Genomic DNA, 57,671 nt, shown 5'->3' with positions numbered 1-57,671 from the left:
TTCGTTTGCCTGCAATATGATCATGTCTTCGATTGTCATTGGTTTTTTTAATTCTTCTATTTTTTCAATAAGTTTAAATCTAGTTTCAGCACTGTATCTTGCTCCAAGCTGCAAGACACCTTTGTAATTCAATAAAAAGGCAGGCTGTTTTCTGTTAAAATTATCCGTATATTCAGTCGGCACAAAAATGAGCCGACCTCTTTCTTCTCCCAATTTATCTATTTCATCCCTGATATCTCTTAAAATACTTTTGTGATCTTTTCCTGTTATTTCCGCTACTTCTAAACTTGTCAATGTATTTTTAGCTTCTATGTTTATTAATTCGTTCATTAATTTTCATCTCCAATCATCATTTCAATGTATTTTTTTGCTTTCTTGAAGTCTTCGATTCCGTTTTTCTTATTCGCTCTTAACACGTATTTAATAATATTTCCGTGGCAGAAACTATTAAAATCTTTTACAGTCGCCTTTATTACATCAATCACTTCCACATCCAGCCCCTCTAATTTGTAGTGTTTTGGGCTATTTACATTATCGTTTTCCATTGTTTTTCTCCTTTTCAACAAATTGTTTCAAGTTAGGTCTAAAATAATTTTTCCCCTTAAGTATTTTTCCATCTTCCCTGAAAATTGCTTTCCCATTTTCAAGTTTACTCATATTACTTCTGTGAACTTCTTCAAATGCTTTCACAAAAATATCATTAAACTCATTTTTAAAGACTTTTTCAAAAATAAATTCGCTTTTATCGTTGCATCCAAAATAAATCACATTTACAGCAGCTTCAACATCGCCTTTACATTTTTCTAACAACGTCCCTATTAAGATATAGTACATGTCGCATACTGCATCCAGCATTTCAACCTTGTTATTATTTTTTTCTGCCACTTCATATTCTTTCAATTCTTCGTCAAATAACTTTTTTCTTAATTCCGTTCTTTCTTCAGTCATTTCTTTTTCCAGAAATTCCTGCTGTCCGAATGCTATGTAAAACTCTTTTACTAATCCAACTAATTTATTCCATTGTTCCATTTATTTCAACTCCTCGCAAAAAATCCTATATCCGTTATTATCTTTCAATTTTCTTCTTTTACACACTCTGAAAACACTGTCAAACATTTCAAACGTGTTCCCTTTTTTATATTTTTGATTTTCTTCCTCAAAATTTCTACAAAAATTGCTTTTAATACTGAATTTAAAAACTATATTTGAATTCATTTTTTAATTCCCTCCTATAAAATTTCTATCCTTACCCCTGCATTTTCCTTGTCGACTTCATAACCTAAGAACACAGGAATGATATTTTCCATATTGTCGTTCTCTATCCATTCGTTTTCCTGCATTAAATCTAACGGAAGCTGTGCAACATTCACATAGTCAAATGCCCTTTTGCTGTTTCTTATGAAATAAAATCCAATTTTGTAAGGCTTTTCTTTGCCTTTTAGCATTTCCCTGAACTTTATGCCTTTTTGCAACCATTCATCAGCCGTATTTTTCTTGTATTTCATTACAGTTTCTGAATTTATCAGCCTTTTGCCTGTCCAACGTTTGCTGTTTTTAGAGCTCGGAACATTTCCAGATATAAAAATTCTCATTCTTGCTTTTTTCTCCCTTCTTCCAACTTAAATTTATACAATTCATCAAACGAATATTCCAAAGCCTTCTGCAATTTATTTTCTGGAATATCCAAGTTAAATTGCTCTATGCTTTTGACTTTTCCGCGATGTCTTTTTATAAATTTAAGCCATTCGTTTTTATCTGTTGTTTTTAATTCGTTGTTGTCTATCCTTATACAAATGAGTTTTATTTTCGTTTAATCTGTTCCATTCCTCGTTTCACAAAGAAGTTGTTGTTTCGTTCCAACTCCTTCAGAAGTTCGTTATCTTCTTGTTGCAACTCTTTTAATTTCTTTTCAATAACCTTTCTTCTTCTTAAAATTTGTTTATTTCTTTTTACTAGGTCGTTTATTCTTACTGTTTTCATCTATCCTCCTAAAATATTTCTTCCTTGAATTCATGTTTCTTTAACCAGTTTCTCGAAAATTCTTTTTCTTCGTTTGTGCAGTTTGGTAAATTACATATTCCTTTGTGTACTCCTGCCCAAAAAGCCAAGTTATTTCTCGGCATATTTTTGTTATGTTTATGCATAAATTCTTTTATTTTGTCCATATCATAAGTCAATAATACCTTCTTTAATTCATCTTGATAACTGTTCATCTATCCTCCTAATAATATTTATCCCAAATTTCCTTACACTCGTCTATCCGCCTATCTTCCCATTCAAATTTATAATATTTACATCTTCCACGTATTCGACTAAATAGTTTTGCACTTCCGTTTATTCTCATAAAATCCTTTAGTTGATCATCGTTTAAATTTGTGTTTATAATAAACGATATTCTGTGCTTGCATAAGTAACTAAAAAACCTATAAAGTTCCTGTTTCATCCAGTCTGAAATCATTTCGTTTCCTAAATCGTCAAAAATAACCAAATCAGCTCTTTCAAATCTATCTAAAACAAAATTTTTATTGACATTCGGATTTTTAAAATTATCTGCTTCTTCATCCAAAAGTGCCTGCAATGATGTTTTATAAACCACGTATTTATCGCAAAGTTCGTGGTAAATGCAGTTAGTATAATATGTTTTTCCTGTCCCTTCATCCCCTGACATATATATCCCTGAACCAGTGCCTTTTATGTGTTCAAAGTTCTTACAGAAGTTATAAAACGATTTTCTAAATTCTTTTTCTGTTTTATTTATTACTTTAGAGTTTTTGAATCGATTATCAATCTCATCATCTTCAACTTTGGATATTTTTTTGAAAATCGGAATATCTGAAACTCTATTTGATTTTTTAAACTCACTTCTAGTTACGGTTTCTGCCATATATGATTTATTACCAGCCGTCATTTGATCTGTCAATTTTGACATTGTGCTTGTCTGCAACTTTTTGGCTGTTATTTCTCCAAGACTTGCTATTGCCATTATTATTTCCTCCTAAACTGTTTTTATAATTTTCTATCCATTCAACTGTTGCTGTTCTCCATTCCCTTGTTTCCATTATTTCTAAAGCTTCTTTTAAGTCACTATATAATGGAAATTCTTTTATGAGAGCTTTTAGCGGGCTTATTGTTTTTAATGATTTCCTTATTTCCTTACGATATTTTATAAATTTAAAAAGCAGCTGCTTATAGTTCTCATCTTTTTCCAATGACATCACATAACACTCAATATTGTTCAATTTTTCTTTTTTATATTTTTCTTTATATTGGGTATTTTTAATTGGGTCTTTTTCTATGGGTCTTTTTAGATTTACATTTTTGTCACTATCGGAAGTGACACCAGTGTCACCTAGGGAAGTGACATCCTTGTCACTATCATTTTTGTCATTATCAATTTTGTCACTATTAGAATCAGCGTTTTTTAAACAATAAATATTTGTCTGATTGAATCTTCTTTTCTTTTCAATTAATCCTTTTTCTTCCAGTTTTTTGATATATCTGATAACAGTTCTTTTATCTTTCCCAATTATTTCAGCTAACTTTTCTATGCTTGGAAAACATTTCCCTTCGCTATCCGCAAATCTGGCTAGGATCATATACATTGATTTTACTTCAAACGATAAATCTGTTCTGTCTATAAGTTCGTTTTCTATCCAAAACCAACCTCTTTTTCTTATATCACGCATTATTTTCCCTCTCCCTACATATTGTATTTTTAACATTTTTATGCTATAATGATTACAATATGTAGTAATTTTCATAAATTTCTTTTCAAGCACTTTTCGGAGTGCTTTTTTTTGTTACTTAAATTTTTCCAATCTCAATCTTTTCTGATCTCGAATTATAAAATATCCTTGGCTGTTAAAATATATTTCGTTTATTGTCGTTCTCTTAGTTCCGAAATCAAATAGCAGTACACTTGCTTCAGTTACTTTTCCGTGCCTTTTGCTAATCCTCTTAATCTTTTCTCTATCTCCTGTTTCTTCTAAGATATACAAATTTTCATATCTTAGGCACTTTTCTAAAAATTCTTCAAACATTTTTCCTCCTTGAAATTTATAATTCATTGTGATATACTCCCTATGTTAGCAACATTTTAGAGGAAGTGCTAATAATCAAAAGAAAGGGGGAATATATATGAAAATAAAATTCAAATCTAGTACTAAAAATTTTGAAGAACAACTTTACGATGCAATAAATTCAGAAATTTCTGAAAAACTCGGAACAGAAGTTGATATAAGAAAAAACACTTCTGTAAATGCTCCTGCTGACCACTTTTTTACACCTGAGTTTATACAAGCTGAAACTAACAATAAATTCCAAAATATAGAAGATTTTTTGGCTTATATTGATATTCGCAATACTCAGGATTTAAAAGAATGCCCTGATGAAAAAATAAATGACCATGTAAAAAAATTTACATCTTCGAGCACTTGGCAAGAACTTTTTGATAAAGCTGTTAAAAAAGTTTTATAATTTTAGACAGAGCCTTTTAAGGTTCTGCTTTTTTAAAAAATATCAATTGAGCCCGATATTCTTTTCAAAAATTCTTCAATCAATTTTTCAATCTCTTCTGTATTCAGCTTCACATCAATTCTTAATTCATTTTTCTTAACAGTTTCCGAAACTTCATTCTTCAAAGTTGCTGCTTCCACAAATTTCATTTTTACGCTATTAGAAATTGTGTCAAAATCTCTCAAAGTAACATTGTTTTCTTTTAATATTTCAATAATTTTCATTTCTATTATTTTGTTTTTTTTCATTTTTTCTTTAATATTCATTTCTCACACCTCCTTCCTTTTCTTTTGGATTTTGTTTTTGTAACTTTAACGTTACAAAATAATCAAAAAAATTAATCCTTTAAATAACTAAGGACTTCATTATATCTGTTTCTTCTATTTTGTTTTATGGCTCTTTTAAAGCCTTCATAACTATTGTATCCAAATTTTTCCATCACTTCTTTCATTGTTAAACCTCTTGAAAAAATAAGGCTTTTAATAGTCCTCATTCTTTTTTCTTCTATTTTCAATTTTATCACCTCAAAATCATTATACCTCATTTGTAACATTTTTGCAACAAAATTTTTAAAACAAAAAAGAAGCCTTTTACAGCTTCCTTTTATTTTTTAAAATCCTGATACTTTAGCATTGTCAATATTGCAAGTTTCTGGTTTCTCATTCCCTGCAAACATAGCTTTAAATTTCCATTTTCCGTTTGCTTCAATGTCGTTTACGTTTGCCAAAGCGTCTCCTAATTTAGCACCATCTTTATCATAGCACGGTATCATAATTTGAACATATCCTTTTTGTCCACCATTGTTTTTAAGAATACCAGTTACATAAGTAGCAAATTGATCCGATTTCGTTTTTACATCCGAAATTTCATACTCTTTTTTTGTTTCTTGCTGCGACTGTTGTTCTGTAGAATTATTTGTAGAGGACTGAGTTTCTTGGCTACTGCTGTTATTTTTCACTTCCACGTTATCTTTATTTCCGCTTGGTACACTTCCCACCGCCAAAACAACAAACAAGATACACCCTAAAACCAATCCCGCTTTCTTTTTCATAATTTCTTTTCCTCCTCAAATTTTTTTATAAAGTACATTGCGACTAAGTACAACGCAAACATATATACAACATCATATATATCAAAAGTTCCAATTACAAAACATAATTGTAATATTTCAGTTATAATGCTTCCAATAAAAATTATTGACAAAAGTATTCTGTTTTTAAAATAAATGCTCAAAAACATTGTGAAAGAATATACCCACAAAGCATCGGGTAATGAAAATAATATACTTTTCGGAATATATATTCTATATCTGTAAAAATTATTTCTCAAAGAATCTATTATAAAATCTAACTTTAAATAACTAAACCAATCAAACATTAATAAAGTTTTTTCTCTAAATAATACGTATATTACCGAGCCAACAAATATTGGTAAAATTATATGTAAAACTAATTTTTTCAATTTCTCCTCTACCTCTTACAAATTTTACTAAATTATATCATATTTCAAAGAAAAATAAAAGTATAAAAAAAGAGTTATTTTGCGGTTGAAATAACTCTACATTTAATTTAAAATATTATAATTTTAGCCTATATCGACTTTTAAAAAAATCATTGATACAGTACGATCCGCATATTATTTATAACACTTACGTCTCTCTTTGTCAACTACATTTTTTTACTAGTTTTAATAAATATCAGTGTTTTCTTTCATTTTTATTTCCCAAATCTACTTTTCAACTCCGCCAGTCTCATCAATGCTTTTTCTTCTTCCTTACCAACAAAATAATCCTCTAGTGGAATGTAATTAAATAAAAATTCTGCCAAAAATAAATTTGCTTCATTTTCTAGCTGGTTAGAAAATCCAAAAAAATTATCTTTCATAAAAGAAATATCTTTAGTCGGATGCTTCAATATAGCGTGTCCCAATTCATGTAACAACACTATAATCATCATTAATTCGGAAAGTTTGCTATTAATTATTATTAAACTAACTCCAGCGTTTCTGACATGAAAGCCTTTTATTTCTCCTAAATCCTGAAATATTATTTCGATTCCCGCTCTTTCGCAAATTTTAAAAGGATTTTTGGTTCTGTATTTTTCTATTAAATTTTTTACTCTTAATACAAAATTCTTTTTCATATTCCTCCAATAATGGCTATTTGTTGTTTTTTTTATCCCTTTTTATTTCTTTTGATCTAAAATATGCGTTATTCAAAGCAAGCATTAACTTGTCTTTGTCTTCTTCTGAAACATTTTCATCATTGAAGAAAAAGACAGCATTATCTTCTAAAAATTTCTCTCTTTGCAATTTTTCTCTTCTGTTCAATTGTAAAACCCTATCATCGTCTATTTTATCTAAGGCAGCACCAGCCAGATTAAACAATTCTATTTTATTTAGATTAAATATTTCTGCTAAAGCCGATAAAACTTTTATTGGAACTTTTTCGTGTTCCTCATTCTCTAATCTTTTTATGCTTGTGTGACTGTAATTAATATTTTTTCCTTTTAATTTATTCTCTACTTGTCGCAAAGTTAAATTTCTTTGCTCTCTCTTTTCTTTTAATAATTCCCCTAGTTTCATAAGTATTCCTCCTGCTTTCTTATTCTAATTTTACCACATTTTTTCAAAAAGTAACAATTTTGTTACAAAAAAGTGTTGCATTTTTGTTACAAATGTGTTATAATAATTTTGTAGTCAAGATAAGACTGCTTTTTTAAAGGAATTTATGTAACAAAAACGTTACAAAAAGTTATAAATAGGAGATGATAAAAAATGACAAAATTAGAAAAAGAGGTAAGAGGTATAATATTTGATTTACTTGATGATGAAGAACTAAAGGTAAATGAGAATTATGAAATCGAATATACTCAAGAATGGCTAGACAATTGGTTAAAAGAATGGTTGTCAGATGGATACACAAACGAGGAAGTGGCACAGATTCAAAAATACTTTGAAAACTTTGAATACGATGAACAAGTTGAAAAAAGCTATCAAGTTGGAGTAATAACATACGATAACGGACATCAGGAAGCGGAGTGGGAAGATGAAATTGTAGATGTAACTATAATAACTAAAAAAATAGCATAGGAGAGATGTAAAATGAAATTTGAAGTATTAGCGATTGTAAACGAAAACAACAAAAAGGTTTTAAAGGAAAAGGAAGAAAAGAAACTGAAAAACAGAATAAAAAAAATGTTTAAGAAATAAATTTAAAGGAGGTGATTGAAATGAAAACAGTAACAGATGAAATTATAGAATTGATGAATGATGAGGATTTATTAAAAAGAATCCTGAACACTCTTGATAAATCGAAACAACATATCGAATTTTACAGCAACGGTTACGGTGTTTCAATCGTCCCCGACATTAACAACGCAACTTTGTATCAGGTAGCGGTGCTAGTTGGTACAGAGGAAGAGTATGATGTTTGTTTTGATACTCCGATAACAGATGATGTTATTGAGGGGTTGTCAATTTTACAAGCTCACGAAATTGCTAAACAAATTTCAGAGCTTGAACCAAACTTTACTGGAACATTAAATTAATGTTTTACCAAACTCATTAGAAATAGTGAGTTTGGATAAGATATTAATTATCTTAAATAAATTTCGGGAGGAAAAATTATGAAAATAATAAAGAAAATTTTAAAAACGATAAAAGAACGAAACACGCTTTTTGATTTTTATTGGAAATTTATAGCTTCGTTCCTTATTACTTATTTGTTGTATCTTCTTTTTTCTTTATTAAATAAATAGAAAAAACCAACTCAATAACAAACCAAGCAACCGATAAAATTATTAAAGTGGTAAAAATGATATTTGCAGATATTTTTGTTTTTATTTTGTTTTCAATCAAAATATTCAGAAAACCAATTAAAGTCAAAAAGAAATTTATAACAGAAATTTTAATCAATCTTTGTTTGTTGATAAAAATAGAAATAGCTATAAATACACTGCTTACAGTTAACATAGTATTTAAATCTTCTTTATCAAAAGTGATTTTATAATAAAAAACAGACCCAAAAATTACTACTGACATGCAAAGAATAAATCCGAAAATCTCTTGTATTTTTTCTTTTGAAAATAAAATTGTTAAAAATATAATCAAAAATATAATTAAAAACATAATATCTCCTTTCTAGTTATTAAATAACGGCATTTAGGACAATTATAATATAAAACTGGCTATCTTTCAATAGCCAGAACCAAAAATTGTTGATTGAGGATATTGAAAGTATCAAAAATTTTTAGGAGGAATTTATGGATGGATTTTATTTGGCAACAGTGAATGAATTAAAAAAAGTTGCGGAAGAAGTTATAAAAGGAAAATATAATTTAAAAAATGATTTAGTAATGACTGGATGGGCAATTAAAATAGACGGTATTATAAATCGTATACAAGATATAAAATTGAAAGAAAAATTAGAAAAAGAATGTGAAAAAATTTGGGATGAATGGTATGAAAAAGTTCAAAAACAACTTACAAAAGACAACTTGGCAATACTGGATTCTTTAATGGGAGGAAGAATATGACAATAAGAGAACAGCTGGAAAAAGAAATGGATCAAGAAGAAATTAAGGAACTGGAGGAAGAAAATGCTAACAACAGCGAATGCAACAAAATGGATGATTTTGATACTGGCATCAATTTGGATTCAGATTGAAGTTATCCAAATCAAAGGGCACTGGATAGCAGGAGGCAATGTGACTTTTCCATTTTTAATGGCTATGCTGCTGTGGTGGTGTCCTAGAGTGATTAAAGATTTTAAAGGGCTATAAATAGGGGGTAATTTTAGAGAACAGGAGGATATGATTTGGGAGTACTCAGAAAAGCGAAAAAGAAAAAAATTAGAAACGAAATTTTAGAAAAAGCTGTTACCATGAGAGAGATTTCGACAGATGAAAACAGGAAATCAAAAATAATGATTATGATGTCTTTATCAAACTTATGCAAAAGCTACAGGAACTATTTCAAGATTCCAAAGATAACTGATAAAAATCTTGAAAACGGCGACACTAAAATAAAAAAGATAACGGAGGAACAGACTCTTTGGTACACTTTTGAACTTGAAGACGTTATACAAAGAAGTTTTAGAGCTTTAACTAGGTTAATCAATGAATTTGGATACGAAGATTTAAATAATCCTGAACAAACTGTTATAAAAGATTTCAAGAATGAATTTATTATTGTCGGTTTCAGGAAGGTATACGAGCAAGAACTCGCAGAAACAAAAAACAAATTTAAAAAATACTCAAGAACCAAATACAACACAACTGAAGTTGCCTTGAATCAAATGTTTATAATCTTTGCTTATTACAAGATTTTTAAAAGAGAAGTTGAGCAAAGGGAGTTCAGCAAGAAGACTGGAATGTACTTAAAAACATTGATTACAAAAACAGATAAGAAATTCAAGGAAATTGAAGAAGTTATCAAAGAAAGTGAAAGAGAAGACTTTGAAAAGGATATGCTGGAACTTCTGAAATCAGAAGAAGTAGGGCTTAAAATAAATTGGATAGGATACAACAGAAAACAAGCGTTAAAGTTAAAGAAATGTGAAGGTCTGTAAAAAGGGGAGAAATATTTTAAAGGAGAAAAAACAATGTTTACAGATGATTATATAAAAAAGCAAAATACAAGTCTTGATTTTTTTAAGAATGCTGCTAAGAATTTACAGGAACTCAACAAAGAATTGAAACAAGACAATGATAAATGGGAGGAAAAGGATAATGAATATTTACGAAAAATTACAAAAGGCTAGAGTCGAATTACAAAGTTTAGGATTAAAAATGGGAGGGCATAATAAATTTGCCGACTTTAAATATTTTGAACTAAAAGACTTTTTGCCAAAAGTGAATGAAATATTTGAAAACTTAAAACTTTTTTCAAAATTTGATTTGCTAGAAAACGAAGGTGTATTAACTGTAATTAATACAGAGAAAACGGACGAAACAATCACTTTTGTAACTCCAAAGGCTGAAATAGTTTTAAAAGGACAGAATGGATTACAAATGATAGGAAGTACACACACTTATTTAAAACGTTACTGTTATCTAAACGCTTTAGAAATAGTGGAAGACGATATGATTAACGCAACAATTGACAAAGATAAGCAACAAAATAAACCTAAAGAATATTTGACAGAAGAGGAGAAAATCCAAAAAGCGGTTAAATATATAAACGAACATTTAAAAGGAAATGAAAAAGAAATAGACAAATATTTACTCGCTAATTCGACAGACAATTTAAGCAAAGTTCCAATTAAAGATTTAGAAAAATTATGTAACTATATAAAAAACAATAAGCAAAAGAAAGGAGCGTAGATTATGAATGTAGCAATATTAATGGGAAGATTAACACGAGATCCTGAACTAAAATATACGTCAAACGGAAAGGCATACGCAACTTTTACATTAGCTGTGCAGAAAACAAAAGATGAAGCCGAATTTATCGACTGTATAGCCTGGGAAAAGACGGCTGAGAATATAGCCGAATATTTTGGGAAAGGCAACAGAATATTAATACAAGGACGTTTAAGCGTAAACAGTTATGAGCAGAACGGAGAAAAGAGGAAATTTACAAGGGTTTTGGCAAATACTTTTGAATTTATTGACAGCAAAAACAGTGGTAACAGTCAAAATAATAACAGAAATCGTTATGATTCTGATGAGGACGAAAGCTTTCCTTTTTGATAGCAATTACAAAAATAAATAAAAAATTATAAATTATAAAAATAGAGATAGGAGAAAATAAAATGAGTAAAGAATTAAATTTATATCCATTGAGCGCAGCAGGAAAAAATATTGAAAGAGCATTTTTAGAAGACGAAATTGATGAACAAACATTAAAAGATACAAGGGAAATGTTGGTAACGGAAATTGAGGACGAAGGAGAGGCAATTGTTCAAATTTATAACAAATTTATAAATTATCTAGGACAAGGAACAGGAGAAAATAAGATTGTTGGAGCAATTGACAAGGAAATTGAAAGACTGAAAAATCTAAAACAGTTCTATACAAAAGGATTTGAAAGATTTTCCAAAAATGTAGTCGAAGTAATGCGAAGCTGTGGGATTGAATCAGGGCAGTCGAATGGAGTACAAACAGAAAGCGGAAGAATAATTTTTTTAAGAAAAAGTAACCGTGAGATAAAACCAAATCCAGAAGAAGTGCCTAGTGAATTTCAAATATATAAATTTAAGCCATTCCAGCTTAGTTTTGAGGAATACTCACAACTTCCTAATAGCTTGAAAGAAAAATTACAAATAAGTGAAGTGAGCATTGATAAAAAGCCTTTTCAGGAAGTATTTGGGGATTTTGAAAAAGAAGAAAATTATAGTTTAAAAATAAAATAAGGGAGAATAAATATGATAGAAAAAAAGGTTTATCCAAGCTGGGCATATACTGAAAATCAGTACGAAAAAAGAGATATGAATAAAAGCATTTACAAGGAATTGACAGAAAAATACAAAATTAATAAATATGCTTCTGAAAATATAGAAGAATACGATATAGCATTTGAATTTAATGGCTTTGGTTATGCTAACAAGTCATTTAAAATTTTGTCAAACAAGGCTGGATTAAGTTCAGATGAACTGGCTCTTATAGCCGATGACGGAAATTTATGTTTCGGGTACAAAAGAACTGGAAATATAATAAAAATTTATATTGATTAAGACAAAACAGGAGAATGAACAATGAGTTGGAAATGTAAAAAATGTGGTGGAGTTTTTTTACTCAAACCACAAAAGGAAAAATAATAATAACGGAAATGAATAAAAAAGGAGAATTGAAAGAATATGAAGAAAATACAATAAATTACGGAAGATTTACTTGCGATAATTGTGGTAAAAAAGGTAAATCAATCAAAGAAATAGCCAGTTGGGAGGACGAATAATGAGAGAAATAAAATTTAGAGTATTTATTGATTACAAAATATTTTATCAAGATAAGTATGACGAATACGGCGATAATTTAACTTCGATTGACATTTGTAAAAAGACAATAACAATTACTGGATTTCACAATTACGAAAATGTATATAGATTCGAGGATGAAAAAGTAAAATTGATGCAGTATACAGGACTTAAAGATAAAAATGGCAAAGAAATTTATGAGGGGGATGTGGTAAAATTAGTGCATTTTAAAGATGGTAGAAAAAAAGAAACTGGGAAAGTGATTTTCTTGCATAGTCAAGCAGGTTTCGGAATAATTGACAGGGATGGTAACGAATACCCTTTGTTTAGAAATACTGCTAAACAGATTGAAATAATAGAGAATATTCAGGAGAACAAGAGATGATAAAACAACAAAGAAAAATAAAATTTATAAATGATTGCGATGCAATTGTTGACACATCTGAATTAGAAAAAGCGATATTATGGTTTCAAAAATCATTTACCGCAAGTAAAAAGCATATTTATAAACATGGAGAATACTCTTGTATAAGTATTCAAAAACAAAAAATACACGTGCATAGATTGTTAATGATGTACTGGTTAAATATAAAAATACCAAAAGAATACCATGTTCATCATGAAAACGGAAACAAATTGGATAACCGGAAAGAAAATTTATCATTAATTCTAAATAGTACACATTTAAAGCAGCATAATAAAGGAAAGAAAGTTTCTGAAAAAACAAAAAGGCTAATAGGAGAGGCGAACAAAAGAAGGAAAGGATCAAAATTTGGTATTACAAAAAAAGGAGTTTCTTATCAAAAAATATGGGAACTATACGAAAAAGGGTTTTCAATCAACAAAATTTCAAAAATTTTAAAATATGAATGGAGTCGGGTAAAAATCAGAATAAATGAAATAATAGAAAATCCTGAATTACTGAAGGAAAATAATTGATAAAACACGCCGAAATTTACAAAATCAAAATCGAAAATGAAATAAGGTATGTTGCAAAAATGTATGTCACTTATAGAGACGAAATGATAGATAGTTTTAGCAGCAGCTGTTTAGAAAAAGTTGTTGAATATTTAATAAGCAAAGAATACGTTATAACAAATTATTTTGACATGACGGAAATGGAGGGATAATGAAGATAAAAAAATATTTTTATAATGCCAAGGATATTATGAAAATATTGGAAGTGAGTTTAAGCCAAGCTTATAAAGTGATTAGGGAGTTGAATGAGGAATTAAAACAAAAAGGAATACGTGTGCAACGTGGAAAAGTGGCAATTGAATATTTCAATGAACGCTACAAAATTGCTTAGGAGGTATTCGTATGTCCGTTTATAAAGAAAAGAATGATAAAAAATGGAAAGTTGAAATAAGAACTGTTGATTCCACAGGAAAAGCAATTAGAAAAAGGAAAAGCGGTTTTAATACAAAAAAAGAAGCAGTATTGTGGGAACAAGAATTTTTAAACAAACTTGCTTCAAATTCAAATATAACATTTAAAACTATGTGGGAAATTTACTTGGAAGATTGCAGACTAAAAGTAAAAGACAGTACAATTATTAGAAAAATACAGTTAATGAATAATTATATACTGCCTACTTTTGGAAATATTTTGATGAACGAGATAAATACAAACCACATCAGGAACTTTCAAAATGAACTTCTAGAAAAAAAACTTTCAAAAAATACTCTTAGAATTATTGAAAGCCAAGCGAAATGTGTATTTAATTTTGCAGTAAAATATTACAATCTTGAATCTAATCCTATGTCTAAAGTAAAAACAATTGGTTCAAGAAAAAATACTAGGGAATTTTCCATTTGGAGTTTGGAAGAGTTTCAAAAGTTTATATCAGTTATAGAGGATATACAAGATGTTGTGTTTTTTTCACTGCTATTCTGGACAGGTATGAGAGTTGGCGAAGCAATAGCTTTGAATATTAAAGATGTGGATTTTGAAAATAAGAAATTAAATATTAATAAAACAGTTTCAAGAAGTTTTAATGGAGATATTATAACAAAGACAAAAACAGAGAGTAGCATTCGTAAAATTGCACTTACAGATAAAACACTTGAATTATTAAAAAAACAAATAAATAGAATTTATAAGCCAGCAAACAGCCAAAGATTGTTTGATTTTGGAAGAGGATATGCTAGAAAAAGGTTTCTTGAATATATAGAGCTATCTAAAGTTAAAAAAATAAGAATGCACGATTTAAGGCACTCTCACGCAAGTTTTTTAATTCAGAAAGGTGTAAATATTTTAGCCATTTCCAAAAGGCTTGGACACGAGGACATCAAAATGACATTGAATACCTATGCTCACTTGTATGAAGAAGAAAATAAAAGAATGATAGATATTTTGAACAAAATTTAAAAATTCTATTCTGCCCCTTTTTTACCCCTTTTAGTAAAATAAAAAAGTTGTATAGTTCTCTAAAATAAAAGGGATATTCATTTTTAATGGAATATCCCAAACATCTGAATTAATTTTTAATTTATTATTTAACTAGCATAACTGTAGGAACACTAGGCACTCTAAATCCTTCTGAATGTCCAGGTGTCGAATTTCCTAACCATTCATAGATAAACTTAATCTGATCATCATAATGTCTTATACATTTATGAGATTCTGGATAAGTTCCTATTTTTTTAGCTGTTGCAGCTTTTCTTTGTTCTCTTGTGTTTTTTGGTTCAAAAACCGATGGTATACTGTGCATGTAACCTCCACCACTAAATCTTACGGCATTTTTTGCATCTCCTACAACTGTCTTATTATCTGAGCCTGTATATTGCATTACAGGTTTAGAGTAAGCAATTAGGAAAGTTCCATAAGGTGTGGCAAACGAATTTCCAGCATCTTTTCCAGTAGTTACAAATGAAGAAGTTACTACATTCCAGTTATCTCCTGCTTTTTCTATAATCATTTCATTCTGGCTACCTCTGTCAACATAGATAAATCTTGTTATTTCTCCGTTAATTCCCGCATCTTTTAAATATTTTCTTGCAGCAGGCTTTAAATAATAAACGCCATTATCATAAGCATCTATTTTTACTTTTATGTATTTATCTGTTTCCTCTTCTATAATCATAATTGTTCTATCTGGAATGTTTATGTAGTCTTTAAAACTCTTATCAGTATATCCATATTCACTTTGATTTGGACGGTTTCCAAATTTATCTCTATTTCCTGACTTGCTTCCGCCAAGAGGTATATAGTTATCTAAAACGTATAATTTTTTATTTGATGAAACTGCATTTTTTATAAATTTATTTGTTTTATCAACTTTTTTCATCATATCGTTCCAGTCAAATTCACGTTTTTCAACAGCTGATTTTGGAATATACCCAAGCTGATTGTCAAAAAATACTTCATACCATTCATCTGATTTATTTCCAGTATTAGTTTTAACAATTCCTGTTGTTCTGTATTTATGAGAATATGCTGCTGACTTTATGGCTTTAGCATTAGAATTTGGTTCTTTTCTTATGCTTGTTGCTGTTTTTACAAATACAAATTCATCCATTTCCTTTGGAGAGTGTTTATCATATTGAAAATTGAATGTCAAATTTTTTGGTCTTTGACTATTAAACTCTTTAACATAAGAGTATTGTCCTCTCAATGAATTTGTATTTTTAGGTGTTTCTACTGGTTCTTTTATTTCTTTTTCTTTAGGTTCATTTTCTTTTTTCTCAATTACAGAATTTTGAGCCTTTTCCATATTAGATTGTTTTGAAACTTCTACAGGTTTATTATTTTCTACGGTTGGGCTGTTTTTCTGATTTCCTTTAGAATCCTCTGTATTTTTTTTTTGCGAAACAGGTTTTTTGTCTGTTTCGTTAGTTTTAGTCTCTTTTGCTGGTAATACTATTTCTTGTTTTTTCTCTGGTTTTGGAGTCTGCGTTTTTTGTTTTTGTGCAGACGGTACTCCGCCTTTTTTAGGATATTCCGCTATAAATCCTTTTATAAATGTATCAAGTTTTGCTTCAAATTCAGATTTAGTTATTGTTTTTTCTACACTCTTTCCTTTTGTAAATTTAGCTTTTTCACTAAATACATATGGAGTAAATTTTAAATACACATTACTTCCTTCTACTGCATAATCCACATCTATTTTATCCTTAATTCCATCTCCATCTAAGTCAGGTTCGAGCGAAATCTGCTTCCATTCTAATTTTTTTGCTTCTTTTGGTGCTGAAAAAGTATTAGTTGATATTACAGAAAGTATTATCAATGCTACTATTGAAAATTTTATTTTTTGTAAATTTATTTTATTTATCATAAATTTATTTCTCCTTATTGTTTATTTTAAGGTTATCTTATAAAACTACTGCTATTACAGGCTCTTCAGGTATCGTGTTATCTCTATCCTTGATTTTACTGTCTGCATTTATCCATCCAACAATAAATTCAATCTGATCATCAAAGTGTCTTACACATTTGTGAGAATCTTTGTATGTTCCTATTTTATGAGCCGTTCCTGTATTCAATGTTGATCCTCTGAAATTAAGTCCTACAGGAATTCCATGCATATAACCTCCACCACTGAATCTTACTGCATATCTAGCACTTCCTCCGATAGTCAAGTCTGATCTTCCAGGAAGAGTTTTATCCCCTTCTCTTGCGTGCCTTGTAAACGTCATATACGGTCTTGTGAAAGCTACTAGGAATGCTCCATGTGGCGTTTCATAAGAACCCCAGCCATCTTTTCCTGTCGTTACATACGAATATGTAACTACTTCATATTTCCCAGTTTCAGGATTTCTTTGGAAAAGTGCTTCAGTTTGACTATGTGGATCAATCGCAATAAATTTATTTACTTCATCTTTTATATTTTCTACTTGTTTATAGGTTCCTTCTTTTTTCTCAATAAAGTAAGGTCCTCCATAAAATGGTGTTTCAATTTTTAACATATTATTTTCTTCACCAATTATTTTAAAAATTGTCTGGTCAGGAATATTAATAATTTCGCCTTCTTTTTTAGAATTTGCATAACCTATGATACTTTGATTATTTTTATTTCCAAATTTATCCTTTTCACTTGGTTTATCACGCGATAAAGGTTTGTATTCTGTAATAATATATAATGCCTCTTTCCCTTTAATTGCTGTATTAATGAATTTATTTACAATCTCAATTTTTTTTATCATTTTATCCCAATAGAATCCTCTTGGTGAAACCATGTCTTCGTTTCCAGCTATGAACCCTTTAACAGTTGTCGGATTTTCTGCAACAGCCTTTCCATCCTTATCTTTATTAGTTTTTCTGCTTACATTTGTACTGGCTCTTTTTGTAAATTCTGTAAAATACCATTTTGTTTGGCTATTTGCAGCGTCTGATACCATATCAAACAATATTTCAGGTTTTTCACTAAAGCTAAGATGTGCCACAGCATTCCCATTTGGTGCTTCTAATAAACTTGATCCTTTTTTTATAAATAAAAAATTATTCGTATTATCTGGCGAATGATTAGTAAACTTCATTTTATCAAAAGTTATGTCACTATTTTTATTATCTCCATAAATTGTAATATATCTTGTTTCATTTGGTTGAATATTTTTAGAATATTCAGGATAATATTCCTTCACTTTATCAAACATTTGTTGCATTGATTGAAGTTCCATAACATTAAATTTTTTATCAAAAGCTATTTGATAAGTTAATATTTCTTTCCCACCTTGATTTGTGTAAATTGAAACAACTGCCCCTATCAAATTATCGACTACATTATAAGTTACAACGACTTTTTCATTTATTCCATCGCTATTAAAATCATAATCAAATACATCTTTTTCCTGCCCTTTTACCGTAATATTTTCTGAATATTCCTTTGGTAAATTTAATGGCTCTGCACTTGTATTAAATGCTACAACTGTATTAATCAATGCTAGTGCTGCTATTTCCACTTTCTTCCATTTTTTAATTTTTTCTTTTCCAGCTTCCATAATACTATCCAATTTTTTTGTCACAATTTCCCCTCCTATATTCATCCTTTTTAAAGCATTTCCACTCGTCAATCCAAAAGTTACTCACTTTTTTCATTTTAATATCTCTCCATCCTTTTTTAAAATTTTTTTAAGTAGAAAATTTTAGTTTTCTCGTATATTATACCATAATATCCCTAAAAAAGTAAAATATAAAATCAAATTCTATTTACAAAATTGTGGAAATTCAGCCTTTAACACTTCATAAAGTCTTTCCAGCATTTTCTCTAGATATTTTGTTGGCACAGCCAGATTTACCCTCTCAAATCCATCTCCAGCTTTCCCAAACGTATATCCCTCGCTGAAAAATATCTTTGCTTTTTTATTCATAAACTCTGCAAGTTCTTTATTTTTAAGTCCCAATGTCCGAAAATCCAGCCATTGCAAATAAGTTCCCTCAATTAACGGGGCTTTTAAATTGATGAACTTTTCTTCAAAAAATTTATTCACCAATTTCTGATTTTTATCAATTAACAGCAAAAATTCATCTAGCCATTTTTCTGCTTCTGTATAAGCCAGTTCACATGCCTTATACGATAATGTTGAAAAAACATGCATTGACATTTTTTCCATTTCAGCCTTGAATTTTTTACGTAGTTTCTCATTTTTGATAATTATATTTGAGATTCCTGCTCCAGCTAGATTAAAACTTTTTGTAGGGGCAGTACACGTTATTGTAATTTCAGCAAGTTCCTCTGATAAAGTCTGAAAAACCGTATGTTTATACCCACTCATCACAATATCAAAATGAATCTCATCAGAAATTACAGTCAAATCATTCTCAACCGCAATTTTCCCAATCTTTTCCAAATCTTCCCTGCTCCATACAATCCCAAGTGGATTATGAGGACTGCACAAAAGCAATATTTTATTATTTTTATCTTTTGCAAACTCTTCAAACTTTTCAAAATCAATAGAATACTTGGCTTCCCCATTCTCATTTTTACTCTCAACTAAGCCACAATCCACCAATTTTCTCTTATTTGAAGTAATCGCGCTATAAAACGGATAATAAACAGGTGTAAACGTAATCACACCTTCATTTTCCTTTGCAAAAGCCTTAATCGCGACATATATAGCCGAAACCACTCCAGGAGTACACAAAATCCAGTCTTTTTCCACCTTAAAACCGTGCCTTCTCTCCATCCAGCCTATAACAGCCTCATAATATTTCGGATAAGTCCCCGAATACCCCAAAACCGCTTCATCAATATACTTTTTCATCCCTTCCGTTATCTCAGGAGCAATCTTTAACTCCATATCCGCCACAGAAAATGGAACAATATCGTCTTCCAGCTCTGGAAGCACTTCATATATCTGCTCCCATTTGTACGAGCCTTGTCCTTTTCTGCTTAAGATTGTTTCAAAATCATATTTTTTTGACATTTTTTCACCTTCTATCTTTAATTATTTCCTTAATTCTGAATTATTCTCCAATCTTTTTAATTTTTCCAAGGCTTCTTGCTCTATTTTACATGTCGGATAACCTTTTAATGAATCTAATACTTTACCATAATATTCTTTCGCAAGTTCTATATTATTATTTTCTTCATAATAATTTCCAAGGTTGAAAAATGCTAAAGGATTACCTTTTTCAGCTGATTTCAGATAAAGTTTCATTGCTTCTTCTTTATTTCCTTCCTCACTATAAACATTCGCAAGATTATTCATAGCTGTTGTATGCCCTTTTTCAATTGCTTTTCTATACCATTTTTTAGAATCATTTATTCTATTTTGTTCATCAGCAAAAAGTCCTAATTCATACATTGCTTCAACATTTCCTGCTTCAGCAGAATTTTTTAAATACTTATCTATTTCATTAGTATATTTTCCAGTTTCAGAATAAATAAATAATGCATAATTAAACATACATTCGCTATCTCCAAATTCAATTCCTTTCAAAATATATTCTTTATATTTTTCTATATTTCCTTTTTTTCTATTTATTACTGCTAAATTGTAACAGCATTCCTTTATCCCATATTTTTCAACCAATATTTTCAAATATTTTTCAGCATTATCATAATTTTCATTTGTTAAATAAATATTTGCTTGACTGTTATAAACATTTATTAATTTTTCAATAGCACTTTCTTTAAGATGTGGAACTTTTTCTATCACTTCCTGAAAATACTTCTCAGCTTTTTCAAAATTCTCAATTTCATAATAAACATGTCCTAAATTATATTTTGCTTCTAAAAACCCTAACCTTTCAGATTCTAAATACCATTTCTCAGCCATTTTATAATCTTTTTTATGAAAATAAAGGTTTCCTAAGCTAAAAAAATCTTCTCCTCTTTTAGTTTCATCTTTTTCAATTAATCCTCTAAACTTTTCTATATTTTCTGTTGTTTGATAAAGATTAAATAATTTATCCTTTGAATCAGGACTTCCATTTTCCAAAGCCATTTTATAATATTTTTCAGAATTTTCAAAATCACCTTCAACAAAATATGCATCACCTAAACAATTTGGAGCATACTTATCGTCTTTCTTATTTTTTAATATTGTAAAATTTATTTCTTTTACTTTGTCATAATTATCTTGAAACATGTAATAATTTGACATGTAGGCTAATACATCGTAATCTTCCTTATCATCAAGCTTATTGTACCATTCCAGCATTTTCTCTTCATTATTCTGTTTTGCATAAAATATAGCTAAACTTTTCTGTGCTACTTTTTCTCCCTGATTTGCAGCCTTTAAACAATATTTTTCATATAGTTTTTCATCTTTGCCCATGTAAAAAGTAGATAACATCGTTGAAGCTGTTGGAACATAATCTTCTATTCGTTCAAAATACAATTTTGAAACTTCTGGATAAAATTCCCATGTATCCATTCCCAGCTTCATCATTTCATCAATTTGTTCTTTTGTTAAATTTTCTCCTGCCTTATTTATATGTTCTCTTGCAATCTTTAAATATTTTTCTTCTTCGTTATCCTTATTCCGAAATTTATCTATTATTTTTCCAAATATTCCCAATTATTTCACCATCCAGTTCTTGGACTATATAAGTACAATTTCTTATTCATGCTGCTTACAACAACTCATCTCCTCAACCACAAGTTTAAACACACAAACCGCTTTCAACATTTGCTCGTCAAACTCCCATTCTGTTTTTCCAGTATTATGTTTCATCAATTCGAGCAGTGCCTTCATTTTTTCCTGTGAATCTTCAATAATCTCAACTTTCCCATTTCCAATCACACTTTGAAATCTCGTAGTGTAATCACAGGCTTTATCGCCTTTCGTGTAAATTTTGTGATTTGTGTCAAGTTCAAACCCTGCATAGTTATTTTCTTTTATTATATCAAGTTTTCTTCCTGTTCTTGCACCGTGAAAGTAAAATGTATAGTTTCCATTTTCTTCGGTAAAGCCAAAATTTAGTGGTACAATGTAGACTTTTCCGTTGTCATTTAAGCCAAGACGGCAACAGTCACAGGCTTTTATAATTTCTTTTATTTTTTCATTGTCTGTAATTTCTCTGTCCCGTCTTCGCATTTTTACTTTTGTATTTCCCATTTTTGTATTCTTTTTCTAAAATAATCCTGAAATTACCCCATTTTCATCAATGTCAATCAACTCCGCCGCTGGCTTTCTCGGTAATCCTGGCATATCTATAATTTCTCCAGCCATTGCTACTAAGAATCCTGCTCCAGCTGATAGTCTTACTTCGTTGATTGTAATTGTGAAGCCTGTTGGTCGTCCTAGTAGATTTGGATTATCTGATAATGATTTTTGTGTTTTTGAGATACATATTGGCAATTTGTCATAGCCATTTTCTACGTATTTTTTTATGTTATTAAGTGCTTTCGGGGCAAAATTTACTCCATCTGCTCCATAAATTTCTTTTGCAATTTTTTCAATTTTTTCCTGAATTGACAAGTTCAAATCATAAAGTGGAGTGTATTTTTTGTCTGATTTTTCATTTTTTTCGATGGCGTTCATAACTTTTTCCACAAGCTCTTTTCCACCTTCTCCACCTTTTTCCCAGATTTCGCAGTTGGCAACTTCCACGTCCATTTTTGCGCAGAAGTCTTTTATCACTTGAATTTCAGCGTCAGTATCAGTTATAAATTTGTTAATTGCCACAACAACTGGCAAATTGTACTTTTGCATGCTTTCAATATGTTTTTCAAGATTTACAAGCCCTTTTGTCAATGTTTCGATATTTTCCGACTTCAAGTCCTTATCTCCGCCGTGATGCTTTAACGCACGAACTGTCGCAACGATTACAATAACATTTGGCTCCAATTTCCCAAGCCTAGCTTTTATATCCAAAAATTTCTCAGCCCCCAAATCAGCCGCAAATCCAGCTTCCGTAACCACATAATCAGACAATTTCAATGCCATTTTTGTAGCCAGTAACGAGTTACATCCATGTGCAATATTCGCAAAAGGTCCACCATGAATAAATACAGGCGTGTTTTCCAAAGTCTGTACCAAGTTAGGCTTTATCGCATCTTTTAGTAATACCGCTACTGCCCCTTGAATATTAAGCTGCTTAACTTTAAGCATTTCCCCTTTTCTGTTGTATGCAAAAACTATTTCCCCAATTCTTTCCTTCAAGTCAGTAATAGAGTCAGCAAGACAGAAAATCGCCATAATTTCTGAAGCAACCGTTATTTGAAATGAATTTTCACGAGGTACCCCATTCACTTTTGGTCCAAGCCCAACAACAATACTTCTCAAATTTCTGTCATTCATATCAAGCACACGTTTAAAAGTAATATTATTCACATCAATATCAAGTTCATTTCCAAAATGTATATGATTGTCAATACACGCAGAAATCAAGTTATGTGCAGCCGAAATTGCATGAATATCCCCTGTAAAATGTAAATTTATCTCTTCCATAGGCACCACTTGCGACATTCCACCACCGGCAGCTCCACCTTTCATACCAAACACAGGTCCCAAAGACGGCTCCCTAAGTGCCGCAATCGATTTATACCCAAACTTGTTCAACGCCTGAGTCAATCCAACAGTAACAGTAGACTTCCCTTCCCCCGGAGGCGTAGGAGTAACAGCCGTCATCAAAATCAATTTCCCATCTTTTTTCCCTGCATTTTTCTTCAATACTTCCAAACTAACCTTAGCCTTATACTTCCCGTACGTCTCAAAATCATCCTCTGTAAGTCCAATACTTTCTGCAATCTCACAGATTTTTTTCAATTTCGCATTTTGAGCAATTTCAATATCCGTCATCCTAACATCCTCCTGTATTTTTTATTATTTATATAAAAATCGAAAAAGTCATGTTAATTAAAAGACTTTTCCGATATTCATTTATAATTTGTTCATTTTTTATAACTTTTTCTTTAGAAATTCATATTAGTTCTTAACTTCTACAAGTGAAACTATTTTTCTAAACCAATTTACAATTCTAAATAACATCATCTTCTCGTAAATACATCATATTATATCTTTTTATAATTGTCAATATTGAAAATAGAGATAATTTTGTATTATTTTCTAAAATAATGTCTGCTGATTTGTTGCTGACAAATCCTTCAAACATCCATATTCCTTCATCAGTTCCACAATCGTTTTATTCAATTTTGTACGTTTTACCAAATCTTCGATTGATAAAAAGTCAACTTTTCGTTCAGAAACAATATTTTCAGCAACAGCTTCTCCCAGTCCATCCATTGCGATTAATGGCATTCTGATTTTGCTGTCCTGTATTGTGAAAAGTTTTGCTTCTGATTTATAGATGTCAATTTGTTCCAGTTCGATTTTACGGTAGTGCATTTCAATCAAAATTTCGTATAGAAATAATTCCTGCTTTTCTTTAGCGTTTAAGTTTCCTTTTCTGTCCATTTCCATTTTCGCACGTTTCAATTCTTCTACTGGTCTGAACATTGTTGTCATTTTAAAATCTCCAACTTTTCTATTTAAGAAAGCTGTGTAAAATTCTATTGGATAATGCACTTTAAAATAAGCGATTCTTACTGCCATCATTACGTAAGCCACCGCATGCCCTTTTGGGAACATATATTTTATTTTTTCGCATGAATCAATATACCATTGCTCTACACCGTGTTCTTTCATTGTTTTAGAATATTCCTGCCACTTTTCACGATTTTTCGTAGGCTGTCCTTTTCTGACAAATTCCATTATGGAAAAGGCTAATGATTTATCAAGTCCATCGTCAATCAGCTTATTCATAATGTCATCCCGCACCGTGATAATCTGACTCAAGGTTGCAATTCCACTTCTTACATAATCCTGTGCATTATTCAGCCAAACGTCCGTTCCGTGTGAAAGTCCAGAAATTCTGACTAATTCTGCAAAAGTTTTTGGACGTGTGTCAACTAACATCTGTTTTACGAAAGATGTTCCAAATTCAGGTATTCCTGATGTACCTGTCGGAGAGCCGATTTCATCTGGAGTTACACCAAGTGCTTCTGTCCCGCTGAATAAACTCATTACTTCCTTATCATCAAGCGGAATCGTATAAATATCAACACCCGTCAAATCCTGTAAAATTCTAAGTGTTGTCGGATCATCGTGTCCCAGTATATCCAGTTTTACAAGCTGTTCGTCCATTACGTGATAATCAAAATGGGTTGTCTTGGAAGCTGATTTCATATCGTTTGCTGGACGCTGGATTGGACAAAAATCGTAAATTGACTTGTCCTTTGGAACGACTATCATTCCTCCGGGATGCTGTCCAGTTGTTTTTCTAGCCCCTTCACAGCCTTTTGCAATTCTCATAACTTCTGCTTTTCTCTCCTTTATTTCAGGCGTTCCTTCGACTTCTTCAAGATACTTTTTCACATACCCAAAAGCATTCTTTTCGGCAAGCGTAGAAATCGTTCCAGCACGAAAGACATTGTCACTTCCAAACAGCTCTTCCGTATATTTATGAATCTCTCCTTGATATTCCCCAGAAAAGTTCAAGTCAATATCTGGCACCTTATCTCCATTAAATCCCATAAACACTTCAAATGGGATGGCATGTCCATCTTTTATATATTTTGTACCACATTCTGGACAAGTTTTGTCAGGATAGTCAACTCCACTTCCTTCTTCATTCATAAATTCCGTATGCTTACATTTCGGACATCTGTAGTGCGGATAAAGTCCGTTCACTTCGGTAATTCCCATAAGATAGGCAACTATTGAAGATCCAACCGAACCACGTGAACCTACAAGATAACCTGCATCTACCGATTTATGCACAAGTTTCTGTGCAATCAGATAAAGCACCGCAAATCCATTTTGAATAATCGAATTAAGCTCCTTTTCCACTCTTTCCTTCAGGTTTTCATCAATATTTTCCCCATAAAGTTCCTCAAGTTTCTTATAAGTCATTTCCCTTACTTCATCTTCTGCCCCATCAATTTTCGGCGGATAGAATCCAGTCGGAATTGGACGCACCTGTTCCATCATATCGTTGATTTTATGCGTATTTTCCACAACAACTTCCTGAGCTGCTGCTTCTCCCAGATAATTAAATGCCTCCAACATTTCTTCGGTAGTTTTAAAATACAATTTTCTATCAAAAAACTCGTATCCTCTCACACCTTCTGAAGTTTCAGTTTTCCACATCGTTCCACTTCCCAAAAGAAGAACATTCCTGTTAATTGCTTCACGCTCTTCAAGATAATGTGTATCCCCTGTGGCAACTACAATTTTATTCTGACTTTTTCCAAGTTCATAAAAATACTTGTTCATTTCCTTTATTATATCGTAACTTTCAATTTCCTTGCTCGTTCTTTCCACCATGTCAGCATAGTTTGTATGTGGATGAATCTCAATATAATCATAAAATCTCGCTTTTTCCTCAATGTCATCTTTTTCCGCTCCACGTAAATAAAGATTTACAAGTTCTCCCTTATTTCTTTCAGAAGCGGAAGCCGAACTTGCAATTAAGAGATTTTCTCTCATGCTGTTTAACAAAGTTTTTGGTATTCTAGGTCTTCTCATTCCAAAAAATTCTATGTTGGAACGTGATACAAGTTCGTAAAGGTCACGAAGCCCAGCTTGATTTTTTACCAAAATCATCGTGTTCAATGTCTCAGAATTTTGAATGTTCGGCTGTAAATCCGTATTAATCTCAATCAGTTTTAAAATCCCTTTACTTAAAATCATATTTAAAAATTTCTGAAAAACTTCCGCAGTAGCCTTTGCATCATCAACAGCCCTATGGTGTGTTTCAAGTGTAATTCCAAAATATTTTACCAAATTAGCAAGTCCATATCCTCTCGAATCAGGAAGCAATGTTCTAGCCAAAGGCAACGTATCAATTACGCTCGGAGAATACTCAAGCCCTTGCTCAATAGTTTTTTGCTTGATAAATCCCACATCAAATTTCGCATTGTGGGCAACTACCGTTGTATCAGTACAAAATTCTAGAAATCTTGGAAGTACAGTTTCTATTTTTTCAGCATTTGCAACCATTTCATCAGTAATTGTTGTAAGTTCTGTTATTTTTGGCGGAATTGGAATTTCAGGATTTACAAATTCAGAAAATTCTCCAATAATCTCCCTTCCACGCATTTTTACAGCCCCAATTTCAATTATCTTGTCATTAAACGGATCAAATCCTGTCGTTTCAATATCGAACACAACATAAATTTCATCTTCAATCATCTTGTCCTTAGGATTTGTAATCAAGTCTTGCTCATCATCGACTACATACGCCTCCATCCCAAAAATAACTTTAAAATCCTCATTTGCCTCCTTAAACGCAAACGGAAATGAATGCACTACTCCGTAATCTGTCACGGCAATCCCGCTATGCCCAAATTCTTTAGCTCTTTTCGCATAATCCTTGATTGACATAACTCCACTCATTTCACTCATATTCGTATGTGCATGAAGTTCTATTCTTTTTTTCGTAGCATTATCTTCTTTTTTTATATCTTTAGATTCAATAGCTTCCACTCTTTGTGTTCTCACATATTTTTCTCCACTATACATATCCGCCTCAAAACTTCCAGTAACCTTTACCCACTCCCCAAGTTTTACCTGAATATCCTCATTTGTGTTAAAAAATATTCTACAACTAACAGAATCTGTATAATCTGTAATCATAAAATCACACATTAACTTCCCATTCTTAGTTTCCTTCATATCTACATTAAAAATTTTTCCTTCTAGTGCTACATCATCACCATTGTTCAAAATATCAAGTGTAGAAAATGGCATTGCATCTATATCAGGAATTTTTTTCCATTTGTAATTACCTTTATTGTTACCTCCATTAGCATTCCCGCCATTTGAATAACCACTTCCGTTATTTCCATTATTAAAGTTTCCGTTCCCTCCGTAATTATTACCATTGTTTATACTAGCATTTTCATACTTTGGAAGTTCACTTGCCTTTACCGAATTTAATTCATTTTGAGCCTTAATTTTAGCCTTCACTTCCTCAAAATCCCCATTTACAAACTCAATTTTTATCGAATTGTCCATACATTCATAAATTTTTCTTGTAAGTTCTTCCTTTGCCTCAGTTCGTCTTGCCTCTTCTATCAAATGGTGTGATGGTAATTTTATAAACACCGTATTTTCGAGACTTTCCACTTCATAACTTGCAAAAATATACTGATACCTCTTGCTCTCATGCTTGTAATTCTCAATCGCAAATTTTACAAACCCAACAACATCCTTCTGTATCAGCTCAGGATTAACATCCATCTTAATCTTCAATTTCAACCCATTTTCAAAACTCTTATAAAGCAGCTGCCTCAAGTCCTGTATCTCACTATGTGCAACCAGACTGCTTACCTTTATAAATATCTCCATCTCCTTTTTCCTAGAAAACAGATTAACATACTCAATCTCAAAATTTTTAATTCCATATTTTCTAAAAAAATCTTCTGATGGCTTAATCTTCAAATACTTCGTACTCATTTTTCTATCTATACCCCCTATTTCTTTTTCTATTTTTTATCAAATAACTTTAAATCAACTTCTACTCTCAAATCTTTTCACTAAGTTATTTTCTAAATTTTTTTTTTAGATTATTTTAGTTAATAAAGATTTTTCTATTAATTTATATTTTTTTACGTAAAGGGAATTAGTCACCATCCCCTTTTATTTCGCAATATTAGTTATTTCAATTTCTTCAAATTATAACATCTGAAGATTTTGGCGAAAGTGCTACGCACTAATCCCAGCTTGTCTAAGCATTTTTTGAAAACAAAATCAAAACTCGTTGCGTAAAACTTCGCTCACTTTGGCAAATACAGACTAAATTTAATTGTATAAAATAAATTTGCTATAAAAATTATGGCGAAAGAAACACATAAATGTGTTTAGTCGATTCTATTTCCAAAAAATCACGACACTTTTTAGTTTAATTATAATGGTTAATTTAACTAAAACAAAAATTAGTAAAAATTTTGTCAAAAAAATATTTGTTATGATTTTTCGAGATTTTAATTTTTCAGTAAAAGACAACTTGTTTGAGCTTTTCTATCATATTTAAATTGATAAAACTTTGCGAGATTAAAATAACTTTTGTTAAAAGCGAGTTTTGTCTTTTGCTGTAAAATTGAAATTCGGTAGCGGGAGTGCAGAGGTATGGCGTCTGATACCTCTGCGTTAAAAAAAGCTAATATTAAATAAAATACGAAAAAACATTTATTAATCAAAAAAATCTAAAAAAATTTAGAAAATAAATTAATTTACAAAGTAACTTTATTATATAATTTTTACAAAATTTTAGCAACACAATTTTCTCAAATAAAAAAATATAAGGACACAGTAATAATGCCCTTATATTTGGTGAAATCAAAATTGGTTATAAAATTATATTAATTTATTTATTTTAAAAATAATTTTTTATTTATCTTCTTTTTTATCCTCTATATTTTTAGTTTCATCACTTTCTGACTCAATTCCAGAAACTGATTTTTTAAATTCTCGAATCATTTTTCCGATGGATTCTCCCAGTTCAGGCAATCTTTTTGGTCCAAAAATAAGTAATGCCCCAAGTATAAGAACTATTAATCCTGGTGCTCCTATATCTCTAAAAATTCCCATTTTTAATCATCCCTTCTTCTTTTATAGACATATTTACAAACAGAAATACTCACTTCATAAAGTAAGATCAATGGTGCTGCCATCGTTAAATCGCTTATAAAATCAGCTGGCGTCAGAACGACTGCAACTACCAGTAAAATAAAATAGCCATATCGCCTGTTTTTTATCAAATATTGCGGCGTTAAGATATGCAGCGATGTTAGAAATGCCACAGCAACAGGCAATTCAAATATTACAGCAAGCGGTAATGATGTATGTAATACAAATTTTAAATAATTATTTGCTGTAAGCTGAATATTAAACAAATCATTGCCAAAAGACAGTAAAACATTTAGTAACGCAGGTGTTACTATAAAAAATCCAAAAGAAAGTCCTATAACAAATAATATAAAAGTTGCAGGAACATAAGATAAAATTGCCTTAGCTTCCTTTTCCTTAAGAGCAGGACGAATAAAAGCCCATAGCTGATAACTTGTAAAAGGCAATGTCAAACTAAAAGCACATATTCCAGCCAGCATTAAATAAATGCTCAAAATATCATTAGGCCCAAGAACTGTGAGCTTCTGCTTGAATGAAGCCGTCAGTAATTTGTAAATATCGGAGCAAAATAGCAAACTTATTAAAAAAGCCGCAATAAAAAATATAATTGTAATAATGAGTCTTTTCCTAAACTCGCTCAAATGTTCTACAAGCGTCTGTTCGTCAATTTTAGCCATTCTATTCCTTTCCGATATTTTATCTTTTAAAATTTTATTTATCTTTTCTCTTTTTTATCAATGCAGCAATCACGATAATCACAATTAAAATTAATTGACTAATAAATACTTCCATATTTGCATAAATTCCCAAAATTTCCATTGTAGGTATAAAATGAGCTACGTGTAACGGTAAAATCCCTACAACTTGAAGCATATGAATACTTGTTCCAAGCATTTTAAATGCAAGGAAATAAATTGTCCACGTAAGTACAAAAAACACTTGATGTATTTTTATTTTTGAAGAAGCGTATATTAAAACAAGTGCAATTACAATTAGTATCAATATCGCACTTACAATACCGATAATCAAATTCTGCAATGAAATTAATGGTAAAATTCCTACATAAAACAATATTGTTTCTGCCCCTTCTCTAAATACCGCAAGAAAACTAAGTACAAACATTGAAATAAAACTTCCTGTACTTAATACAATATCCATTTTTCTGTCAATATAATCTTGCCAAGATTTCAAGGATGATTTACTATGCAGCCAAAATCCAATCCCAATCATCATTATAACCGCAAAAATTCCTACAAATCCTTCCAGAATTTCACGGTTTGTTCCTGAAGATACGGCAGGAAATAAAGCCTGAAGAGCAAATGCTATTACCACACTTGCCAAAATTCCAGCAGCAGCTCCTGCGTACACCCAACGTAATCCTTTTTTCTGATTTGCAGCTTTTAGGCTGCTTACCAATGCCAGAACGATAAGAAGTGCTTCCACACCTTCACGAAGAAGTATAAACATTGCATCAATAAACGTATATTGTGCTTTTGTATCAATTTGTGATAATTCTGTAATTAATCCTTGTAATTGTTCCTGATACTCTTTTTCGCTACCTTTTACCATGATTATTGGAGTCTGCGTTTCCACTTTTGTATATAAAGCCGAATTTCTCGTACTTACATCGCCTTCAACCGTAGGCCATACCTGAATAAACTCTTTCACTTTTGACTGACCTTTAGATTTATTTCCATTTTTAAAGGCTTCCGACGCATCTTTCAACATATCTACAGCTTCTTTTAGTGTAATTGTGCTTGAAACATTATTTTCTATCTTCTTTCCATCTAAATAGTCTCGTATTGTTGATTTTAAGTCATTAAAAGAATTGATTGTGTTGTCATAATCAAATGGCTCCACTTCCATAGAGCTTCTCAAAAACGACATTGCAGTTTCTACTTTTCCATAATAAGCAATGCTTCTACTTCTTATAAAACTTTCATTTCTTGTCCATACGCCATTAAATTTCAGGTATTCTTTTTTCATAAGTTCTACATCTTTAGACTGAATTGCTTTTTCCAACACATCTAAAGCAGGATTCATTCTTGACTGGAACTTTTTCTTTTCCTCATTATCGTTAACAGGATTCTGCTCTTTTTCAAAAGCTAATAGTGCTGTTGTAACTTCTCTCAGATCCTCTTCTGACAATGTGGACTTTTCTTTGTTTAAAAGTTCCTGTACTTTTTTTCCTTTTACTGAATCAGCATTTTTCACCTTTTTAAATTCATCTCTTACTTCGGAAAAAAGTTTTTTTGCTTCATTTTGATTATTGTTTCTTATTGCAGTCGTCGTATCTGTTATTTTTATATAAAGGCTGCTATAACTTTCCCTTGCGATAACATTTGTGAAGAATAATATAAAACACAAAAATAGCAATATATTTATTTTATTCAAATAATTTCTGCCCAATGTATTCTCCTTTCTTTATCCCTCCAAAACACGCAAAAATTCCTGTTCCAATGTGAGTAATGTATTCATTCAGTTTATCTTCATTTCCTAAGCTGTTCTGAATCTTTATAAACTGATCAGGATGTTTTTGGAAACATATAAATAGCAGTCCTGCGTCAAACTGTCCGCTCACTTCATCTATTCCATTAGAATAAGAAAAGGCACGGCGTGCTATTTTAACGTCAGCTTTTTTGGCAAGATAAACATGTGAATCAATTGGTAGAACTGGTTTTCCGTCTGAACCTTTTTTATTTATGTCAATTGTTGCAAATTCATCTGTTTCTCCAAAAGGAGCCCCGCTTTCCTTATACCTTCCAAACGTATTTTCCTGCTCCTGCAAATTAGTTCTATCCCACGTTTCAAGATGCATTTGAATACGTCTTACAATAAGAAAAGTCCCATTTTTCAGCCAATTATCTTTATCATACCAAACAACATTTTTAAAATCATTATCATTTTTCGGATTTTCCGTTCCATCTTTAAATCCAAAAAGATTTCTTGGAGTTTCTTTTCCATTACCAATTGGTAAAAAACCAGCTTGAGTCCATTTTAAAGTAATTAAGGCACGACCTTTACGAACAAGATTTCTCACAGCGTGAAATGCTACCTGTGCATCATCCGCACAAGCCTGAATACAAATATCTCCGCCTTTATACTTGTCCTTTATCTGGTCTCTCGGAAAATGTGGCAAATCCTTAAATTCTTCCATTTTCTTATTATCCATCTTCAATTTATCCAAAAAAGATGGACTTATTCCAAAAGTTATTGTCAAACGGTATGGATTTAGTCCCACTGTTTCTCCTGTATCCAGTGGAGGAACTAGATGATTTGCAAGTTCTGGAGCTACAAGTTCACCTTTCATAAGTTTTTCAGAATAATCTGTCCAGTCCTTAAACATCTGCTTTATTTCTTCCCTATCCGTAGAATGTAAATCTAATACCGCAAAATAGACATTTTTTTGAACAGGAGTAGCAATTCCTGACTGATGTTCCCCATAAAATGAAATCTTTTCATTTCCAACGACCTGATTTGCTTTACCGCTGAACATGTTGGCAAAAATCGCACTAGCTCCACTTGCTCCAATTGCAGCTCCAGCTCCTACCATTCCTGCTTTTTTCAAAAAATCACGACGTGATATTTTTTTATCAAACCATTTTTTATCATTTTCGTCACTCATTATTTTACCTCTTTTATACTGTAAGTTATTTTAAGATGTATTCGATAATCTAAACGTTTAATTTAACAAAGAGAATTAACTCCTTATCTAATAATACTTAAACATATTAGTTACCGAATAAGTACATTATTTCTTAGGAGTTGCGTCTATTACGATTCCCATTTGCGATAAAGGTTCTCCAAGTTTGGTAACTGCTTCAGCTAGAGCTTTTGTATCTTCTTTTGTTAATTCTGTATATAATTTGTAATGCTTATCATCAGTCATGTATTTATCAAGAAGTGCATTTACAGCTTTAAATTCAGTATCTAAAGTTGTTACGAGCTTAGCATCTTTTTGTTCTAATTTAGGTCTGAATAATTCAAAAATTTTCTGAGCTCCTTCGATGTTTGCTCTAAAGTCGTATAAATCAGTGTGCGAGAACACTTCTTCTTCTCCAGTAATTTTTTGAGTCGAAACTTCATTTAACAAATCAATCGCTCCTGTAACCATTAAATCAGGCGTTACTTCAATTGTGGCAATTTTTGCCTTTAGCTCCTTAATGTCGTTTACAAGATCGTCTGCGTATTTTTCAGTTCCTTTTGTAGTGTTTTGCTCCCACAGTATTTTTTCAATTCTATGAAAACCTTTCCATCCTTCTTCATTTTTAAATTCTTCCTTGAAGTCTACAAGACGGTAATCTATCTTAATATCAGATTCTCCAAAACTTTCAGCAATAGGTTCAGATCTTTCATAAGCCATACGGATTAATGGATATGCTTTTTTTGCTTCCTCTAATTTTCCATCCTTCAATAATTTTGCAAAGTTTTCTGTATCCTTTAAAAGCATATCAATCTGACCTTCAACATATTTCTTATATTCAGCAGTTTCTTTGCTCAAATCAGCTTTTCCTTGTTCAGCAGTTTGCCCTGCTGTTGTTCCAGCCTTACCAGCTTCCTTTGCTCCAGTGTCTTTTCCACAACTTACCACCACTAATGCTCCAATAATTAGTAAAATTCCCATTTTTTTCATAAAAAAATTCCTCCTAGTTTATATTTATGGTATAATTATACTTTTTATTCTTTTATTTGTAAAGAAAAATTATTTGATTTTCAAAATTTTTTGATTTATTTGAACACTAGACTTAAAAAAATTAAAGTTACATTGCTCAAACTAAAAAAGTTTGATTATATAATAAAATGGATTTAAAACCGAAAGAAAAAGTTATAACTATTTTACTCAATCCCTAAATTTATAAGTTTAATTTTAAATAGGTTTGAGTATATATTATAAAAACATTAGAAACCTTCTATAACACACATGATAATAAAAGGAAAATATATTGAAAAAATGAATACTAAATGATAAAATATGTATATACTTTTTAAAATTAAAATAAATTTTATATAAATAAAATAAGGAGAGAGATTATGAAGAAAAATAGTGTACAACTTTTATTTATCCTTTGCGTATTTTTGGTTTCATTTAATATTTTTGCTAAAAGTACATCATTTAAAGCTGATAGTATTTTATTTACAAAAACAATTCCATTTGAAAAACTGCCAGAAAATATAGAACAAGATATGAAAAATGGAAGTATGAACTATCTCAAAAATCAACAATGCCTTATCTCAACTTACAGAACGTTTTATAAGGATTCCACTCTTGATCACATAAATATTTATGCAACTTGTATGGAAGTAAATCCAGATAAAAAAATAAATTGGGATTACCCTCAAATCCCTAATAATGCTGAAATCAAAACAATTCATGTTTTAGGGAAAAATTATCCAAAATCACTTTTAAATGATTTGAAAAAAGGGAAAAGTACATTTTTTGGAGAAAAATTAGCTTATTACAAACCTTCTCACAAAAATTATAAACAAAATGAATATTTTTATTCTAAATAACTAAAAAAATTTTTTTATTTAAGATTTGTCTATTATTAAACAAAAGGTATAATATAATTTTAACATATTCTTAAACATTATTAAAATTAGACTACTACTTTTTAAAATTCAAAATTATAAAATTAAATAAAATTATGAGTTCTTATTTTTATAGTACTGGCTCATAATTTTTTATTTATATGTAGAAGGTATTTTTGATTAAATTAGTTTTAAAAAATTTAGAAAAACATTCAATAAATCTAATAAAAAATATTTTTTAAGAATTAATGGAAAAAAATCTTTAAAAATGTTACAATAATTCACAAAGATAAAAATTTGAAATGTTGATTTTTGATATTTAATTTTAAATATTTTAATCATAGAAAAAGAGGTTTTATTATGGAAAATTTGGAAAAAAAAGGAAATAATGATAATCTAAATAAAAAAAATAAAGTAAAAAAAGTACGAATTATAAAAAATGGATACGGTAATGAAAAACTGTTAAAAGATTTTTATGATTATTTGGAAAAAAATGATATTCAAGAAGTTTTTGGTGTGGAGAAAGCTGACTTAATAATTTCGCTTGGCGGAGATGGAACAATGCTAATTTCTGCAAAAGAGGCAATTACAAGTGATATTCCAGTTCTTGCAATAAATATGGGATCTCTTGGCTATCTTGCGGAAGTTAATCCAAAAGATGCAGTTAAAATGTTACAAGACTATGAAAACGGTAATTATAAAGTAGAAGAAAGAACTTTTCTTGAAGTAAAGTATCAAGACAATATATTTTATGCTTTAAATGAACTTGTAATAACTAAAGGTGGACACGAAGCACATTTAATACAGGTTGAAGTTTACTCAAATGATATTTTTGTAAACAAGTACAGAGCTGATGGCGTAATAGTAGCAACTCCTACAGGCTCAACAGCCTATTCACTTTCAGCAGGTGGTTCGATCGTTCATCCTGGTTTAAATGCTCTTTCAATAACGCCACTAGCTCCACAAAGCCTAACAGCTCGTCCAATTATTGTAAATGGTTGTGAAGTACTTAGTTTTAAAGCAACTTCAAGAGATGATGCCGTTCATCTAAATATTGATGGAAATCAATGGCTTCAAATACAGCCAAATGATCTAGTATCTGCAAGATTATCAAAGAAAAAAATTCGAATAATAAAACCTACAAATAGTGATTATTACAGTATCTTAAGACAAAAACTAAAATGGGGAGATTCTGTATTATAATTAGTAATCTGAATAATTCAAAAAATAAAGTTATAAAAAATAAAATAGTGAAAGGAAAAAAATGCTAAGGGAATTAAGATTAAATAATCTAGCAATAATAAAAAATTTGGATTTGGAATTTAACGAAAAATTTATTGCATTAACTGGAGAAACAGGAGCTGGGAAATCAATTATTTTGGATGGAATTTCACTATTAATTGGTGAAAGAAGTCACACTGATATGATTAGAAATGGTCAAGAAAGCCTTTTTGCAGAAGGTATTTTTGAATTAAATGAAAACCAAAAGAAAAGGTTGAATGAACTTGGGTTTGAGATTGATGATGATGAACTTATTATAACTAGACATTTTGATAGAAATGCAAAATCAAAAATAACAGTAAATGGAGCAAGACTGACTTTATCTCGACTAAAGGAACTTATGGTAAATATTATTGATTTAGTCGGACAGCATGAGCATCAGTTTTTGCTAAATAATGAGTATCATTTACATCTTTTGGACAGATTTTTAGATGATGAAGGAAGGGCACTTTCTAGAAAAATACGAGAAAATGTAAATAAAATAAAAGCATTAAATGCAAAAATAAAAAATATTGAAGATGAAAAAGCCAAAATTGATGAAAAAAAAGATATTTTAGAATTTCAATTTAATGAAATCGAAAGTTTGGAACTAGAAGAAAATGAGGATGAAGAACTGGAAGAAGAGTACAAAATACTTTTTAATGCTGGAAAAATTAGTGAAAAGTTAGATGAAACATCACAGTTACTAAAAGAAGGTGAATTTTCAATTTTAACAGCACTTGGCAGAGCCAGAAGAAATCTAGAACAGCTTTCAGACTTGTCTGAATCCTATAGTGAACTGTATGATAAAATTGAGTCAGTTTTGTATGAAGTTGAGGATATTTCGTATTCTGTAGACAATCTAGCTGGAGATGTTGAAATAGATGATGACAGGCTGGAAAAAGTTGTGGAAAGAATTAATGCAATTAATAAGCTAAAATTAAAATATGGCTCTACAATTAAAGAAATTTTGGAACATCGGGACAAAATCGAAAAAGATTTATCACTTGTTGAATTTGAAAATGAGGAGCTTGGAAATTTAAAACTTCTAAAAAAAGAACTAGTGAATCAATATTTTATTGATAGTGAAAAACTTAGTGAAATCCGTATGGAAATTTCAGAAAGCCTTCAAAATACGATTGATATTCAGTTGAGCGACTTAAATATGGAAAATGCAAAATTTAAAGTGGAAATTACAAAGACAGAAGAAATTACATCTCATGGAATAAATAATGCAGAATTTATGATTACAACAAATGTTGGAGAAACATTTAAGCCACTTGCCAAAATAGCATCTGGCGGAGAAATTTCACGTATAATGCTAGCTCTTAAAACGGTATTTTCTACAGTTGATAATATTTCTGTACTGATTTTTGATGAAATTGATACTGGAATTTCTGGAGAAACTGTCAGAAGAGTTGCTGAAAAATTACGGGAACTTTCGAGAAATACGCAAATTATCTGTGTAACACATTCTCCACAAATTGCTGGAAAAGCACAGCAGCAGTTTTTCATCAAAAAGGAAATTGAAAATAACTTTACAGAAACAAAAGTACGGGAATTAAATACAGAAGAAAGAATAAGGGAAATTGCAAGAATTATTTCAGGAGACAACATTACAGAAGCGTCTGTTAATCATGCTAAGGAGATAATGGGGCTATGGGACAAAAAAGTATTAATTTAAAAAATCTAGCAAAAGAAAATTCAAATTTAACCGAACATATTTCCAAGACAGAAAAAAAAAATAATGAAAATAATTCAAAAAGCAAAAGAAAAGTTCAAAAGAAAAAAATATCACGTGAAAATAAAACGCAAATTAGAGAATTTCTTGATTTTCTTGAATTTGAAAAAGGAAGTTCCAAAAATACTATTACTGGATACAATCGTGATTTGCTACAATTTTTTCAGTTTGCTCAAAAAAATTTTTCTGAAATTGAAGAAAAGGATATTTTTGAATATATAGAAAATTTGAATGAAAAATTGAGAAGAAATTCGGTATTGAGAAAAGTTTCAGCTTTAAAGACATTTTATAAATTTTGTTATTTAAATAAAGATGTGGAAAAGGATCCGACAGGAATGATAAAAACTTTGAAACGTGAACAAAGGCTTCCTGAAATTTTAACACTAAAGGAAATGAAACAAATTGTCGATAATTGTCCTCACACGGCTGAAGGAATGCAAAACAAGCTCATTATCAAAATTCTTATTGCAACTGGAGCAAGAATTTCAGAAACCTTAAATCTGGAAATAAAAGATGTAGAAAATCAGGACTATGAATTTATAAAAGTACTTGGAAAAGGTTCAAAATACCGTATAATACCAATTTATGACAGTCTTGAAAATGAAATAAAAAACTATTTGGCTACTTACAGACCAAAATTAAAAAATTCGAGCGAAAGTTTTAAGATTTTTCCAAATACTCGACGGGAAAAGTTTTGGAAAGATTTAAAAACCATTGCAAAAAATGCAAAAATTGAAAAAAATGTTTATCCTCATATTTTTAGACATTCACTTGCGACAATTTTACTTGGAAATGGTGCAGATGTGCGTATTGTCCAAGAAATATTAGGACACGCCAACATTACAACAACTGAAATTTACACACATGTGGAAAAGTCCAAACTAAAAATGATTTATGATAACATAAAGTTAGGAGATGATTAGACAAAATGAGAGACAATCGTGAATTAAAAAGACATAAAGATGAAAAATTGCGAGTATTATTAATTACAATCGTTACATATTTTGTATTTTTAGTAATAAAAAAAATGGATATAGTAACTCCATATTTGGGAATTACCATGCTAATACTGCTTTATCTATACGCAAACTATAATTTAATAAATATGTTCTTTACAAGCAAAAGAACAACTTTCAAAATTTATGCCTTTCTTTTACTGGAAGTAATTTATTTGTATACATTTAATATTTCTATTGCTGGTGCTATTTTATATGTTATTTTCTTTTCACTTTTATTTTTTTCCATAAGAAAGGATGAAGGAAGAGAAGAAATACCAAAAATAACTAAATTTGTTCAAATATTTCTTATATTTAAAATCGTTTTTGTATTAACTATGTTAATTTTTTAATTTTTTTATACAAAAAATTTTTGAAAATATGCTTATAAGTCCAATGAAAATAGCATTTATAGACTATTTTATTAAAAATATATAAAAGTTAGAAAAAATGGTTGAGAAATGTAAAAAAAAGTAGTATAATGACAAAATGTAATAAATTTTTAAAAATTGAATATTAAATGAATTGGAGAAATAAAATGGCTATTAGCGTTAATAGAAATAATACAGATGACGTTATGAAAAGTATGGAAGAATCAACAGATAGGGCTGTAAATGCACAGGCTGAAAAAAATTTATTTCTTGGAGAATACAAAGAACGAATTATAAAAGCTCTTACTTTTGATGAAATAAAGGAAAAAGGAATTTATTATGAAATAGAAAAAGCTTTGGATAATAAATATGCGGCTAAAATGGTTATTTCACGTCATGTAAACTTTAATGATATAAAAAAATATATTGAAATAGCTAAAAAGAAAAAAATATCGTATAAAATGATAGACAATCTAGCCTGCTCAGGACAAATCGCACTTGTAGTAGTAGCAAAAGATGCAATTATACATGAAGCTGGTGATGAAATTGTGGTAACATCAAAATTAGAAAAGTGTCATCTAAAACACTTGTCAGACGCATATTATGAGGCAATGGAAAATTCCATTTGCAATTTTCATATGGATATTATAAAAAAAGAAATGCCAGAATATGCTCAAAATTATAAGGAATTAACTTTTATGGATAAACTATTTGGATCAAGATGTCCAATATGTCAAAAATTAGGAGGAAAAAAACGTGGTTGATGGATTTAGAATAAAAGGAAAAACACCTTTAAATGGTATAATTAAAGTAAGTGGAGCAAAAAATGCAGCACTACCAATAATTATTGCAACACTTGTTGCCAAGGGAGAATATATTTTAAAAAATGTACCAAATTTACGTGATATTAGAGTTACAATGAGATTACTTGAAGATTTGGGAATGCAGACTGAAAAACTAGACGATAACTCTTATAAAATAATAAACAATGGTTTTAAAAGAAATGAAGCAAGCTATGAAATTGTAAAACAAATGAGAGCATCATTTTTAGTAATGGGACCTATGATTGCCAACTTGGATGAAGCTGTAGTTTCATTACCTGGAGGATGTGCAATTGGTTCACGTCCAGTTGATTTACATTTAAAAGGTTTTGAAATGTTAGGTGCAGAAATTACAAGAGTTCACGGATATATTCATGCAAAATCAGATAATTTAAAAGGTGCAGAAATACCTTTAGGATTCCCGAGTGTTGGAGCTACACAGAATATTATGATGGCAGCAGTAAAAACACCTGGAAAAACTATTATTTCAAATGCAGCAAGAGAGCCTGAGATTGTTGATTTAGGAAACTTCCTAAACAAAATGGGAGCTAAAATTACAGGACTTGGTACACCTAATATCGAAATTGAAGGTGTTGAAGAACTTCACGCTGTGGAATATTCAATCATGCCAGATAGAATCGAGGCTGGAACTTATGTAATAGCTTCATTAGTTACAGAAGGAGATTTGAAAATACAAGATGCAAGACTTGAAGATTTGGGAGTATTTAAATCTGAATTGGAAACTATGGGAGTAAAATTTGAACAAAACGGAGATATCTTGACTGTAATAGGAAAAGCAAAAGACTTGAAACCATCAAAAGTAAAAACATTGCCACATCCTGGATTTCCAACAGATATGCAACCTCAAATGATGTTGCTGCAAACTCTTGTAAATGGCGGAAGTTCAATGGAAGAAACAGTGTTTGAAAACAGATTTATGCATGTGCCTGAATTTAATCGGATGGGAGCAGATATTACTATAAAACATGGTATAGCCTTTATAAATGGAGGACTTCCATTAACAGGCGCAGAAGTAATGTCTTCAGACTTGAGAGCGGGAGCGGCACTGGTTTTAGCAGCACTTGCAGCAGATGGTGAAACTATTGTAAATAGAGTTTACCATATTGACAGAGGATACGACAAACTAGAATTAAAATTAAATACAGTTGGTGCTCAAATTGAAAGAATCAAACTAGATGTTTAACAGAATATAATATTTTAAATTATTAAAAGTCCTTAAAGTTAGAGGACTTTTTTTGTTGCTTTGTTACATATTTTTGAAAAAATTTTATAAAAATCAAATTTAAAAATTATGGTTATTTTAGTAAAATTTTACTTCAATTTAAAATAAATATAATATTGGACTTGAAAAATGAAAAAAGTGTAGTATAATTAGAATGAAAATATTTACTAAAAAAAATTGAAAAGAGGTAAAAAAATGGCACAAAGAATTATTTTGAACGAAATTTCGTATCATGGTTTTGGAGCAATAAACCATATCCCAGAGGAAGTTAAGAAAAATAAATTTAAAAAAGCGCTTATATGTACAGATAAAGGGCTTTTAGAATTTGGTGGAGTATCAAAAATTACAGATTTGCTGGATAAGGAAAATTTAGCTTATGAAGTTTTTTCTGATATTCAGCCAAATCCAACTATTGAAAATGTAAAAGATGGTGTTGAAAAGTACAAATCTGCAGGTGCTGACTACATTATCGCAATTGGTGGAGGTTCACCAATGGATACTGCAAAAGCAGTTGCCATTATTATCAACAATCCAGAATTTTCTGATGTAAGAAGTCTTGAAGGTGTTGCAGACACTAAAAATAAATGTGTACCAATTATCGCTGTTGCGACAACTGCTGGAACTGCTGCAGAAGTTACAATTAACTATGTAATCACAGATGTTGAAAAAGACAGAAAATTTGTATGCGTTGATCCACATGATTTACCAATTGTAGCAATTGTTGACCCTGGAATGATGACAAGTATGCCAAAAGAACTTACTGCTGCAACTGGACTAGATGCTTTAACTCATGCAATTGAAGGATTTACAACAAAAGCTGCTTGGGAAATGACTGATATGTTTCATTTAAAAGCCATTGAATTAATTGCCAAATATTTGAGAAGTGCTGTAAATAATGAACCTGAAGGACGTGAAAAAATGGCACTTGCTTCATATTTGGCTGGAATGGGATTCTCAAATGTAGGACTTGGAATTGTACACTCAATGGCACATCCGCTAGGAGCATTTTATGGTACTCCACATGGAATTGCAAACGCAATAATTCTTCCGACTGTAATGGAATACAATGCTGAATTTACTGGAGAAAAATTTAAAGCTATCGCAAAAGCATTCGGTGTAAAACATACAAGAACAATGTCACCAGAAGAATATAGAAAAGCTGCAGTTGATAAAGTAAGAGAATTAGCAAGCGATGTTGGAATTCCAAACAATCTAAAAGGAATTATGGATATAAAAGATTTGGACTTTATTGCTGAATCTGCATTAAATGACGTTTGTACAGGTGGAAATCCAAGAGATACAAATTTAGAAGACATAAAAGAATTATATAAGAAATTATTATAATTTTTGAATTATACTAAATTCCATTTAAAATAGTGATAAAATTTTATAATAAATGTATTTGATAATTTCAAAAAATTAAATCTACTCCTTAGTATCCATCTAAATAATTTTTATTTAGATTTTGAAAAAGTGTTTATTATTAATAAATATTTTTTCTATAACTTTTATGTTTTTTCTTTTTATAAAGCAAGGGAAATCAGTCGCCATTTCCCTTGCATCCCTGGCTTGTCTAAGCATTTTTTTGAAATAAAAATGAAACTCGCTAACGCTCAAACAATCATTTTCATTCCAAAAAAATCACGACATTTTTACATTAAATATAAAGATTGTTATGTTTAAATTTCAATTTTTTAATCTGTTAAAAATATAAATAGGAAAATATTTAAATTTAATTTTTTAAATACTAAAAGATGTATTCTAAAATTTTTTTATTTATACAAATTCTCAACATATTCACTTCTTCTTCCATTTTCATCATAAACAAAAATTGGCATTTCAATAGAAAATCCTTTCTTTGCATCTTTTATTGCTTCTAAAAGGCAAATTTTTGAGTTTTCATTCCATTTTGTATAGCAGTTTTTCATTCGTTTTGGCTCTAAATTATATTTTTGTAAAAGTGATAGAACTTCTACTAGACGTTCGCTTCGGAATACAATTGAGAAACTTCCCATATTTTTTAATAAGTAAGAAGAAATTTTTATTATTTCTTCAAGTGTTAAATTAATATTATGTCTTGCGTTTGCCAGTTGTTCCAAATTGTTTGTTTGGGAAATATCGCCAGTAAATTCAAAATATGGGGGATTTGTAACGATAGTGTCAAATTCGTCACGGTTAAAAATATCTTTATAATTTTTTATATCTTCGTTTATTATTTTAACCTGATTTTCAAATTTATTGCCATTAATATTTCTTATGGCAATTTCTACCATTGTTTCTTGTAATTCTATGCCTGTAATTCGAGCTTTTGACCGCTGTGCCAGAAGTAAAGCGATAATTCCACAGCCAGTCCCAATATCAAGGATTTTTTTAGTTTTTCGATTAATTTTTACAAAGTCTGCAAGCAAGACAGAATCAAGTGTAAAATTTTGAAAGTCATTTCGTTGAATAACTTTCATATTTTTTATTGGGGTAACTGTTTCTTCTCCGTTTTTTTTCATAAAATGTAACTCCTTTTTCTTTTTATACTAATACTATTCCCCATTTAAATAGGGAATATTTAATAAATTTTGTAAAATCTTAATATTGTAATTTATTATAATAAAAAATATGAATTTAGTTTCCTTATAAATAAAAAATAAATGCGGAAAATAATTCCCGCAATTAAAATTTGTAAATTCATAAATATTTATTATAATTCTCCAGCATAGTTATGATGAACTTTTTGAACATCATCGTCATTTTCCAGAGTGTCAATTAATTTTTTAAGTTTTTGCAAATCCTCTTCACCAAGAGTATCAACTTCGATAGAAGGCAAATATTGAATATCTGCTTCCAGCAATGTGTATCCTGCATTTCTTAAAGCATCTGCTACTGCATCAAAGTTAGATGGTTCAGTTGTGATGTAAAAACTGTCTTCCAGAGTTTCCATATCTTCCATTCCAGATTCAAGTGCTACTTCCATTAATGCTTCCTCATCAACATCATCAGTTTTTTCAATAATAATCTCACCTTTTCTTCCAAACATATACGAAACTGATCCAGAAACACCAAGATTTCCGCCATTTCTATCAAAAGCTACTTTTACAGATGAAGCAGTTCTATTTTTATTATCAGTAAGAGCTTCTACAATAATAGCAACTCCTGCTGGTCCGTATCCTTCGTAATTTAATGTTTCAAAGGCTGTCGAACCGTCAGTTCCTGCTCCTTTCTTGATTGCCCTGTTAATATTGTCGTTAGGCATATTAATCGCTTTTGCTTTTTCGATTGCGTGTTTTAGGGCTACGTTGAATTCAGGATTTTCTCCGCCTCTTGCTGCCACTGTTATAAGTCTAACAAGTTTTGTGAATGATGCAGCTCTTTTTTTATCCTGTGCTTCCTTACGCCCTGCTATTGTACCATGTCTTCCCATTTTTTCCTCCTAAATTAATTATATCAAAATTATATCATAAAAAAAAAGTCTAATCAATGGGGAAATTAAAGGAATTTTTTATAATGAATTATTCTAAAGTTTGAATAGTGCAATTATTCATTTTAAATTTGTAAAAAAAAACTCAAAACTTTAATTTTGAGAGTGATTATCGTTATTATTTTTAGTTAATTTATTTAGTGGCGCACCTGACAGGAGTTGAACCCATAACCTTCTGATCCGTAGTCAGACGCTCTATCCAATTGAGCTACAGATGCATTTGTTTGTATCAAATTAATTCGTCTATTAAAAAAAAATGGCGGAGAAGGAGGGATTTGAACCCTCGATCCAAGTTTTAGCCCGGATACTCCCTTAGCAGGGGAGCGCATTCGGCCTCTCTGCCACTTCTCCAAAAATATAAATTTTAAATGGCGGGTGAACTGGGATTCGAACCCAGACATCTTGCGATTTCGCCGGTTTTCAAGACCGGTCCCTTAGCCGTTCGGACATCCACCCATACGTTACTCAGTTAGTATATCATATATTTTTATAATTTGTCAATAACTTTTTCATAAATTTTATTAAAATTTGTGTACAGGGGTATAAAATAACCTACACCCCTTATTTCTATTAGTCTACAAATAGTAAATCCGTAATTTTTTCTATAAAAGGAATTTTAAATTCTTTTTTCAAAACTGATGATACTGTTGCGATAATTTGGAAAACAGATAATATTACAAAAATTACGAAAAATAAGATATTTCCCACTACTATAATAATATTTAAAAATGTCGAAATTAACAATAGCACTGTTACTGCCAATGTCTGTTTTGCATAGGCTCTTACAAATCCATTCTCCTGCTCCAGAATTAATGCAATTATTGGTATTAATAGGCTAAATCCCATTGAAAAACTTAATTTTATTGGAAATGAAGCGGCTTCGATTCTAAATCCTGCAAAAAAGCTTAGATTTATAAGAAAAGCTGCAGCATAAGCTCTTAATCCTGCAATTGATTTTTTTTCACCAATATTATTGTCCATATACTCCTCCTAATCTTAATATATTTTTAGATTTTATTTACTTTAATTACTTAAAAGAATTTTAACATAAAAGATATAAAAAATCAAATTGAAAAATTCGTGTATTAGCATTGATAAAAAAAGCAATATGTGATAAAATAAAAGAAAATGTAAAATATTAAATAAATAATGGAGGAGAAACTATGAGAAAAGTAATAGTAGCTGGAAACTGGAAAATGAACAAAACTGCAAAAGAGGCTGCACAATTCTTCAATGAATTAAAACCTTTAGTAGCAGATGTGAAAAATGCAGGAATCGTAATTGGCGCACCTTTCACTGCACTAGAAACAGCAACTAGAGAAACTGCAGGAAGCAACATTAAAATTGCTGCTGAAAATATGAACGCTAAAGAAAGCGGAGCATATACTGGAGAAGTTTCACCATTGATGTTAAAAGATTTAGGTGTAGAATATGTAATTTTAGGACATTCTGAAAGAAGAGAATATTATCACGAAACTGATGAAATCATCAATGAAAAAGTAAAATCAGCATTGGCTCACGATTTAAAACCAATCTTATGTTTCGGAGAAACTTTGGAAGAAAGAGAAGCTGGAACTACTAATAATGTTGTTAAAACTCAAATTACTGGTGGATTAAAAGACGTAACAGCCGCTGAAATGGCAAACGTTGTACTTGCTTACGAACCAGTATGGGCAATTGGAACAGGTAAAACTGCCACTCCAGAACAAGCTCAAGAAGTTCATGCGTTCATCAGAGGATTATTGACTGATTTATATGGAAAAGAAGTTGCAGAAAACGTAACAGTTCAATATGGTGGATCAATGAACGATGCAAATGCAGCTGACTTAATCGCTCAAACAGATATTGACGGTGGATTAGTAGGAGGAGCAAGTTTAATTCCTGAAAAATTCGCTGTAATAATAAAAGCCGGAGATGCAGCAGCTAAATAATTATTTTGAAAAAAATTAATTGCTTATTCTCTTGTTTTGTAAATTATAGGAGGAACTAATAACGTGTTAGAAAATTTATTAATTATAGCTCTAGTAATTTTATCAATCATCATGATAAGCGTAATTTTACTACAGCCAGATAGAAGCCAAGGTTTAGCAAAAAGTTCTGCTAACATCTTGGATGAAGAAAAAGAAGGAATTGAAAAATTTACTGAAATAGTCGCAACATTATTTCTAGTTGTTGCAATCTTATTCCAAATTGTGAGATAATTTTTAAAAAGTAAATTTTTTATAAAAACATTAAAATCACAGTTGAAAATATTGGCTGTGATTTTTTTCTAAAAAAATTTTTTAAAGTTATTGATAATGTGTTGAATACGTGTTATAATGAATTTATAAGTTGAAAATGATTTTTTGTAAAACTTTTCGACTCTCCCTAATTTTCAAATACTTTCTATTAGAAGTTATTATTAACGTTATTTTAGAAGGGAATGATATTTATGTCATATAGAAAAATCGAAAAAAGATTTAGAAAATTAGGTGGAAAAGTTGTACGTATAAACGGAAGTCATTATCAATGGATGATCCCAGGTGTAAAAGGTGTGGTCACAGTACCATATTCAAAAGATATACCTGTAGGAACATTAAGAAGTATTGAAAAACAAGTCGGGATTAAACTCTAGTCCCTTCTTGCTTTCACTAAAAATTATTATCCCATAATTTGGATGGGATTTAGAGCACCCCAAAAATGAAGGGGACTAAAAATTGTTGTATTGTACCATCTTGTAGATTTAGAGCATCCCAAAAATGAAGGGGACTAAAACTTGTATTTTAGATCTTTCATCGTAATGTGATTTAGAGCACCCAAAAAGTAAGGAAAATTTGTAATTAGGTAAGGAGTATTAAAAAAATGTAATTTTAAAAAAATGAAAAAATTAAATGAAAAATTGTACAAGTAAAAAAGAATCACTAACAATGAGTGATTAAGGAATAGAAAAATTTGAAATAATTGTTTTGTTTTAGCAGAGATGCTAAAAAATTTTATAAATATTTTTAAATACGTGTTTAACACGTAATATAGATTGGAGATAATTAAAATGGATGTATTTTATCCAGCAGTGATAACTAAGGAAGATGGAATTTATTATAGTTGTCTTGTTGATTTTGACAAGTTTGAAGATGGAAGTATAAATTATTATGCTACATTTGGAGATAATATGGAGAAAGCTGTTTCTAATTTAAGGGAAACATTGGGATTGCATTTGGCTGATTTGCTGGATGTAAGAAAAAATTTTCCTGAACCTTCAAGAGTAGAAGATATAAAATTGAAAGAAAATCAGTATTTGTATGTTATTTCTGTTGATCCAGTGTATGAAGTGGCAAAAGTTACAAATGCACTTAAAAAGAAAACTTTAACAATTCCTGTTTGGTTAGATATATTGGCACAGGAAAAAAATCTGAATTTTTCACAAATTTTACAAAAAGCATTGAAAAAAGAATTAGGTATTGAGTAGTAAAGAAAATATTAGGAGGTTTTTTGTATATGAAAATCACAAAAATTGATGGAATTTCACATAAAAAATATATTAAAGAAGGAAAATTGGTAAAAAGTACGAGTGAAGAAAATAAGACTGATGAAAGATTGTCAGAACTTTTAACTATAAGACTGGATACGTATATAAAAAATCCTAATAATGCAAGTGAAGAAGAAAATAGAATAAGAAGAGAAAATTTAAAAGAATTTTTTTCAAATAAAGTATTGTATTTAAAAGATGGTATTCTGTATTTAAAGGATAGGAGAGAAAAAAATCAATTACAGAATAAAAATTATTCTGAAGAAGATATTTCAGAATATGATTTAAAAAACAAAAATAATTTTTTGGTTTTAAAGAAAATACTGTTAAATGAAGATATAAATTCTGAAGAATTAGAAATATTTAGAAACGATTTTGAGAAAAAATTGGATAAGATAAATTCTTTAAAATATTCACTTGAAGAAAATAAAGCTAATTATCAAAAGATTAATGAAAATAATATAAAAAAGTTGAAGGAAAAAGCAAAAGAAACATTTTTTACAATTATTACAAAGACTCAGCAAAACGTAATGATTATATAAATAATATACAAGAAGCATTTGATAAATTATACAAAAAAGAAGATATTGAGAATTTATTTTTTTTAATAGAAAATTCAAAAAAACATGAAAAATATAAAATAAGGGAATGCTATCACAAAATAATTGGAAGAAAAAATGATAAAGAAAATTTTGCAACAATTATTTATGAAGAAATACAGAATGTAAATAATATGAAAGAATTAATTGAGAAAGTTCCAAATGTAAGCGAATTAAAAAAATCTCAAGTATTTTATAAATATTATTTGAATAAAGAGAAACTTAATGATGAAAATATAAAATATGTTTTTTGTCATTTTGTAGAAATTGAAATGAGTAAACTTCTGAAAAATTATGTGTATAAAAAACCAAGTAATATAAGTAATGATAAAGTGAAAAGAATATTTGAATATCAGAGTTTAAAAAAATTAATAGAAAATAAATTACTAAATAAATTGGATACTTATATAAGAAATTGTGGAAAATACAGTTTTTATTTACAGGATGGAGAAATTGCGACAAGTGATTTTATTGTTGGGAATAGACAAAATGAAGCATTCTTACGAAATATAATTGGGGTTTCTTCTGCTGCATATTTTTCATTGAGAAATATTCTTGAAACTGAAAATGAGAATGATATTACAGGCAAAATGAGAGGAAAGACTGTAAAAAATAAGAAGGGCGAAGAAAAATATATTTCTGGAGAAATTGATAAATTATATGATAATAATAAACAAAATGAAGTGAAAAAAAATTTAAAAATGTTCTATAGTTATGATTTTAATATGAATAGCAAAAAGGAAATTGAAGATTTTTTTTCAAATATTGATGAAGCTATTAGCAGTATTAGACATGGGATTGTGCATTTTAATTTGGAATTAGAAGGGAAAGATATATTTACATTTAAAAATATAGTTCCTTCTCAAATTTCAAAAAAAATGTTTCACGATGAAATAAATGAGAAAAAATTGAAATTGAAGATATTTAAGCAGTTAAATAGTGCAAATGTATTTAGATATTTGGAAAAATATAAAATATTAAATTATTTAAATAGAACACGATTTGAGTTTGTTAATAAAAATATTCCTTTTGTTCCATCGTTTACAAAATTGTATAGTAGAATAGATGATTTGAAAAATAGTTTATGTATTTATTGGAAAATTCCGAAAGCAAATGATAATAATAAAACTAAAGAAATTACAGATGCTCAGATATATCTTTTAAAAAATATTTATTATAGTGAATTTTTAAATTATTTTATGAGCAATAATGGGAATTTTTTTGAGATAATCAAAGAAATAATTGAGTTAAATAAAAATGATAAAAGAAATTTAAAAACTGGATTTTATAAACTGCAAAAATTTGAAAATCTTCAAGAAAAAACTCCTAAAGAATATCTTGCAAATATACAAAGCTTTTATATGATTGATGCTGGAAATAAGGATGAAGAGGAAAAAGACGCATATATTGACTTTATACAAAAAATATTTTTAAAAGGATTTATGACTTACTTAGCAAATAACGGAAGGTTAAGCCTTATGTACATTGGAAACGATGAGCAAATAAATACTTCTTTAGCAGAAAAAAAGCAAGAATTTGATAAATTCTTGAAAAAATATGAACAAAATAATAATATTAAAATTCCATATGAAATAAATGAATTTTTAAGAGAGATAAAATTAGGAAATATATTAAAATACACCGAAAGATTGAACATGTTTTATTTAATTTTAAAATTGCTTAATCATAAAGAATTGACTAATTTGAAGGGAAGTCTTGAAAAATATCAGAGTGCAAATAAAGAAGAAGCTTTTTCAGATCAACTTGAACTTATAAATCTTTTAAACTTAGATAATAATAGAGTAACAGAAGATTTTGAATTAGAAGCGGATGAAATTGGGAAGTTTTTAGATTTTAATGGAAATAAAGTAAAAGATAATAAAGAATTGAAGAAATTTGACACAAATAAAATATATTTTGATGGAGAAAATATTATAAAGCATAGAGCTTTTTATAATATAAAAAAATACGGGATGTTAAATTTACTTGAGAAAATATCTGATGAGGCAAAGTATAAAATAAGTATTGAAGAATTAAAAAATTACAGTAATAAAAAAAATGAAATAGAAAAAAATCATACAAACCAGGAAAATTTACATAGAAAATATGCAAGACCTAGAAAAGATGAAAAATTTAATGATGAAGATTATAAAAAATATGAGAAGGCAATCAGAAATATACAGCAATATACTCATTTGAAAAATAAAGTTGAATTTAATGAATTAAATTTATTGCAAAGTTTACTATTAAGAATACTTCATAGGCTTGTAGGATATACTTCAATTTGGGAAAGGGATCTAAGATTTAGATTAAAAGGTGAATTTCCTGAAAATCAGTATATTGAAGAAATATTTAATTTTAATAATAGCAAGAATGTAAAATATAAAAATGGACAGATTGTTGAAAAGTATATAAGTTTTTATAAAGAATTATATAAAGACGATACAGAAAAAATAAGTATCTATTCTGATAAAAAAGTAAAAGAATTAAAAAAAGAGAAAAAAGATTTGTATATAAGAAATTATATAGCACATTTTAACTATATTCCAAATGCTGAAATTTCACTTTTAGAAGTGCTGGAAAATCTAAGAAAACTGCTTTCTTATGACAGAAAACTTAAAAATGCAATTATGAAATCAATAGTGGATATATTGAAAGAATATGGTTTTGTGGTAACATTTAAGATAGAAAAAGATAAAAAGATAAGAATAGAAAGTTTAAAATCAGAAGAAGTTGTACATTTGAAAAAACTAAAACTAAAAGATAATGATAAAAAGAAAGAACCGATAAAAACCTATAGAAATTCAAAAGAATTGTGTGAACTTGTGAAAGTTATGTTTGAGTATAAAATGAAAGAAAAAAAATCTGAAAACTAAAAAATGTAAAGTAATTTAGTTCAAAAAAGAAAATCATATCTGGAGAAATAAGTATCAGAGAAAAAATCATAAGAAAAGAAGCAAAAATTTTGGAATATTAGTTTGCATTATCAAAAAAATATGATAAAATAAATTAACGGGGTAATCTAAATCGCTAGAGTGTGTCAGGGAACTATTAAAATACATTTAATTTTTTCAGGCACACTCTAAATAAACAAGTAAATAAAATATAAAATATTATCCCATAATTCGATGGGATTTAGAGTACCCCAAAAATGAAGGGGACTAAAACTGTAATTACTAGTATATTTAAAACTTTTTCCGATTTAGAGTACCCCAAAAATGAAGGGGACTAAAACAGTACTACTTCTTACAGTAAAGCAAGTTTTACGATTTAGAGTACCCCAAAAATGAAAAGTACTGAAATATATATAGGTTTCTAAATTTAATGTTGTCTAAGTTTGTTAACAAAATAAAAATATTGATTTTAATAAAGAGCTGTAAAGCTCTTTTTTGTTTATCTGTTCAACAAAAAATTTTTTAAACAAGTACTTTCCACTTATTTAATAAGTGTTACAATAGTTTTGTAATTTAGAAGTTGCACAATAAAAACAGATATAGAAATTGATTTTTTAACGTTTTAGATGATTTTGGTATACTTTTACAATTTTTTAGAAAAAATGTTATAATAATAATAAATCTTCAATTTAAGGAGAAAGAATATTATGAAAATTACTTATAAAGGGATTGGCTCTGATTTAAAGAATATATTGTTTGAAGAGTTTGAAAAAAATGAGAAGACACTTTTTGTATTTGAAAATTCGGCTTCGTTTTTTGAGATAAAAAGGGAATTTTTACAGAATGAGGAAATACAGCAGAAATTGGGAATTTTTCAGAATTTTAAGATGATGAATAGTTATGATTTTTATGAGAATGTCTTTGTTACTGATAAAATTGTGGTAAAAGAGGAAAAGCAGGTTGTGCTGTTTTACAATGCTTTGACTGAGAAGCTGAAAAGGGATATGAAGGTTAATAATTATTATGATATTATTGATGTTGCCTATAATTACTACAATTTATTTGCAGAATTGCAGGAATATAAGATTGATTTGGAAAAAATTGAGCTGGAGAAATGGCAAGTTGAAACTTTTGGAACTTTGGTTGAGATTGATAATGAGATGAAAAAAGTTGTGCAGCAGAAAGGGCTTATTTTGCCGTATATGCTTAGAAATGTGGAAAATATTTCGGACAATTTTTTGAATAAATTTTCTAAAATTTGCTTTGTGAATAAAGTTAAAATTACTCCATTTGAAAAGGAGTTAATTGGAGAAATTGAAAATAGAGGGATTGCTGTAGAAAATATTTTGCAGCTTTCGGAAAATGATTTTAATGAGGAAAAGTTGAAAATAAAGGACGGTTTTTCATTGCCCGCAAGAGAGATTTTTGAGTCAAAAAATATAAATGTGGAAATTCATGAATTTAGCAGTAAATTTGGAGAATTACTGGGATTAGTGAAAAAATTAGAACAAGTTGAGAAGGATAGCAAAAAAGCAAGTAAGAAAAATGAAGATACGAGAGAAAATTATAGAATTTTTGAGGCTGAGGAAAATTCTGAAGAGGTCAAAAGTGACTATCAGCTTTTAAAACAGAAAAAAATTTCTTCAAATTTAGAAATAACTATGAAAGATACGAAAATATACAAAATACTGAATTTAATTTACAATTTGCTAGACAATCTGAGGGAAATTGACAGAAAAGACAAGGAAAAATTGTTTCTGTTTAGAACGAAAGATTTTTATGACGCATACAAATCTAATGATTTACTTAATATTTTTAATTTGAAAGAAAGCTATCAGATTTTTCAAGATTTGGTTTCAAAAGATTATAAATACATTTCACGAGAGGAATTGGAACGAATTAATCAAGAAGATTTGAAAAAATTGGAAAAAGAAACCCAAAAAGCGAAATTTAAAGAAATTTATAAGCAAAGAATGACTGCTATCAGTAAAATTATTGAATTTGTCAAAGAGCTGGAAAAGATTTATGAATACACGACATTGGCGGAATATAGCGATTATTTGGAAAAAATCTATCTAAATAATGAAAGGAAAGTAAAAGAAGATAAAAATGTTAAAGATAAATACTTTGAGGCTTTATCCGAAATGCTCGTGTTAGAAGATTTCAGCTTTGATAATTTGTGGGATAAATTTTTTAGTCAAAATATTTCAGCTAATTTATTAAAATTATTTTTGAAATATTTGGATAAAAAATCGATTGGACTGAATTTGGAGGACAGTGCAGAAGAAGATTTGGAAAACAGATTTGCAATAAACTCATTTGAAAATATTTCAGAAACAACGAAGGAAAATATAATTATTTTAAATTTACAGGATTCATTTCCAAAAATAAAAATGAATAATTTTTTATTCTCAAAAATTCAACGTGCCAAAATGGGACTTCCAACAAGCGATGACAAAAAATTGATTGAAATGTTTAAAATTTATCAAAATATACTAAGTGCAAAAAATGTATATTTAGCCTATATTAAAGACTTGGAAAACAATATTGATTCAGCAAGTGTTATCGAGGAATTGAAACTGAAGTATGGAATTGGAGTTATAAAAGGTGAAATAAGCGAGGCTGAAGAACTTTATTTTGTAAAAAAATATTTTTTAAAGGATAAAAGAGAAAAATGGGAAAAAAGGGAAATTGGAGATTTTATTCCGTCAAAACTGGAAAAAGATCTTAATAAAATAAAAAATGAAAAATTGAAATTGGGGTATTATTCATTTCAAGAAATGAGAGATTGTGAGTACGGATATTATCTGAAAAAATCGATTGGAGAGCAAGAAGTTGAAGAAATTGAAGATGAAATAAATGTTAAAATATTTGGAACAATAATTCACTCTTTTTATGAAAATGTCGTTATGAAAAACAAAGAAGACTTGGAGAATAAAACTTTCAAAATTGATAGAAACCAGCTGGCAGAAATTTTGGAAAAAGTGCTAAATTCATTTGATTATAAAGTTCCTAAAGAATATTTGGAGTTTTATAAAAAAGTGTCGTTTGAGGAAATTTTAAAATCAGCAGAAAAATATTTTGATGAATTAATTAAGAAACTAGAAACAGAAAATGATATTGAAATTTACTTTGAGGAAAGAATAAAATTATCTTCAGAAAAAGAACTGTTTGAAAATGTGTCTATTAATGGAGTTACAGATTTGCATATAAAAACGAGTAATAAAAATTACTTATTTGATTATAAGTCAGGGAAATTGAGAGATGGACAAAAGGGTTATAAAACTGATAAAGTTTATAAAGCAATGGAACAGCTGGATTATTATTCATTAATGCTAGAAAATGACAATAATGAAAATATTGAAAAAATTATTGTAGATACTTGGGAAGGTAAGTTAGTGCCAGACGAGAGATCGGATGATAAAATACTAACTTCAAAAGATGTTGAAGATGTGATTTATAAATATCGAAATGAAGAATTTTATGATTTAGGTAATATCAAAAACCAAAAAAATTATCTTTACAAAGAATACATAAATATTTGTAGAGGGGAGGATGAATTAAGCGATGATGAATAATATAATTTTGAAAGCTAGTGCAGGAACTGGGAAAACATACAGACTATCACTAGAGTTTATAGCTAATCTGGTACGAGGTGTTAATTACAAAAACATAGTTGTAATGACTTTTACAAAAAAAGCTACAGCTGAAATTAAAGAGAGAATTTTTGATTTTTTATATCAAATCGCTTTTGATAAAGGAAATGGAGCAGAATTAGAAAAAAATTTAAAAGAAATTTATAAATTTAATAATTTGAATAAAAAAGAATTACAAAATATTTATTTTGAAATGATAAAAAATAAAGAGGACATTCGGATTTCTACCATTGACCGTTTTACTAACCAAATCTTTAAAAATGCGATAGCACCGTATTTTAATATTTACAATTATGAGATTTTTGAGAAGGAAACAGATGAATTTTATTCAAAAGTTTTGATAAAAATAATTGAAAATGAAGAAATTTTTCAAAAATTCAAATTTATTTTTGATGAAAAAAAAGAGAAAAAAAATATCGCAGTCTATATAAAAATTATTGAAGAAATATTGGAAATGCATCCAAAATTTGTTTTGGCAGGGGACTTAACTAAAATAGAAGAAAATACAGAAAAAGTATCGTATAATTTTTTAAATAGTTTAGATGATATTGTAGAAACATTAGAAGAAGCCTCTAATAAAAAAGAAAGTAAAAGCATCTATAAAAAAGAATATGAAACTTTTTTTCTTGAATATACAAAAGTTTTAAAAAATCAAGAGTTTAATGAAAATAAAAAATTAAAAGAAAAATTAGAATTGGTTCAACAAAATAAAGATCTATTAATAATGATTAAAGAGGATGAGACATATTGGAAAAAGGCGGTTGTAAACGATACTAAAAAAATAGATATGTCAGCAGAGAGAGAAAGTGTTGAAAAAAGTAAAGAGCAACTTAAAGAAAGATTATCTAAATACATCTATTTGACAGAAGTACTGCCATTAGACAAAAAATTAAAAACTATCGCTCAAATCATATTTAATATTGCTCAAAAAATCAAAATTTCTTCAAAAAGATTTACTTACAACGATATTTTGGTGTACACATATGAATTTATTTTCAATAAAGAACTAAAATTTGTGGAAAATGATAAAGTTACAGAAGAATTTCTTGAATTAATCGGCGGGAAAATAGACACAATCATGATTGATGAATTTCAAGATACGAGCATTTTGCAGTGGAAAATTTTGAAATTAATGATGAATACTTCAGAAAATATTATTTGTGTTGGTGATGAAAAACAGAGCATTTATAATTGGCGTGGTGGAGAAAAGGAATTATTTGAAAAATTAGAAACAATGATTCAAGGAAATATTCAAACTCTGGATAAATCGTATAGAAGTTACAAGCAAATTATCGAGAATGTTAATAAAATATTTAATGGCTATGATTCTAATTGGAATTATACAGATTCTGGCTATAGGGAAGATGAAGAGTATCAAAGAGGATATTTTGGATATTTTATTCAAGATACAAAGGAAGACAAAGAAAAAATTTATACAAAAATTATTGACATGATAAAAGATGGTCAAATAAAAAATCTGGGAAAGAGTGCAATTATCTGTCGTAAAAATATTCATTTAAAAGAAATTGCGACAGCGTTGAATGAGGCAAAAATTCCGTATACACTTGAAAGTAAGGCAACTATTTTGGAGTACAAGCCTATTGTTCCAATGTATCAACTAATTAAATTTTTTGCATTTGATAATTTTAAATATTTGTTGGAATTTGTGAGAAGTGACTTAGTTGGTGGATTAAATAGCCATGTAAAATATCTGCTAGAAAATAAAAATGAGATTATGAAGTATATTGCCGGAAATTCTAAAATAAATAGCTTTGAAGAGTTTATTAATATTCAAAAAGATGATGAGATAAAAGAAAAACTTTTAGAATATAAAAAAATTAATACTTTAGAAAGAAATGGACTAATTTTTGAGGAAATTATCAATAAAATTAAGGATTTGAAAGTCTTGTCAATAAACTTGAATGATAAATATCAAAAAGAAAATTTTTCAAGAAAACTTGTTGAGAAATTTGAAATAACAAAATTTTATTCAACAAACAGTGATTTGAAAAACATTTTTATATTTTTTAACATTTTGAAAAAATACAGTAATTTATATGAATTTATAACATTTGCCGAAGAAGAAAAGGAAAATTTGAAACAGGTTAGCAGCAAGGATATAAATGCGATAAATTTG

The 57,671-nt window shown here is 29.3% G+C and carries 62 protein-coding genes, 3 tRNA genes and 1 pseudogene (2 of these 66 running past the window's edge); 32 read left to right on the top strand and 34 right to left on the bottom strand.

All coding sequences use genetic code 11. The annotated features are described in order from the left end of the window. The 10 genes from QU666_RS03420 to QU666_RS03375 form a co-directional block, all read right to left on the bottom strand. Positions 1-330, bottom strand: partial view of a Rha family transcriptional regulator gene (locus tag QU666_RS03420; RefSeq protein ID WP_021769698.1) — the 5' portion only. It extends 183 nt beyond the left edge of the window; 330 of the gene's 513 nt are visible here — the first part of the coding sequence; its start codon is at positions 328-330; its stop codon lies off the left edge, out of view. After that, a complete protein-coding gene (locus tag QU666_RS03415; RefSeq protein ID WP_021769699.1) occupies positions 330-545 on the bottom strand; it encodes a DUF3310 domain-containing protein in 216 nt (71 codons plus the stop codon). The genes QU666_RS03420 and QU666_RS03415 overlap by 1 nt, the downstream gene beginning before the upstream one ends. Further along, positions 532-1,029 (bottom strand): nucleoside triphosphate pyrophosphohydrolase family protein, encoded by a 498-nt coding sequence (locus QU666_RS03410; RefSeq protein WP_021769700.1) that lies wholly within the window; start codon positions 1,027-1,029, stop codon positions 532-534. The genes QU666_RS03415 and QU666_RS03410 overlap by 14 nt, the downstream gene beginning before the upstream one ends. Continuing rightward, positions 1,030-1,215, bottom strand: a complete 186-nt coding sequence (locus QU666_RS03405; RefSeq protein ID WP_021769701.1) for a hypothetical protein — start codon at positions 1,213-1,215, stop codon at positions 1,030-1,032. A gap of 14 nt (positions 1,216-1,229) precedes the next feature. Continuing rightward, the gene (locus tag QU666_RS03400; RefSeq protein ID WP_021769702.1) at positions 1,230-1,592 is read right to left on the bottom strand and encodes a hypothetical protein; all 363 of its coding nucleotides are present in this window, start codon (positions 1,590-1,592) and stop codon (positions 1,230-1,232) included. 208 nt (positions 1,593-1,800) lie between these two features. Beyond that, entirely contained in the window at positions 1,801-1,980 is a 180-nt protein-coding gene (locus QU666_RS03395) for a hypothetical protein (RefSeq protein ID WP_021769703.1), read from the bottom strand. An 8-nt stretch (positions 1,981-1,988) separates the two neighbouring features. After that, entirely contained in the window at positions 1,989-2,213 is a 225-nt protein-coding gene (locus tag QU666_RS03390; RefSeq protein ID WP_021769704.1) for a hypothetical protein, read from the bottom strand. Between the two features lie 8 nt (positions 2,214-2,221). Continuing rightward, positions 2,222-2,983, bottom strand: a complete 762-nt coding sequence (locus tag QU666_RS03385) for a cell division protein ZapE (protein ID WP_051285851.1) — start codon at positions 2,981-2,983, stop codon at positions 2,222-2,224. Next, complete coding sequence (locus QU666_RS03380; protein ID WP_036071397.1) at positions 2,895-3,686, bottom strand: helix-turn-helix domain-containing protein; 792 nt, start codon at positions 3,684-3,686, stop codon at positions 2,895-2,897. Before QU666_RS03380 ends, QU666_RS03385 begins: the two co-directional genes overlap by 89 nt. A 114-nt stretch (positions 3,687-3,800) precedes the next feature. Then, positions 3,801-4,067 (bottom strand): hypothetical protein, encoded by a 267-nt coding sequence (locus QU666_RS03375; RefSeq protein WP_021769707.1) that lies wholly within the window; start codon positions 4,065-4,067, stop codon positions 3,801-3,803. A 70-nt stretch (positions 4,068-4,137) separates the two neighbouring features. On the opposite strand from QU666_RS03375, the gene QU666_RS03370 reads away from it, so the two are divergent. Further along, positions 4,138-4,476, top strand: coding sequence for a hypothetical protein (locus QU666_RS03370; RefSeq protein ID WP_021769708.1), 339 nt, complete (start codon positions 4,138-4,140; stop codon positions 4,474-4,476). A gap of 32 nt (positions 4,477-4,508) precedes the next feature. Here the strand turns inward: QU666_RS03370 and QU666_RS03365 are convergent, their stop codons facing one another. From QU666_RS03365 to QU666_RS03345, 5 genes are all read right to left on the bottom strand, one after another. Beyond that, positions 4,509-4,781, bottom strand: coding sequence for a hypothetical protein (locus QU666_RS03365; RefSeq protein ID WP_021769709.1), 273 nt, complete (start codon positions 4,779-4,781; stop codon positions 4,509-4,511). A gap of 344 nt (positions 4,782-5,125) precedes the next feature. Further along, a complete protein-coding gene (locus tag QU666_RS03360; RefSeq protein ID WP_021769711.1) occupies positions 5,126-5,566 on the bottom strand; it encodes an FxLYD domain-containing protein in 441 nt (146 codons plus the stop codon). Continuing rightward, on the bottom strand, positions 5,563-5,976 hold the full coding sequence (locus QU666_RS03355; RefSeq protein ID WP_036071399.1) for a hypothetical protein: 414 nt from the start codon (positions 5,974-5,976) through the stop codon (positions 5,563-5,565). The genes QU666_RS03360 and QU666_RS03355 overlap by 4 nt, the downstream gene beginning before the upstream one ends. 254 nt (positions 5,977-6,230) lie before the next feature. Then, positions 6,231-6,656, bottom strand: coding sequence for an ImmA/IrrE family metallo-endopeptidase (locus QU666_RS03350; RefSeq protein WP_021769713.1), 426 nt, complete (start codon positions 6,654-6,656; stop codon positions 6,231-6,233). A 16-nt stretch (positions 6,657-6,672) separates the two neighbouring features. Then, positions 6,673-7,098 (bottom strand): RodZ family helix-turn-helix domain-containing protein, encoded by a 426-nt coding sequence (locus QU666_RS03345; protein WP_021769714.1) that lies wholly within the window; start codon positions 7,096-7,098, stop codon positions 6,673-6,675. A 192-nt stretch (positions 7,099-7,290) separates the two neighbouring features. On the opposite strand from QU666_RS03345, the gene QU666_RS03340 reads away from it, so the two are divergent. Further along, positions 7,291-7,605 carry a hypothetical protein gene (locus tag QU666_RS03340; protein ID WP_021769715.1) on the top strand — a complete coding sequence of 105 codons (315 nt, stop codon included), beginning with the start codon at positions 7,291-7,293 and terminating at the stop codon, positions 7,603-7,605. Positions 7,606-7,745: 140 nt separating this feature from the next. After that, positions 7,746-8,063, top strand: a complete 318-nt coding sequence (locus QU666_RS03335; RefSeq protein WP_021769716.1) for a hypothetical protein — start codon at positions 7,746-7,748, stop codon at positions 8,061-8,063. Positions 8,064-8,229: 166 nt separating this feature from the next. Here QU666_RS03335 and QU666_RS03330 read toward each other — a convergent pair whose 3' ends face one another. Further along, positions 8,230-8,643 (bottom strand): hypothetical protein, encoded by a 414-nt coding sequence (locus QU666_RS03330; RefSeq protein ID WP_021769717.1) that lies wholly within the window; start codon positions 8,641-8,643, stop codon positions 8,230-8,232. Positions 8,644-8,777: 134 nt separating this feature from the next. On the opposite strand from QU666_RS03330, the gene QU666_RS03325 reads away from it, so the two are divergent. The 14 genes from QU666_RS03325 to QU666_RS03260 all read left to right on the top strand — a co-directional run bounded on the left by QU666_RS03325 (position 8,778) and on the right by QU666_RS03260 (position 14,800). Further along, entirely contained in the window at positions 8,778-9,050 is a 273-nt protein-coding gene (locus QU666_RS03325; protein ID WP_021769718.1) for a hypothetical protein, read from the top strand. Beyond that, positions 9,047-9,181 (top strand): hypothetical protein, encoded by a 135-nt coding sequence (locus QU666_RS03320; RefSeq protein WP_021769719.1) that lies wholly within the window; start codon positions 9,047-9,049, stop codon positions 9,179-9,181. Before QU666_RS03325 ends, QU666_RS03320 begins: the two co-directional genes overlap by 4 nt. Positions 9,182-9,331: 150 nt before the next feature. Continuing rightward, positions 9,332-10,084 (top strand): hypothetical protein, encoded by a 753-nt coding sequence (locus QU666_RS03315; protein WP_021769720.1) that lies wholly within the window; start codon positions 9,332-9,334, stop codon positions 10,082-10,084. A 33-nt stretch (positions 10,085-10,117) separates the two neighbouring features. Beyond that, positions 10,118-10,276: a hypothetical protein gene (locus QU666_RS03310; RefSeq protein WP_021769721.1), complete on the top strand. Its 159-nt coding sequence runs from the start codon at positions 10,118-10,120 to the stop codon at positions 10,274-10,276. After that, positions 10,245-10,838, top strand: a complete 594-nt coding sequence (locus tag QU666_RS03305; protein ID WP_021769722.1) for an ERF family protein — start codon at positions 10,245-10,247, stop codon at positions 10,836-10,838. Before QU666_RS03310 ends, QU666_RS03305 begins: the two co-directional genes overlap by 32 nt. 3 nt (positions 10,839-10,841) lie before the next feature. Then, a complete protein-coding gene (locus QU666_RS03300; RefSeq protein ID WP_021769723.1) occupies positions 10,842-11,207 on the top strand; it encodes a single-stranded DNA-binding protein in 366 nt (121 codons plus the stop codon). 62 nt (positions 11,208-11,269) lie between these two features. After that, positions 11,270-11,869, top strand: coding sequence for a hypothetical protein (locus QU666_RS03295; RefSeq protein WP_021769724.1), 600 nt, complete (start codon positions 11,270-11,272; stop codon positions 11,867-11,869). A 12-nt stretch (positions 11,870-11,881) separates the two neighbouring features. After that, on the top strand, positions 11,882-12,190 hold the full coding sequence (locus QU666_RS03290; protein WP_021769725.1) for a hypothetical protein: 309 nt from the start codon (positions 11,882-11,884) through the stop codon (positions 12,188-12,190). 41 nt (positions 12,191-12,231) lie between these two features. Beyond that, positions 12,232-12,411: a hypothetical protein gene (locus tag QU666_RS03285; protein ID WP_021769726.1), complete on the top strand. Its 180-nt coding sequence runs from the start codon at positions 12,232-12,234 to the stop codon at positions 12,409-12,411. Then, positions 12,411-12,815, top strand: coding sequence for a YopX family protein (locus QU666_RS03280; protein WP_021769727.1), 405 nt, complete (start codon positions 12,411-12,413; stop codon positions 12,813-12,815). Before QU666_RS03285 ends, QU666_RS03280 begins: the two co-directional genes overlap by 1 nt. Next, positions 12,812-13,369 (top strand): HNH endonuclease, encoded by a 558-nt coding sequence (locus QU666_RS03275; protein WP_021769728.1) that lies wholly within the window; start codon positions 12,812-12,814, stop codon positions 13,367-13,369. The genes QU666_RS03280 and QU666_RS03275 overlap by 4 nt, the downstream gene beginning before the upstream one ends. Continuing rightward, complete coding sequence (locus QU666_RS03270) at positions 13,366-13,560, top strand: hypothetical protein (RefSeq protein WP_021769729.1); 195 nt, start codon at positions 13,366-13,368, stop codon at positions 13,558-13,560. The genes QU666_RS03275 and QU666_RS03270 overlap by 4 nt, the downstream gene beginning before the upstream one ends. Continuing rightward, positions 13,560-13,739 (top strand): helix-turn-helix domain-containing protein, encoded by a 180-nt coding sequence (locus QU666_RS03265; RefSeq protein ID WP_021769730.1) that lies wholly within the window; start codon positions 13,560-13,562, stop codon positions 13,737-13,739. Before QU666_RS03270 ends, QU666_RS03265 begins: the two co-directional genes overlap by 1 nt. Before the next feature lie 11 nt (positions 13,740-13,750). Then, a complete protein-coding gene (locus QU666_RS03260) occupies positions 13,751-14,800 on the top strand; it encodes a site-specific integrase (protein WP_021769731.1) in 1,050 nt (349 codons plus the stop codon). 124 nt (positions 14,801-14,924) lie between these two features. On the opposite strand, the gene QU666_RS03255 is transcribed toward QU666_RS03260, so the two are convergent. The 12 genes from QU666_RS03255 to efeO all read right to left on the bottom strand — a co-directional run bounded on the left by QU666_RS03255 (position 14,925) and on the right by efeO (position 34,084). Further along, positions 14,925-16,706 (bottom strand): L,D-transpeptidase family protein, encoded by a 1,782-nt coding sequence (locus tag QU666_RS03255; RefSeq protein WP_021769732.1) that lies wholly within the window; start codon positions 16,704-16,706, stop codon positions 14,925-14,927. A gap of 37 nt (positions 16,707-16,743) precedes the next feature. Next, positions 16,744-18,393, bottom strand: coding sequence for a L,D-transpeptidase (locus QU666_RS03250; RefSeq protein WP_036071405.1), 1,650 nt, complete (start codon positions 18,391-18,393; stop codon positions 16,744-16,746). A 180-nt stretch (positions 18,394-18,573) separates the two neighbouring features. Next, positions 18,574-19,794, bottom strand: coding sequence for a MalY/PatB family protein (locus tag QU666_RS03245; RefSeq protein WP_021769734.1), 1,221 nt, complete (start codon positions 19,792-19,794; stop codon positions 18,574-18,576). Positions 19,795-19,815: 21 nt separating this feature from the next. Then, positions 19,816-21,393, bottom strand: coding sequence for a tetratricopeptide repeat protein (locus QU666_RS03240; protein ID WP_021769735.1), 1,578 nt, complete (start codon positions 21,391-21,393; stop codon positions 19,816-19,818). Between the two features lie 42 nt (positions 21,394-21,435). Next, positions 21,436-21,933 carry a pyridoxamine 5'-phosphate oxidase family protein gene (locus QU666_RS03235; RefSeq protein WP_021769736.1) on the bottom strand — a complete coding sequence of 166 codons (498 nt, stop codon included), beginning with the start codon at positions 21,931-21,933 and terminating at the stop codon, positions 21,436-21,438. 15 nt (positions 21,934-21,948) lie between these two features. Beyond that, positions 21,949-23,619: a formate--tetrahydrofolate ligase gene (locus QU666_RS03230; protein ID WP_021769737.1), complete on the bottom strand. Its 1,671-nt coding sequence runs from the start codon at positions 23,617-23,619 to the stop codon at positions 21,949-21,951. 267 nt (positions 23,620-23,886) lie between these two features. Beyond that, complete coding sequence (locus QU666_RS03225) at positions 23,887-28,278, bottom strand: PolC-type DNA polymerase III (protein ID WP_021769738.1); 4,392 nt, start codon at positions 28,276-28,278, stop codon at positions 23,887-23,889. 933 nt (positions 28,279-29,211) lie between these two features. Then, on the bottom strand, positions 29,212-29,412 hold the full coding sequence (locus tag QU666_RS03220; RefSeq protein WP_021769740.1) for a twin-arginine translocase TatA/TatE family subunit: 201 nt from the start codon (positions 29,410-29,412) through the stop codon (positions 29,212-29,214). 2 nt (positions 29,413-29,414) lie between these two features. After that, positions 29,415-30,128 (bottom strand): twin-arginine translocase subunit TatC, encoded by a 714-nt coding sequence (tatC, locus tag QU666_RS03215; protein ID WP_021769741.1) that lies wholly within the window; start codon positions 30,126-30,128, stop codon positions 29,415-29,417. 34 nt (positions 30,129-30,162) lie between these two features. After that, positions 30,163-31,860, bottom strand: a complete 1,698-nt coding sequence (locus QU666_RS03210) for an FTR1 family protein (protein ID WP_036071409.1) — start codon at positions 31,858-31,860, stop codon at positions 30,163-30,165. Then, the gene (gene efeB / locus QU666_RS03205) at positions 31,838-33,076 is read right to left on the bottom strand and encodes an iron uptake transporter deferrochelatase/peroxidase subunit (protein ID WP_021769743.1); all 1,239 of its coding nucleotides are present in this window, start codon (positions 33,074-33,076) and stop codon (positions 31,838-31,840) included. Before efeB ends, QU666_RS03210 begins: the two co-directional genes overlap by 23 nt. A 126-nt stretch (positions 33,077-33,202) precedes the next feature. After that, positions 33,203-34,084 (bottom strand): iron uptake system protein EfeO, encoded by an 882-nt coding sequence (gene efeO, locus QU666_RS03200; protein ID WP_021769744.1) that lies wholly within the window; start codon positions 34,082-34,084, stop codon positions 33,203-33,205. 398 nt (positions 34,085-34,482) lie between these two features. Between efeO and QU666_RS03195 the strand changes: the two genes are divergently transcribed. The 8 genes from QU666_RS03195 to fucO all read left to right on the top strand — a co-directional run bounded on the left by QU666_RS03195 (position 34,483) and on the right by fucO (position 42,755). Then, positions 34,483-34,962, top strand: coding sequence for a hypothetical protein (locus tag QU666_RS03195; protein ID WP_021768614.1), 480 nt, complete (start codon positions 34,483-34,485; stop codon positions 34,960-34,962). Positions 34,963-35,340: 378 nt separating this feature from the next. Further along, positions 35,341-36,183 carry an NAD(+)/NADH kinase gene (locus QU666_RS03190; protein ID WP_021768342.1) on the top strand — a complete coding sequence of 281 codons (843 nt, stop codon included), beginning with the start codon at positions 35,341-35,343 and terminating at the stop codon, positions 36,181-36,183. A 61-nt stretch (positions 36,184-36,244) separates the two neighbouring features. Then, a complete protein-coding gene (gene recN, locus QU666_RS03185; RefSeq protein ID WP_021768343.1) occupies positions 36,245-37,924 on the top strand; it encodes a DNA repair protein RecN in 1,680 nt (559 codons plus the stop codon). After that, positions 37,900-38,904 carry a tyrosine-type recombinase/integrase gene (locus tag QU666_RS03180; RefSeq protein WP_021768344.1) on the top strand — a complete coding sequence of 335 codons (1,005 nt, stop codon included), beginning with the start codon at positions 37,900-37,902 and terminating at the stop codon, positions 38,902-38,904. Before recN ends, QU666_RS03180 begins: the two co-directional genes overlap by 25 nt. Before the next feature lie 5 nt (positions 38,905-38,909). Then, a complete protein-coding gene (locus QU666_RS03175) occupies positions 38,910-39,329 on the top strand; it encodes a hypothetical protein (protein WP_021768345.1) in 420 nt (139 codons plus the stop codon). Between the two features lie 185 nt (positions 39,330-39,514). Next, the gene (locus tag QU666_RS03170) at positions 39,515-40,111 is read left to right on the top strand and encodes a DUF1694 domain-containing protein (protein ID WP_036069925.1); all 597 of its coding nucleotides are present in this window, start codon (positions 39,515-39,517) and stop codon (positions 40,109-40,111) included. Then, positions 40,104-41,372, top strand: a complete 1,269-nt coding sequence (gene murA / locus QU666_RS03165) for a UDP-N-acetylglucosamine 1-carboxyvinyltransferase (protein WP_021768347.1) — start codon at positions 40,104-40,106, stop codon at positions 41,370-41,372. Before QU666_RS03170 ends, murA begins: the two co-directional genes overlap by 8 nt. A gap of 234 nt (positions 41,373-41,606) precedes the next feature. Beyond that, positions 41,607-42,755, top strand: coding sequence for a lactaldehyde reductase (gene fucO / locus QU666_RS03160; protein WP_006804852.1), 1,149 nt, complete (start codon positions 41,607-41,609; stop codon positions 42,753-42,755). Positions 42,756-43,183: 428 nt separating this feature from the next. Here the strand turns inward: fucO and QU666_RS03155 are convergent, their stop codons facing one another. From QU666_RS03155 to QU666_RS03130, 6 genes are all read right to left on the bottom strand, one after another. Continuing rightward, positions 43,184-43,912 (bottom strand): tRNA1(Val) (adenine(37)-N6)-methyltransferase, encoded by a 729-nt coding sequence (locus tag QU666_RS03155; RefSeq protein WP_021768349.1) that lies wholly within the window; start codon positions 43,910-43,912, stop codon positions 43,184-43,186. Positions 43,913-44,103: 191 nt separating this feature from the next. Next, positions 44,104-44,823 (bottom strand): YebC/PmpR family DNA-binding transcriptional regulator, encoded by a 720-nt coding sequence (locus QU666_RS03150; RefSeq protein WP_021768350.1) that lies wholly within the window; start codon positions 44,821-44,823, stop codon positions 44,104-44,106. A gap of 198 nt (positions 44,824-45,021) precedes the next feature. Beyond that, a tRNA-Arg gene (locus tag QU666_RS03145) sits at positions 45,022-45,098 on the bottom strand. Between the two features lie 39 nt (positions 45,099-45,137). Further along, positions 45,138-45,231 (bottom strand) — tRNA-Ser (locus QU666_RS03140). 18 nt (positions 45,232-45,249) lie between these two features. Further along, a tRNA-Ser gene (locus QU666_RS03135) sits at positions 45,250-45,336 on the bottom strand. Between the two features lie 114 nt (positions 45,337-45,450). Then, positions 45,451-45,861, bottom strand: coding sequence for a DUF4870 domain-containing protein (locus QU666_RS03130; RefSeq protein WP_021768351.1), 411 nt, complete (start codon positions 45,859-45,861; stop codon positions 45,451-45,453). Positions 45,862-46,043: 182 nt separating this feature from the next. Between QU666_RS03130 and tpiA the strand changes: the two genes are divergently transcribed. The 7 genes and pseudogenes from tpiA to QU666_RS03095 form a co-directional block, all read left to right on the top strand. Further along, entirely contained in the window at positions 46,044-46,811 is a 768-nt protein-coding gene (tpiA, locus tag QU666_RS03125) for a triose-phosphate isomerase (protein WP_021768352.1), read from the top strand. Positions 46,812-46,922: 111 nt separating this feature from the next. After that, a complete protein-coding gene (locus QU666_RS03120; RefSeq protein ID WP_021768353.1) occupies positions 46,923-47,081 on the top strand; it encodes a hypothetical protein in 159 nt (52 codons plus the stop codon). 230 nt (positions 47,082-47,311) lie between these two features. After that, positions 47,312-47,494 (top strand): type II toxin-antitoxin system HicA family toxin, encoded by a 183-nt coding sequence (locus QU666_RS03115; RefSeq protein WP_021768354.1) that lies wholly within the window; start codon positions 47,312-47,314, stop codon positions 47,492-47,494. A 414-nt stretch (positions 47,495-47,908) separates the two neighbouring features. Next, positions 47,909-48,325: a type II toxin-antitoxin system HicB family antitoxin gene (locus tag QU666_RS03110; protein WP_021768355.1), complete on the top strand. Its 417-nt coding sequence runs from the start codon at positions 47,909-47,911 to the stop codon at positions 48,323-48,325. A 29-nt stretch (positions 48,326-48,354) separates the two neighbouring features. Then, positions 48,355-51,860, top strand: a pseudogene (gene cas13a / locus QU666_RS03105) (type VI-A CRISPR-associated RNA-guided ribonuclease Cas13a). 725 nt (positions 51,861-52,585) lie between these two features. Further along, a complete protein-coding gene (locus QU666_RS03100; protein ID WP_021768358.1) occupies positions 52,586-55,456 on the top strand; it encodes a PD-(D/E)XK nuclease family protein in 2,871 nt (956 codons plus the stop codon). After that, positions 55,446-57,671 carry the 5' portion of an exodeoxyribonuclease V subunit beta gene (locus QU666_RS03095; protein ID WP_021768359.1) on the top strand. 945 nt of this gene lie beyond the right edge of the window, so 2,226 of the gene's 3,171 nt are visible here — the first part of the coding sequence; it begins with the start codon at positions 55,446-55,448; its stop codon lies beyond the right edge, outside the window. The genes QU666_RS03100 and QU666_RS03095 overlap by 11 nt, the downstream gene beginning before the upstream one ends.

Origin of the sequence: Leptotrichia sp. HMT-225, from assembly GCF_030644325.1 — a bacterium.
Lineage (GTDB): Bacteria > Fusobacteriota > Fusobacteriia > Fusobacteriales > Leptotrichiaceae > Leptotrichia > Leptotrichia massiliensis.
This window is presented reverse-complemented; position numbering and strand designations above follow the sequence as displayed.

Coding starts and splice junctions, on each gene's coding strand:
- QU666_RS03415 (WP_021769699.1), bottom strand. CDS start 545: ATGGAAAACGATAATGTAAATAGCCCAAAACACTACAAATTAGAGGGG.
- QU666_RS03410 (WP_021769700.1), bottom strand. CDS start 1,029: ATGGAACAATGGAATAAATTAGTTGGATTAGTAAAAGAGTTTTACATA.
- QU666_RS03405 (WP_021769701.1), bottom strand. CDS start 1,215: ATGAATTCAAATATAGTTTTTAAATTCAGTATTAAAAGCAATTTTTGT.
- QU666_RS03400 (WP_021769702.1), bottom strand. CDS start 1,592: ATGAGAATTTTTATATCTGGAAATGTTCCGAGCTCTAAAAACAGCAAA.
- QU666_RS03395 (WP_021769703.1), bottom strand. CDS start 1,980: ATGAAAACAGTAAGAATAAACGACCTAGTAAAAAGAAATAAACAAATT.
- QU666_RS03390 (WP_021769704.1), bottom strand. CDS start 2,213: ATGAACAGTTATCAAGATGAATTAAAGAAGGTATTATTGACTTATGAT.
- QU666_RS03385 (WP_051285851.1), bottom strand. CDS start 2,983: ATGGCAATAGCAAGTCTTGGAGAAATAACAGCCAAAAAGTTGCAGACA.
- QU666_RS03380 (WP_036071397.1), bottom strand. CDS start 3,686: ATGCGTGATATAAGAAAAAGAGGTTGGTTTTGGATAGAAAACGAACTT.
- QU666_RS03375 (WP_021769707.1), bottom strand. CDS start 4,067: ATGAATTATAAATTTCAAGGAGGAAAAATGTTTGAAGAATTTTTAGAA.
- QU666_RS03370 (WP_021769708.1), top strand. CDS start 4,138: ATGAAAATAAAATTCAAATCTAGTACTAAAAATTTTGAAGAACAACTT.
- QU666_RS03365 (WP_021769709.1), bottom strand. CDS start 4,781: ATGAATATTAAAGAAAAAATGAAAAAAAACAAAATAATAGAAATGAAA.
- QU666_RS03360 (WP_021769711.1), bottom strand. CDS start 5,566: ATGAAAAAGAAAGCGGGATTGGTTTTAGGGTGTATCTTGTTTGTTGTT.
- QU666_RS03350 (WP_021769713.1), bottom strand. CDS start 6,656: ATGAAAAAGAATTTTGTATTAAGAGTAAAAAATTTAATAGAAAAATAC.
- QU666_RS03345 (WP_021769714.1), bottom strand. CDS start 7,098: ATGAAACTAGGGGAATTATTAAAAGAAAAGAGAGAGCAAAGAAATTTA.
- QU666_RS03340 (WP_021769715.1), top strand. CDS start 7,291: ATGACAAAATTAGAAAAAGAGGTAAGAGGTATAATATTTGATTTACTT.
- QU666_RS03335 (WP_021769716.1), top strand. CDS start 7,746: ATGAAAACAGTAACAGATGAAATTATAGAATTGATGAATGATGAGGAT.
- QU666_RS03330 (WP_021769717.1), bottom strand. CDS start 8,643: ATGTTTTTAATTATATTTTTGATTATATTTTTAACAATTTTATTTTCA.
- QU666_RS03325 (WP_021769718.1), top strand. CDS start 8,778: ATGGATGGATTTTATTTGGCAACAGTGAATGAATTAAAAAAAGTTGCG.
- QU666_RS03320 (WP_021769719.1), top strand. CDS start 9,047: ATGACAATAAGAGAACAGCTGGAAAAAGAAATGGATCAAGAAGAAATT.
- QU666_RS03310 (WP_021769721.1), top strand. CDS start 10,118: ATGTTTACAGATGATTATATAAAAAAGCAAAATACAAGTCTTGATTTT.
- QU666_RS03305 (WP_021769722.1), top strand. CDS start 10,245: ATGAATATTTACGAAAAATTACAAAAGGCTAGAGTCGAATTACAAAGT.
- QU666_RS03300 (WP_021769723.1), top strand. CDS start 10,842: ATGAATGTAGCAATATTAATGGGAAGATTAACACGAGATCCTGAACTA.
- QU666_RS03295 (WP_021769724.1), top strand. CDS start 11,270: ATGAGTAAAGAATTAAATTTATATCCATTGAGCGCAGCAGGAAAAAAT.
- QU666_RS03290 (WP_021769725.1), top strand. CDS start 11,882: ATGATAGAAAAAAAGGTTTATCCAAGCTGGGCATATACTGAAAATCAG.
- QU666_RS03285 (WP_021769726.1), top strand. CDS start 12,232: ATGTGGTGGAGTTTTTTTACTCAAACCACAAAAGGAAAAATAATAATA.
- QU666_RS03280 (WP_021769727.1), top strand. CDS start 12,411: ATGAGAGAAATAAAATTTAGAGTATTTATTGATTACAAAATATTTTAT.
- QU666_RS03275 (WP_021769728.1), top strand. CDS start 12,812: ATGATAAAACAACAAAGAAAAATAAAATTTATAAATGATTGCGATGCA.
- QU666_RS03265 (WP_021769730.1), top strand. CDS start 13,560: ATGAAGATAAAAAAATATTTTTATAATGCCAAGGATATTATGAAAATA.
- QU666_RS03260 (WP_021769731.1), top strand. CDS start 13,751: ATGTCCGTTTATAAAGAAAAGAATGATAAAAAATGGAAAGTTGAAATA.
- QU666_RS03255 (WP_021769732.1), bottom strand. CDS start 16,706: ATGATAAATAAAATAAATTTACAAAAAATAAAATTTTCAATAGTAGCA.
- QU666_RS03245 (WP_021769734.1), bottom strand. CDS start 19,794: ATGTCAAAAAAATATGATTTTGAAACAATCTTAAGCAGAAAAGGACAA.
- QU666_RS03235 (WP_021769736.1), bottom strand. CDS start 21,933: ATGGGAAATACAAAAGTAAAAATGCGAAGACGGGACAGAGAAATTACA.
- QU666_RS03230 (WP_021769737.1), bottom strand. CDS start 23,619: ATGACGGATATTGAAATTGCTCAAAATGCGAAATTGAAAAAAATCTGT.
- QU666_RS03225 (WP_021769738.1), bottom strand. CDS start 28,278: ATGAGTACGAAGTATTTGAAGATTAAGCCATCAGAAGATTTTTTTAGA.
- QU666_RS03220 (WP_021769740.1), bottom strand. CDS start 29,412: ATGGGAATTTTTAGAGATATAGGAGCACCAGGATTAATAGTTCTTATA.
- tatC (WP_021769741.1), bottom strand. CDS start 30,128: ATGGCTAAAATTGACGAACAGACGCTTGTAGAACATTTGAGCGAGTTT.
- efeB (WP_021769743.1), bottom strand. CDS start 33,076: ATGAGTGACGAAAATGATAAAAAATGGTTTGATAAAAAAATATCACGT.
- efeO (WP_021769744.1), bottom strand. CDS start 34,084: ATGAAAAAAATGGGAATTTTACTAATTATTGGAGCATTAGTGGTGGTA.
- QU666_RS03195 (WP_021768614.1), top strand. CDS start 34,483: ATGAAGAAAAATAGTGTACAACTTTTATTTATCCTTTGCGTATTTTTG.
- QU666_RS03190 (WP_021768342.1), top strand. CDS start 35,341: ATGGAAAATTTGGAAAAAAAAGGAAATAATGATAATCTAAATAAAAAA.
- recN (WP_021768343.1), top strand. CDS start 36,245: ATGCTAAGGGAATTAAGATTAAATAATCTAGCAATAATAAAAAATTTG.
- QU666_RS03180 (WP_021768344.1), top strand. CDS start 37,900: ATGGGACAAAAAAGTATTAATTTAAAAAATCTAGCAAAAGAAAATTCA.
- QU666_RS03175 (WP_021768345.1), top strand. CDS start 38,910: ATGAGAGACAATCGTGAATTAAAAAGACATAAAGATGAAAAATTGCGA.
- QU666_RS03170 (WP_036069925.1), top strand. CDS start 39,515: ATGGCTATTAGCGTTAATAGAAATAATACAGATGACGTTATGAAAAGT.
- fucO (WP_006804852.1), top strand. CDS start 41,607: ATGGCACAAAGAATTATTTTGAACGAAATTTCGTATCATGGTTTTGGA.
- QU666_RS03155 (WP_021768349.1), bottom strand. CDS start 43,912: ATGAAAAAAAACGGAGAAGAAACAGTTACCCCAATAAAAAATATGAAA.
- QU666_RS03150 (WP_021768350.1), bottom strand. CDS start 44,823: ATGGGAAGACATGGTACAATAGCAGGGCGTAAGGAAGCACAGGATAAA.
- QU666_RS03130 (WP_021768351.1), bottom strand. CDS start 45,861: ATGGACAATAATATTGGTGAAAAAAAATCAATTGCAGGATTAAGAGCT.
- tpiA (WP_021768352.1), top strand. CDS start 46,044: ATGAGAAAAGTAATAGTAGCTGGAAACTGGAAAATGAACAAAACTGCA.
- QU666_RS03120 (WP_021768353.1), top strand. CDS start 46,923: ATGATAAGCGTAATTTTACTACAGCCAGATAGAAGCCAAGGTTTAGCA.
- QU666_RS03115 (WP_021768354.1), top strand. CDS start 47,312: ATGTCATATAGAAAAATCGAAAAAAGATTTAGAAAATTAGGTGGAAAA.
- QU666_RS03110 (WP_021768355.1), top strand. CDS start 47,909: ATGGATGTATTTTATCCAGCAGTGATAACTAAGGAAGATGGAATTTAT.
- QU666_RS03100 (WP_021768358.1), top strand. CDS start 52,586: ATGAAAATTACTTATAAAGGGATTGGCTCTGATTTAAAGAATATATTG.